Source organism: Shewanella sp. SM32 (genome assembly GCF_025654235.1).
In the GTDB taxonomy this organism is placed as follows: domain Bacteria; phylum Pseudomonadota; class Gammaproteobacteria; order Enterobacterales; family Shewanellaceae; genus Shewanella; species Shewanella oncorhynchi.
In genome coordinates this window covers 1-57,671 of the sequence record NZ_JAKKRO010000050.1, presented here as the reverse complement: position 1 = coordinate 57,671, position 57,671 = coordinate 1, and the positions used below count along the sequence as shown (strand labels likewise).

48 protein-coding genes and 2 pseudogenes are annotated in these 57,671 nt (G+C 45.9%); 28 read left to right on the top strand and 22 right to left on the bottom strand.

Features of this window, described 5'->3' with window-relative positions; all coding sequences use genetic code 11:
• Window positions 1-222 precede the first annotated feature (222 nt).
• Together ylqF and L5M10_RS17680 are read right to left on the bottom strand one after the other, a co-directional pair.
• Window positions 223-1,164, bottom strand: a complete 942-nt coding sequence (ylqF, locus tag L5M10_RS17685) for a ribosome biogenesis GTPase YlqF (protein ID WP_011919190.1) — start codon at window positions 1,162-1,164, stop codon at window positions 223-225.
• A 150-nt stretch (window positions 1,165-1,314) separates the two neighbouring features.
• Complete coding sequence (locus tag L5M10_RS17680) at window positions 1,315-2,154, bottom strand: isopenicillin N synthase family dioxygenase (RefSeq protein WP_263166461.1); 840 nt, start codon at window positions 2,152-2,154, stop codon at window positions 1,315-1,317.
• A gap of 372 nt (window positions 2,155-2,526) precedes the next feature.
• On the opposite strand from L5M10_RS17680, the gene L5M10_RS17675 reads away from it, so the two are divergent.
• On the top strand, window positions 2,527-3,432 hold the full coding sequence (locus L5M10_RS17675; RefSeq protein WP_028760202.1) for a bifunctional methionine sulfoxide reductase B/A protein: 906 nt from the start codon (window positions 2,527-2,529) through the stop codon (window positions 3,430-3,432).
• A 155-nt stretch (window positions 3,433-3,587) separates the two neighbouring features.
• Here the strand turns inward: L5M10_RS17675 and hemB are convergent, their stop codons facing one another.
• On the bottom strand, window positions 3,588-4,571 hold the full coding sequence (hemB, locus tag L5M10_RS17670) for a porphobilinogen synthase (RefSeq protein ID WP_263166459.1): 984 nt from the start codon (window positions 4,569-4,571) through the stop codon (window positions 3,588-3,590).
• Between the two features lie 351 nt (window positions 4,572-4,922).
• On the opposite strand from hemB, the gene tsaB reads away from it, so the two are divergent.
• The 7 genes from tsaB (at window position 4,923) to rnd (ending at window position 11,744) form a co-directional block, all read left to right on the top strand.
• Window positions 4,923-5,636, top strand: coding sequence for a tRNA (adenosine(37)-N6)-threonylcarbamoyltransferase complex dimerization subunit type 1 TsaB (gene tsaB, locus L5M10_RS17665; protein WP_219252692.1), 714 nt, complete (start codon window positions 4,923-4,925; stop codon window positions 5,634-5,636).
• Between the two features lie 106 nt (window positions 5,637-5,742).
• Window positions 5,743-6,057 (top strand): hypothetical protein, encoded by a 315-nt coding sequence (locus L5M10_RS17660; RefSeq protein WP_006081355.1) that lies wholly within the window; start codon window positions 5,743-5,745, stop codon window positions 6,055-6,057.
• On the top strand, window positions 6,050-6,778 hold the full coding sequence (locus tag L5M10_RS17655; RefSeq protein ID WP_263166455.1) for a M50 family metallopeptidase: 729 nt from the start codon (window positions 6,050-6,052) through the stop codon (window positions 6,776-6,778). The genes L5M10_RS17660 and L5M10_RS17655 overlap by 8 nt, the downstream gene beginning before the upstream one ends.
• A 210-nt stretch (window positions 6,779-6,988) precedes the next feature.
• The gene (locus L5M10_RS17650) at window positions 6,989-7,801 is read left to right on the top strand and encodes a class I SAM-dependent methyltransferase (protein WP_263166453.1); all 813 of its coding nucleotides are present in this window, start codon (window positions 6,989-6,991) and stop codon (window positions 7,799-7,801) included.
• A gap of 21 nt (window positions 7,802-7,822) precedes the next feature.
• Window positions 7,823-8,686, top strand: coding sequence for an alpha/beta fold hydrolase (locus L5M10_RS17645; RefSeq protein WP_198572731.1), 864 nt, complete (start codon window positions 7,823-7,825; stop codon window positions 8,684-8,686).
• A 204-nt stretch (window positions 8,687-8,890) separates the two neighbouring features.
• Window positions 8,891-10,564 carry a long-chain-fatty-acid--CoA ligase FadD gene (gene fadD, locus L5M10_RS17640; protein WP_263166450.1) on the top strand — a complete coding sequence of 558 codons (1,674 nt, stop codon included), beginning with the start codon at window positions 8,891-8,893 and terminating at the stop codon, window positions 10,562-10,564.
• A 70-nt stretch (window positions 10,565-10,634) separates the two neighbouring features.
• A complete protein-coding gene (rnd, locus tag L5M10_RS17635; RefSeq protein ID WP_028760194.1) occupies window positions 10,635-11,744 on the top strand; it encodes a ribonuclease D in 1,110 nt (369 codons plus the stop codon).
• 92 nt (window positions 11,745-11,836) lie between these two features.
• On the opposite strand, the gene minE is transcribed toward rnd, so the two are convergent.
• Genes minE through minC form a run of 3 tightly spaced genes read right to left on the bottom strand, consistent with a single transcriptional unit; the run spans window position 11,837 to window position 13,599 of the window.
• A complete protein-coding gene (minE, locus tag L5M10_RS17630; RefSeq protein ID WP_028760193.1) occupies window positions 11,837-12,094 on the bottom strand; it encodes a cell division topological specificity factor MinE in 258 nt (85 codons plus the stop codon).
• 2 nt (window positions 12,095-12,096) lie between these two features.
• On the bottom strand, window positions 12,097-12,906 hold the full coding sequence (gene minD, locus L5M10_RS17625; RefSeq protein WP_006086391.1) for a septum site-determining protein MinD: 810 nt from the start codon (window positions 12,904-12,906) through the stop codon (window positions 12,097-12,099).
• A 27-nt stretch (window positions 12,907-12,933) separates the two neighbouring features.
• Window positions 12,934-13,599, bottom strand: a complete 666-nt coding sequence (gene minC, locus L5M10_RS17620) for a septum site-determining protein MinC (RefSeq protein WP_006086392.1) — start codon at window positions 13,597-13,599, stop codon at window positions 12,934-12,936.
• Between the two features lie 122 nt (window positions 13,600-13,721).
• On the opposite strand from minC, the gene L5M10_RS17615 reads away from it, so the two are divergent.
• Together L5M10_RS17615 and L5M10_RS17610 are read left to right on the top strand one after the other, a co-directional pair.
• Window positions 13,722-14,000, top strand: a complete 279-nt coding sequence (locus L5M10_RS17615) for a YcgL domain-containing protein (protein WP_028760191.1) — start codon at window positions 13,722-13,724, stop codon at window positions 13,998-14,000.
• A 143-nt stretch (window positions 14,001-14,143) separates the two neighbouring features.
• Complete coding sequence (locus L5M10_RS17610; RefSeq protein WP_131525467.1) at window positions 14,144-14,584, top strand: YcgN family cysteine cluster protein; 441 nt, start codon at window positions 14,144-14,146, stop codon at window positions 14,582-14,584.
• 174 nt (window positions 14,585-14,758) lie between these two features.
• On the opposite strand, the gene L5M10_RS17605 is transcribed toward L5M10_RS17610, so the two are convergent.
• Window positions 14,759-16,279: a methyl-accepting chemotaxis protein gene (locus L5M10_RS17605; RefSeq protein WP_105253108.1), complete on the bottom strand. Its 1,521-nt coding sequence runs from the start codon at window positions 16,277-16,279 to the stop codon at window positions 14,759-14,761.
• 469 nt (window positions 16,280-16,748) lie between these two features.
• Here L5M10_RS17605 and pheS point away from each other — a divergent pair, with 469 nt between their 5' ends.
• The 4 genes from pheS (at window position 16,749) to lpxM (ending at window position 21,478) form a co-directional block, all read left to right on the top strand.
• Window positions 16,749-17,732 carry a phenylalanine--tRNA ligase subunit alpha gene (gene pheS / locus L5M10_RS17600; protein ID WP_006081368.1) on the top strand — a complete coding sequence of 328 codons (984 nt, stop codon included), beginning with the start codon at window positions 16,749-16,751 and terminating at the stop codon, window positions 17,730-17,732.
• A gap of 15 nt (window positions 17,733-17,747) precedes the next feature.
• Complete coding sequence (gene pheT / locus L5M10_RS17595; RefSeq protein WP_263166447.1) at window positions 17,748-20,135, top strand: phenylalanine--tRNA ligase subunit beta; 2,388 nt, start codon at window positions 17,748-17,750, stop codon at window positions 20,133-20,135.
• A 3-nt stretch (window positions 20,136-20,138) separates the two neighbouring features.
• Window positions 20,139-20,435, top strand: coding sequence for an integration host factor subunit alpha (gene ihfA, locus L5M10_RS17590; RefSeq protein ID WP_006081370.1), 297 nt, complete (start codon window positions 20,139-20,141; stop codon window positions 20,433-20,435).
• Window positions 20,436-20,539: 104 nt separating this feature from the next.
• A complete protein-coding gene (lpxM, locus tag L5M10_RS17585; RefSeq protein WP_263166445.1) occupies window positions 20,540-21,478 on the top strand; it encodes a lauroyl-Kdo(2)-lipid IV(A) myristoyltransferase in 939 nt (312 codons plus the stop codon).
• Window positions 21,479-21,633: 155 nt separating this feature from the next.
• On the opposite strand, the gene hypA is transcribed toward lpxM, so the two are convergent.
• The 11 genes and pseudogenes from hypA to hyaA all read right to left on the bottom strand — a co-directional run bounded on the left by hypA (window position 21,634) and on the right by hyaA (window position 33,948).
• Window positions 21,634-21,987, bottom strand: coding sequence for a hydrogenase maturation nickel metallochaperone HypA (hypA, locus tag L5M10_RS17580; protein WP_028760186.1), 354 nt, complete (start codon window positions 21,985-21,987; stop codon window positions 21,634-21,636).
• A complete protein-coding gene (gene hypE / locus L5M10_RS17575) occupies window positions 21,987-23,003 on the bottom strand; it encodes a hydrogenase expression/formation protein HypE (protein WP_263166443.1) in 1,017 nt (338 codons plus the stop codon). The genes hypA and hypE overlap by 1 nt, the downstream gene beginning before the upstream one ends.
• Complete coding sequence (gene hypD / locus L5M10_RS17570; RefSeq protein WP_263166441.1) at window positions 22,996-24,135, bottom strand: hydrogenase formation protein HypD; 1,140 nt, start codon at window positions 24,133-24,135, stop codon at window positions 22,996-22,998. Before hypD ends, hypE begins: the two co-directional genes overlap by 8 nt.
• A gap of 62 nt (window positions 24,136-24,197) precedes the next feature.
• The gene (locus tag L5M10_RS17565) at window positions 24,198-24,443 is read right to left on the bottom strand and encodes a HypC/HybG/HupF family hydrogenase formation chaperone (RefSeq protein ID WP_028760183.1); all 246 of its coding nucleotides are present in this window, start codon (window positions 24,441-24,443) and stop codon (window positions 24,198-24,200) included.
• Window positions 24,443-25,240 carry a hydrogenase nickel incorporation protein HypB gene (hypB, locus tag L5M10_RS17560; RefSeq protein WP_263255676.1) on the bottom strand — a complete coding sequence of 266 codons (798 nt, stop codon included), beginning with the start codon at window positions 25,238-25,240 and terminating at the stop codon, window positions 24,443-24,445. Before hypB ends, L5M10_RS17565 begins: the two co-directional genes overlap by 1 nt.
• 187 nt (window positions 25,241-25,427) lie before the next feature.
• A pseudogene (gene hypF / locus L5M10_RS17555) lies at window positions 25,428-27,933 on the bottom strand (carbamoyltransferase HypF).
• On the bottom strand, window positions 27,926-29,842 hold the full coding sequence (locus L5M10_RS17550) for a NiFe hydrogenase (RefSeq protein ID WP_263255675.1): 1,917 nt from the start codon (window positions 29,840-29,842) through the stop codon (window positions 27,926-27,928). Before L5M10_RS17550 ends, hypF begins: the two are co-directional and overlap by 8 nt.
• A 3-nt stretch (window positions 29,843-29,845) precedes the next feature.
• On the bottom strand, window positions 29,846-30,403 hold the full coding sequence (locus L5M10_RS17545) for a HyaD/HybD family hydrogenase maturation endopeptidase (protein WP_105252281.1): 558 nt from the start codon (window positions 30,401-30,403) through the stop codon (window positions 29,846-29,848).
• Between the two features lie 7 nt (window positions 30,404-30,410).
• A complete protein-coding gene (gene cybH, locus L5M10_RS17540) occupies window positions 30,411-31,085 on the bottom strand; it encodes a Ni/Fe-hydrogenase, b-type cytochrome subunit (RefSeq protein WP_263255674.1) in 675 nt (224 codons plus the stop codon).
• A gap of 19 nt (window positions 31,086-31,104) precedes the next feature.
• Window positions 31,105-32,808, bottom strand: a complete 1,704-nt coding sequence (hyaB, locus tag L5M10_RS17535; RefSeq protein ID WP_028760177.1) for a nickel-dependent hydrogenase large subunit — start codon at window positions 32,806-32,808, stop codon at window positions 31,105-31,107.
• Between the two features lie 3 nt (window positions 32,809-32,811).
• Entirely contained in the window at window positions 32,812-33,948 is a 1,137-nt protein-coding gene (hyaA, locus tag L5M10_RS17530; RefSeq protein ID WP_028760176.1) for a nickel-dependent hydrogenase small subunit, read from the bottom strand.
• 373 nt (window positions 33,949-34,321) lie between these two features.
• On the opposite strand from hyaA, the gene L5M10_RS17525 reads away from it, so the two are divergent.
• The 10 genes from L5M10_RS17525 (at window position 34,322) to L5M10_RS17480 (ending at window position 46,528) form a co-directional block, all read left to right on the top strand.
• Window positions 34,322-34,789 (top strand): TlpA disulfide reductase family protein, encoded by a 468-nt coding sequence (locus L5M10_RS17525; RefSeq protein ID WP_028760175.1) that lies wholly within the window; start codon window positions 34,322-34,324, stop codon window positions 34,787-34,789.
• 3 nt (window positions 34,790-34,792) lie between these two features.
• On the top strand, window positions 34,793-35,011 hold the full coding sequence (locus L5M10_RS17520) for a DUF4266 domain-containing protein (RefSeq protein WP_028760174.1): 219 nt from the start codon (window positions 34,793-34,795) through the stop codon (window positions 35,009-35,011).
• Between the two features lie 164 nt (window positions 35,012-35,175).
• The gene (locus tag L5M10_RS17515; RefSeq protein WP_263166433.1) at window positions 35,176-36,495 is read left to right on the top strand and encodes a DUF3570 domain-containing protein; all 1,320 of its coding nucleotides are present in this window, start codon (window positions 35,176-35,178) and stop codon (window positions 36,493-36,495) included.
• Between the two features lie 130 nt (window positions 36,496-36,625).
• A complete protein-coding gene (locus L5M10_RS17510; protein ID WP_263166432.1) occupies window positions 36,626-37,534 on the top strand; it encodes an FAD:protein FMN transferase in 909 nt (302 codons plus the stop codon).
• Window positions 37,535-37,554: 20 nt separating this feature from the next.
• Window positions 37,555-38,214, top strand: a complete 660-nt coding sequence (locus tag L5M10_RS17505) for a response regulator transcription factor (protein ID WP_028760171.1) — start codon at window positions 37,555-37,557, stop codon at window positions 38,212-38,214.
• An 84-nt stretch (window positions 38,215-38,298) separates the two neighbouring features.
• Window positions 38,299-39,696, top strand: coding sequence for an ATP-binding protein (locus L5M10_RS17500; RefSeq protein ID WP_263166431.1), 1,398 nt, complete (start codon window positions 38,299-38,301; stop codon window positions 39,694-39,696).
• A gap of 490 nt (window positions 39,697-40,186) precedes the next feature.
• Window positions 40,187-41,815 carry a glucan biosynthesis protein G gene (locus L5M10_RS17495; protein ID WP_049821716.1) on the top strand — a complete coding sequence of 543 codons (1,629 nt, stop codon included), beginning with the start codon at window positions 40,187-40,189 and terminating at the stop codon, window positions 41,813-41,815.
• A 23-nt stretch (window positions 41,816-41,838) separates the two neighbouring features.
• Complete coding sequence (gene mdoH, locus L5M10_RS17490) at window positions 41,839-44,022, top strand: glucans biosynthesis glucosyltransferase MdoH (RefSeq protein WP_263178585.1); 2,184 nt, start codon at window positions 41,839-41,841, stop codon at window positions 44,020-44,022.
• Window positions 44,023-44,346: 324 nt separating this feature from the next.
• Complete coding sequence (locus L5M10_RS17485) at window positions 44,347-45,825, top strand: L,D-transpeptidase family protein (protein WP_411569033.1); 1,479 nt, start codon at window positions 44,347-44,349, stop codon at window positions 45,823-45,825.
• Window positions 45,826-45,979: 154 nt separating this feature from the next.
• On the top strand, window positions 45,980-46,528 hold the full coding sequence (locus L5M10_RS17480) for a DUF882 domain-containing protein (RefSeq protein WP_028760165.1): 549 nt from the start codon (window positions 45,980-45,982) through the stop codon (window positions 46,526-46,528).
• Here the strand turns inward: L5M10_RS17480 and L5M10_RS17475 are convergent.
• Complete coding sequence (locus tag L5M10_RS17475; protein WP_106650352.1) at window positions 46,479-46,910, bottom strand: hypothetical protein; 432 nt, start codon at window positions 46,908-46,910, stop codon at window positions 46,479-46,481. The two genes, L5M10_RS17480 and L5M10_RS17475, sit on opposite strands and share 50 nt — an antisense overlap.
• A 303-nt stretch (window positions 46,911-47,213) precedes the next feature.
• Here L5M10_RS17475 and rplY point away from each other — a divergent pair, with 303 nt between their 5' ends.
• A complete protein-coding gene (rplY, locus tag L5M10_RS17470) occupies window positions 47,214-47,501 on the top strand; it encodes a 50S ribosomal protein L25 (RefSeq protein WP_028760163.1) in 288 nt (95 codons plus the stop codon).
• A gap of 176 nt (window positions 47,502-47,677) precedes the next feature.
• Here rplY and L5M10_RS17465 read toward each other — a convergent pair whose 3' ends face one another.
• Complete coding sequence (locus tag L5M10_RS17465) at window positions 47,678-51,667, bottom strand: translocation/assembly module TamB domain-containing protein (RefSeq protein ID WP_263178584.1); 3,990 nt, start codon at window positions 51,665-51,667, stop codon at window positions 47,678-47,680.
• Window positions 51,664-53,514 (bottom strand): autotransporter assembly complex protein TamA, encoded by a 1,851-nt coding sequence (locus tag L5M10_RS17460; protein ID WP_263178583.1) that lies wholly within the window; start codon window positions 53,512-53,514, stop codon window positions 51,664-51,666. The genes L5M10_RS17465 and L5M10_RS17460 overlap by 4 nt, the downstream gene beginning before the upstream one ends.
• 120 nt (window positions 53,515-53,634) lie before the next feature.
• On the opposite strand from L5M10_RS17460, the gene L5M10_RS17455 reads away from it, so the two are divergent.
• The 3 genes from L5M10_RS17455 to L5M10_RS17445 all read left to right on the top strand — a co-directional run bounded on the left by L5M10_RS17455 (window position 53,635) and on the right by L5M10_RS17445 (window position 57,237).
• Window positions 53,635-54,666: an isoaspartyl peptidase/L-asparaginase family protein gene (locus L5M10_RS17455; RefSeq protein ID WP_263178582.1), complete on the top strand. Its 1,032-nt coding sequence runs from the start codon at window positions 53,635-53,637 to the stop codon at window positions 54,664-54,666.
• A 387-nt stretch (window positions 54,667-55,053) separates the two neighbouring features.
• Window positions 55,054-56,058: an isopenicillin N synthase family dioxygenase gene (locus tag L5M10_RS17450; protein WP_263178581.1), complete on the top strand. Its 1,005-nt coding sequence runs from the start codon at window positions 55,054-55,056 to the stop codon at window positions 56,056-56,058.
• Window positions 56,059-56,076: 18 nt separating this feature from the next.
• Window positions 56,077-57,237, top strand: coding sequence for a trans-sulfuration enzyme family protein (locus tag L5M10_RS17445; RefSeq protein ID WP_263166421.1), 1,161 nt, complete (start codon window positions 56,077-56,079; stop codon window positions 57,235-57,237).
• A gap of 203 nt (window positions 57,238-57,440) precedes the next feature.
• Here L5M10_RS17445 and L5M10_RS17440 read toward each other — a convergent pair.
• Window positions 57,441-57,671, bottom strand: a pseudogene (locus tag L5M10_RS17440) (IS4 family transposase); the annotation flags it as partial.

Genomic DNA, 57,671 nt, shown 5'->3' with positions numbered 1-57,671 from the left:
GCTTATATCAGGCACGCAGAAGTCATTGGCGTAAAAGTGTTTTTTAACGCAAAAGTTCCGTTTTTGATAATAAAAAAGCCAGTATATTCAATATACTGGCTTTAACTTTAAACTTGATGAATGAGCGCCATAAGCTGGAATATAAAAGTCATCAGCGTCTTGTCTTTAATGTCTTTAACAAACTCTGCGCCTTAATATTCCAAATGCAGAGTGTCGGGCTGACTAGTCGTTATGACGTTTGCCTGAACGTTTAAGTCTCTCTGCTGCCAGTTTGGCTTCTTTCTCGGCTTCTTTTTCGGCCATGATACGGGCGACTTCAATCTTTTCAAGCTCTGCCATCGCAGGCGTTTCTAGCGAGAGTAAGCCTATTTTCCCCGAGCGATATTCATGCAGTAATAACTCTGATGCCTTGTGCATATCGATGCGACCACCGGGACGCAGCGCACCACGTTTGCGGCCGATTTCCTCGAGAAGTGCAACATCATCCTTTGGTAATTCACTTAAGTTATAGCGCTCACAAATCTCTTTTGGATAAGCGGTTAAGAAATACTTGGCGGCGAACAGGGCCACATCTTCATATTCCATCGCCGTATCTTTAATCGCGCCAGTGACGGCAAGGCGATAGCTGCTCGCTTCGTTATCCACTTTGGGCCACAAAATACCTGGGGTATCCGATAGCACGATACCGTTACGTAAATTGATCCGTTGCTGGGTTTTGGTTACCGCAGGTTCGTTACCGGTTTTGGCGATAACACGGCCAGCTAAGGTATTGATGATGGTAGATTTCCCAACGTTGGGTATTCCCATGATCATAGTGCGAATGTCTTTTTCGGTTTTATCGCGACTTGGTACTAGCTTACGGCAGAGATCAGGGATTTTTTTCACCATTGCTGCTTGCAGCGTTGTGATCGCCGTGGCTTTGACGCCTTGTTCACGCTCTAAGTATTCAATCCATTGTGCGGTGATCTCTGGATCGGCTAGATCAGATTTATTGAGCAGTTTGATACAAGGTTTGTCGCCTCGAAGCTGAGCCACCATGGGGTTTTCGCTACTGTAGGGAATACGCGCGTCCAGCACTTCAATAACAAGATCGACCTGAGGCATTGCCTCTTCAATCTCCTTGCGTGCCTTGTGCATATGCCCCGGATACCACTGAATTGCCATGATAACGCCTTGTCCTAAATAACTTAAAGAACGGCTATTCTACCTTGAAGGTGGCGAATGTCATAAAAAAAGCGCCCTAAGGCGCTTTAATCGCTTAATCCTTGACTGTCTCTTGCGATTGTTACTTGGATTAATAGGCTGAATTAAGGCTTAGATCACCCCGAGTTCGCGCAATCTTTCCATCAGATAACTGTCAGCGGTATAGCGATCCGATAGCACTACAGCAGGGTTTGGATGTAAAAATAACGGCAAAGAGATCCGTGACTTAGTTTTATCCGTACCTTCAGGATTGATGACGCGGTGTGACGTCGATGGGAAATAGCCGCCAGAGGCTTCCTGTAACATGTCACCGATATTGATAATAATGTTGCCAAAATCGCTTGGAACACCTAACCAAGTGCCATCTTTGGCTTTCACTTGCAATCCAGGCTCATTGGCAGCAGGTAACACTGTGATAAGGTTGATATCTTCATGTGCTGCGGCGCGAATGGCGCCCATTTCTTCACTGCCCGTCATCGGTGGGTAATGCAGAATACGCAGTAAGGTTTTTTGGCTATTGGCGATCATTTCTGGCAATGGTATCGAAAACTTGGCTTTTACGTCTTCTGGTGAGTAGGTTTCAATCCACTCTAAAAGTTCTGCGGCCAGTGCGTTGGCTTTATCGTAATAGGCGAGAATATTGGCACGCAGTGAATCGGGGATCCGGCCCCAAGGGTACACGTGGTAGTACTCTTTAATGTCTTTGACTGTGTTGCCTTTAGCGGTTTCAGAAATCGACGCAGGGAAGAAACCGTCGTGAGTTTCTTTTTTAAACATATAGTCGTTTTTGGCTTCTGAATTAAAAAAGGCTTGCCACTCGGTGTAGATGTCTTCAACTAAGCGCTTATCAATCGGATGATTAGATAAAACACCAAAGCCAGTTTCCCGAAGTGATTCAACGAATTGCTGGGCACTGTTTTCAGCGCGGTAATCAATGGTTTCTAATTTCATTTTGGTTTCTACTTGTTATATTTAGTTGTAATTTGACCCGCTGCAAGTGTAGCCGTGCGCTGATGTGGGTGCAAATACTCAGCGACTGTGATCTGGATCAACTGCCGTATTTTCCGTCATTTATGCAGTCGCTTATATGAGTACTTAATATGAGCACTTATATTAGTACTTACTTGAGTGGTAAGATTTTAGTCACCAAATCCGTTAGTATGGGCATTAGATTTGTTGTGATTGGATTGATGTCAGCCGCATTTTGAAGCCGAGTGCAAGAAATCTTACTTGGAGTGGGTCTTATGTTGGCTTCCTTATAAATCAGCTTCTTAATCAAAGAATATCGAAATACACAACGACGTGAGTCGAAAGGGCATTAATATGAATAAACTGACCGATTTTGAACGCTATGTTATCGAAGAGAAAGGCACTGAACGCCCCTTTAGTGGTGAGTATTATGAACACGATGCTAAGGGTTTGTATTTATGCAAAAAATGCCATGCCCCCTTGTATCGTTCTGAGCATAAATTTAATGCCCATTGTGGCTGGCCAGCCTTCGATGATGAAATTGCCGGCGCTGTAACCCGCCACATAGACGCCGACGGCCGCAGAACTGAAATTGTTTGTAGCCAGTGCGGCGGTCACTTGGGGCATGTCTTTGAAGGTGAAATGTTAACACCTAACAATATCCGTCACTGTGTTAACTCAGTTTCTATGGTTTTCAAAGGGATGGATAACGCTGTTGAACAAGCACCGAATCACTTTGCGACTTTTGGTGCAGGGTGTTTTTGGTGCGTCGAAGCGATTTTTAAAAGCCTAAAGGGCGTGGTGAATGTCACTTCAGGTTATGTCGGCGGCGAAGCCCATGATGCCGATTATAAATCTGTTTGCTCGGGCCAAACCGGCCATGCAGAGGTTGTGCATATCGAGTTCAACCCAGAGGAAATTGATTTTACGACGCTATTACAGGTCTTTTTTGAGAGCCATGATCCGACCACGCTTAATCGCCAAGGTAATGATAAGGGGCCACAATATCGCTCCGTGGTGTTTACCCATAATGCTGAGCAGATAGAGCAAACTACCGCTATGCTTGCTCAGTTAGCAGCAGCCAAGGTTTTTGATGCGCCGATAGTGACCCAGGTTTCAGCGTTTGATACTTTTTATCCCGCTGAAAATTATCACAACGACTACTTCGCTTTACACGGTGAGCAGCCCTATTGTCAGATGGTCGTGCGTCCTAAAGTGGAAAAAGTAAAAGCCTTGTTTGCAAGATTACAGAAGGCTTAAGCGATTTAGCACAGGGTGTTAAATACAAAGACGCCACCAATAAAGGTGGCGTTTTTTATGGGGTTTCTAAAATGCAAAACCTAGTTGTTCTCTTAACAAGCCGCTTAGCTATCGGTTTCACGATTAGCGTAACTTTTGATTAGCTACCGACGCAACTATCGGCTTTCAGTTAACCATTGGGCGTATTGTTTGGTGTAATAGCTGACAATCAAATCTGCACCCGCCCGCTTTAAGCCGATAAACGTTTCAGTCACCACAGCACGCTCATCCAACGCGCCCGCAAGGGCGGCAAATTTAATGCCCGCATATTCACCGCCGACTTGATAGGCGGCGAGTGGCAAGTGGGTTTCTTGTCTTAAACGGCTGAGCACATCTAAGTAGGGGGTGCCGGGTTTAACCATCAGGATATCGGCGCCTTCGGCTTCATCTAATGAGGCTTCTAACAGGGCTTGACGACCATTAGCATAATCCAGTTGATATCCCTTGCGATTTCCACTGAGTTCACAATCGACCGCGGCTCTAAAAGGACCGTAGAAGGAAGAGGCGAATTTTGCCGAGTGGGCCAGAATCGCCACATGCTCAAAACCTGCGGCATCGAGCCCTTGGCGAATGGCTTTCACTTGACCGTCCATCATGGCCGATGGTGCTAACATATCGGCGCCCGCTTTGGCGGCCGTTATCGATTGCTTAACTAAATTTTCGACTGTGAGGTCGTTGCAGACTTCATTATTGTGTACGACGCCGCAATGGCCGTGATCTGTGTATTCACAAAAACAAATGTCGGGGATCACCATCATCTCAGGCACGGTAGCTTTAATGGTGCGCACCATACGGGCGAGTAAACCATTGTCGTCCCATGTATCGCTGCCCTTATCATCTTTAGTGTGGGAAATCCCAAAGGGCATCACATAGCGGATCCCTAGGGCGTAAAGCTCGCGAACTTCATCCGCCAGTGCGCTCTCAGGTAAACGGCTGATGCTAGGTAGCGTGGAGATGGGCACGGCATGGGTGATGTGCTCTTCAATGAACAGGGGATGGATAAGATCGCTCAGCGAAATATGGGTTTCGCGCAGTAGATCGCGCATTGCTTCTGAATTACGTAAGCGTCTTAGGCGACGCAATGGAGGCGTGTTTAACATGAAATGTCCTTATCGAAGGCGGGTTAAAGCAATCGTACAATACTAAGGGAATGGCAAGGGATAAATTCGTCCCTTACTTTTGTGCTCTGACAATCAAAGTTGAAAAAGTTTCCCCAAGCGAGCGATATTCATTAATGAGTTTATTGATCATTGACTTAGATCACATAAATCCATCTCGTCCAGATTTGCGACTGAATATCATGCGAGCGCTATTTTAGCTGAGTTGCTTGCTTAGTCCTTTGTTTTCGGGCATTTGATGTTATTATTTGCGCCAGTTTTCTCATGGCATATTCGCGCAATACAGATTATGTAAATTTGATGCGAAATCTTGCCCGCTAATCCGGTTTTGAAATGACAATAACACATGAACACTCTGCTTGTATTCTTGCCTTAGATACTTGTACCGAATCCTGCTCAGCTGCGCTGCAATATCAAGGTCAGATTTATGCTGAACTTGCCGATGCGCCGCGTGAACACAGTCAACGTCTGCTGCCTATGGTCGATTCAGTGCTCAAGCAAGCAGGCATTCGCTTAGATAAAGTGACTGCGATTGCTTACGGACGAGGCCCTGGCAGTTTTACGGGGATCCGCATCTGCACTAGCATGACGCAAGGTCTGGCACTGGGGTTAGATTTGCCTGTGATTGGTATTTCAACCTTAGCGGCAATGGCACAAATGGCGATTAGCGAGCATCAAGCCGAGCAAGTTTTGTGCGCCATTGATGCGCGCATGGGCGAAGTGTATTGGGGCCAGTTTGTGGCCGTTGACGGTATTGCAACGCTTGTCGGTAAAGAAGTGGTCAGTGCGCCTGCGGACGTACTACTTCAGCTCGATACTCAAGCGCCAATTGTGGGCTGCGGCACAGGTTTTGATGCTTATCCCGATTTGCTGGCACTCGGCAAGGGGATTTTAGCTCTCGAGGCCGTGAAATATCCCGATGCAAAGGCTATGCTGATATTGGCTGAAGCAGGCATAAAAGCTGGACTGACAACCTCGGTCGATGAGCTTGAACCTGTGTACTTACGTGATACAGTCACATGGAAAAAGTTACCCGGCCGTGAATAAGCTGTTCTTTGCCTGAGTATCTGCGATAGAATCTCAGGCAATTAATGCTAAGCATTCTTTACGATGAATGGCTTAACGATGAATAGTGCAAACTTAAGGCTTCTTGATGCAAGTTAATGTGAATCAAATGAGTTTGACGAATGCTGTAGCGAGTAATAGACCCGCTATCGCTCAGGGGCTGACTGCGCCTGAATCGTCACGCCCAGTGATTGAGCAAGATGCCGTCGAAGCCCTTAGTTTAGAAACTCAGCCTAAAAGTAAAAGTGCAGCGGGAAATTTACAGTCAAGGCTCGGCGCCCACCTCGAGTATGAGCAAGATACTCGCGGCCATCAGGGAGCGATTGCCCAATATTTACAAACCCAACATGCCGCCAAACGCGATGAAATTCAGCAAATGGTGGGTGTGGACTTGTATGCTTGAGCATCAAAAAACGTCTTCTAGTTCAACCTCGCGATTTTCCTCTTCTAAATTAACGGGTTTAGCCGCCAGTGGTGTGCCAAGCCGTGGTTTGTTTATTATCGAGCTAGTTTTAGCTTTATTGATAACTCGAATTCCCTATTTGAGCGTGCCGTTTAAATGGCTTGAAAGCTATTTTCATGAACTGTCCCATGCCATTGCAACGATTTTAAGCTCGGGCGTGGTCAGCCATATTCAGTTGTTTCCAAACGGCGCAGGATTTTGTTTTAGCCAAGGCGGCTCGCCGATGTTTATTGGCTTTGCTGGGTATTTTGGTGCAGCCTGCTGGGGATATTTAATCTATTTATTAGCGACTTGGCCAAAGGGGATCCGCGTGAGTTTTGCCTTGCTAGGTGCCTTAGTTGTGCTAAGCGGCTTGCTTTGGGGCAGGGATATTCTCACGTTAGCGATTTTAGCTGTGCTGACTATTATTTTGTTGTTACCGCTTAAACTCAGTCAAAACAAAATGTTGACTCAGTTTTTGCGTATTATTGGCTTGATGATCATGCTTAATGCACTTGCGAGTCCGACAGTGTTGCTCGGGCTTGATGGTCAAGGTGATGCAGTGATGTTGGCCGAGCGTTCTTGGATCCCCGCGTGGATTTGGGTGGGACTTTGGTTATTAACCAGTGCCTGCGCTTTGTATTTTGCGTGGCGCCGCGTAGATAATGCCGCAAGTCGTTAGTTCTCAAGCTTGTTTAATGCCTCAGTCGTCTAGTGTTTTCCCCATCGTTTTTCTGCTTTGAACTTTGTTGATTTAGGTAAAGGTGATTTTGCTCATCACTTTGAGCTATAACCACTTATGTCGCTTAAAGCTTAGTTTTCCGACTTCTATTCCTTGGATTTTTGGCCATTGGCTGCTAGGTTAAGCCTTCGGTATCCATGGAGAATTACAATGAAAAAAGTCACCTTAGTTGCCAGTCTGCTGCTTGCTGGTTTATGTTCGAGTGTTACCTATGCCGATGAAAGCTTAGATAAAGTCTTAAAAAGCGATTTTCGTCAGGCTAAAAATGCCAGTCGTGACGTTTATCGTCATCCCGCTGAAACCTTAACTTTTTTTGGCATTACCCCAAAACAGACTGTGATTGAACTCTGGCCGGGTAATGGCTGGTACAGTGAAATATTAGGGCCTTATCTTGCTAAAGAGGGCCAATATATCGCAGCCAGTTTCGAAACAGCTCCTGCAACAGATACTCCCGGAAATCGTTATCGCGCGAACGCGGGTACTAAGTATGCTACGTGGATGACGGCCAATAAAGACGTCATGGGCAATGCTAAGATTGTTACCTTCGATCCTCCACATAAGATGGATTTAGGCGCTGACGGTAGTGCTGATCTGGTCTTAACCTTCCGAAATCTACATAACTGGGCATCGACAGATCAGCTGGAAAACGTGTTTGCCGCGTCTTATAAAGTGTTGAAGGACGGCGGTATCTTTGGCGTGGTAGAGCATAGAGCTAACGAAGGAATGAACTTCAGCACTGGCTATATGGATCAAGCGGCTATGGTTGCTTTAGCCAAAAAAGCAGGTTTTACCTTAGTTGAAAGTGCAGAAATCAATGCGAACCCCAAAGATACGAAAGATTACGCCAAAGGTGTTTGGACGCTACCGCCCTCTTTTGCCTTGGGTGATACCGATAAAGAAAAATACCAAGCGATCGGTGAAAGTGACCGTATGACACTTAAATTTGTCAAAAAATCATCTTAATTACCTGACATCAGAGGCATTATGTGGCAATCTTTCGCCCCCAAAAATCAAATCGAATTTGTATTACCTCATATTACGGTCGCGGGCCGATTATGGGGGGCGAAGGATAAACCTTTATTGCTTGCCTTACATGGTTGGTTAGATAACGCCAACAGTTTTGAACCCTTAGCAGCGCATTTACTCGATTATCAAGTGCTCGCCATTGATTGGCCAGGACACGGCTTTTCTGCACATAGGCCGGGACACTATCCGCTGCATTGGATTGATTATTTGTATGATTTAGACGCGTTGTTAACGGTATTACCGCAAAAGCCAGCGGCAATGATTGGGCATTCGCTTGGCGGTATTATTGCCTCTGCTTATACGGCGACGTTTCCCGAAAAGGTTAACAAGCTGGTATTGATTGAAGCGTTAAGCCCCTTGTCTGAGTTGCCAACGCAAGCTAAGGCGCGATTGAAAAAAAGCTTCTATCAGCATGAGAAGTATTTAACTCAGAAGCATGGGCAGGCAAAGATTTACGACAGTATAGATACTGCGGTGCGGGCGAGGGCACATTTAACAGGACTTGCCGAACCTTGGTGTCGTTTGTTGCTCGATCGTAATATGCAGCCCGAAGGTGATGGCATAGGTTGGCGTAGTGATCCTCGATTAAGATTAGATTCACCCCAACGATTAACCTTCGCCCAAGTTGATGCCTTGATGCAGGACATCAATGTTGAAACCTTATTAATTTGTGGCAAACAGGGATTTAGCCAGTTGCAGAGCGCGATACCTAAGGCCAGAACGTGGTTCAAGCATTTGTCTGAACACATAATTGAGGGCGATCATCATGTGCATATGGACAATGCCGAAGGCGTTGCACGTTTGATCCGCAAATTCGTTTAATAGGTTGCTTATATGGGTATAAAAAAGACGCTAGGTTTTTTGTTTTTTTTATGTGATGATGATCAAAATTAAAACGCTCGTATGATTTATGACGAGTAAATCAATAACTATAAAATGTAAGCCGGTATTTTAACTCGGTATTTATCGAGTCTTGACGCTTGTATGGATATTGTTTCCGCAGTTGTGGGGATTTAGGAGAGAGTAGTGGATCAGCCTTGGATTAATCATTTGCCAGAAGATGTGCCTGCTGAAATTAATGTGGAACAATACTCATCGCTTGTCGACATGTTCGAGACAGCGGTGGCTAAGTATGAAGATCAACCTGCATTTATCAACATGGGTGCCACGCTAACCTACCGTAAATTGGAAGAACGCAGCCGAGCATTCGCTGCGTATTTACAAAATGAATTAAAGCTTGAAAAGGGCGACCGTGTCGCTTTGATGATGCCAAACCTGTTGCAGTATCCCATTGCACTGTTTGGTGTTTTGCGTGCAGGTATGGTGGTTGTTAACGTTAACCCACTTTATACACCGCGCGAGCTTAAACATCAGTTGATTGACTCTGGCTCTAAAGCCATTGTGGTGGTGTCAAACTTCGCCCGCACTTTAGAAGAAGTGGTTGATCAAACTCCCGTTGAAAGCGTGATTATCACCAGTTTAGGTGATCAATTAAGTGCACCAAAACGTACCTTAGTGAACTTTGTGGTGAAGTACATCAAGAAGTTAGTGCCAAAATACGATTTACCCCATGCCTTATCAATGCGCGATACCTTATCAACGGGTCGTCGCATGCAATACATCAAACCTGAAGTCACTAACGATGATTTAGCGTTTTTACAATACACAGGTGGCACCACTGGGGTCTCTAAAGGCGCTATGTTGACCCATGGCAATATTGTCGCAAACGTATTGCAGGCCGATGGTGCATATTCTCCCGCTTTAAACGATGGCAGTGAGTTTGTCGTAACGGCCTTGCCGCTGTATCACATCTTCGCCTTGACCGTGAATTGCCTGCTGTTTTTGCACAAAGGAAGTCAGAATTTACTCATCACCAATCCTCGCGATATCCCAGGATTTGTGGCTGAGTTGAAAAAGTACCCTTTCACCGCATTAACTGGGGTAAATACCTTATTTAACGCTTTAGTGAACAGTGATGATTTTTCCCAGTTGGATTTCTCACGCTTAAAACTCTCTATCGGTGGCGGCATGGCGGTACAAAAAGCCGTGGCGGATAAATGGCAAACCATTACTAAAACCCGTTTACTTGAAGGTTATGGTCTGACGGAAGCCTCACCCTTATTAACCTGTTGTCCATATAACTTAGACGGTTATAACGGTTCAATTGGTTTTCCTGCCCCTTCGACACTGATCCAAATCCGTAATGATGACGGCAAGGTATTAGCCCAAGGCGAAACCGGCGAGCTTTTTGGTAAAGGTCCTCAGGTGATGAAAGGCTATTGGCAACGTCCTGAAGAAACCGCCAAAGTGATCGACACTGACGGCTGGTTAGCCACGGGCGATATTGGTTACATGGATGAGAAAGGTTTCTTCTATATTGTCGACCGTAAGAAAGACATGATCTTAGTATCAGGCTTTAACGTATTCCCTAACGAAGTCGAAGAAGTGGTTGCACTTCATCCAAAAGTGATTGAAGTGGCTGCCGTTGGTGTGCCAAACGACGCCAGTGGTGAGTTAGTGAAGGTATTTGTGGTGGCAAAAGATAAATCTTTAACCGCTGAAGACATCATTAAGCACTGCCGTATTCATTTAACGGGATATAAAGTGCCGAAGCTGGTAGAATTTAGGGACGAGTTACCTAAAACCAACGTGGGTAAAATCTTGCGACGAGAGCTTAGAGACGAAGCTAAGCGCGCGTAAGATTGAAGCCGGCATTTGCCGGCTTTTGTTTTTATGGACTGTGATTGACCCACAGGATCTGGAGAAGAATTTGTCAGCGTTTCAATATGTGAGTGATGAAGCAAGCCTTAATGCCCTCGTTGCCCAATATAAACAGAGTAAGATACTCGTGTTAGATACCGAGTTTGTTCGTACTCGTACTTATTATGCCAAGTTAGGTTTGATCCAAGCCTATGATGGTAAAACCTTAGCTTTGATTGATCCGGTGGCTTTACCAGATTTAGCCCAATTTTGGGCGCTGTTATCGGACCCGAATATCGTTAAGCTAGTGCATTCCTGCAGTGAAGACTTAGAAGTTTTTGCCCACTATGGCAAATGTCAGCCTACGCCTTTGTTTGATAGCCAAATTGCCGCCTCTTTGTGTGGTATGGGCCATGGTGTAGGTTATGCCAAGCTGGTTGAAACTTGCCTTGGTGAAGTGATCGATAAAGGTGAGTCGCGTACAGATTGGATCCGTCGTCCTTTAACGGAAGCCCAGTTAAGCTACGCCGCCAATGACGTCCTGTATTTGTATCAGCTCTATCCTCAACTGGAAGCGAAACTCAGCGCCCAAGGGCGTTTAGCTTGGTTATACGAGGAAGGGGAAAGGATGACTCAGGGCAGGCTTGCCGATCCTGATCTTGATACAGCTTATTTGAAAGTGAAAAATGCTTTTCAACTCACTGAAATTCAATTGGCTTACCTTAAAGTGCTCGCCAAATGGCGCCTTGAAAAAGCCTTAGTCCGTGATTTAGCCTTAGGTTTTGTGATCAAAGATCATGGTCTTATTGCATTAGCGAAGAAGCAACCTAAAACTTCGGCTGACTTGTTTAAGCTCAATGACTTGACCGAACAGGAAAAACGCATCCACGGCAAAGATTTATTACGTGTGCTACAAACTGCGGATTTGGTTAATTTACCCGAGTTAGTGGATGTATTGGCGTTAAAATCAGGCTACAAATCGGCCTTTAAAGCGATTAAAAGCTGTTTGGTCGAATTATGCGAAAAGCATGATGTGCCGCAGGAAATGCTCGGTTCTAAACGTCATATCCATGAGTTTTTGCAATGGCGTTGGGATAAGCAACAAGGGGATTTACCGGCAGTGTTATGCGGTTGGCGAGGGGAATTGGCAACTGAGGCTTTAGCAAAGCTTGAGGTCTAGTGCTTAATATTTCGTACTTGAAGCTATCGCTGAAAAACATCCACATCAAAATGTCATCTTCAATTGAAGATGACATTTTTTGTGTCATCGACTTATCTGTCAGGCAAAGTGACGTTAAGCTCGAGTACCGACAGGTTGGCGTCGTTTTGATCTAACTGCACAGAAACTTGATCATCAGAAATCGGCACATATTTGCGAATAACGGCAATGATCTCTTGTTTCATCTGTGGGAAATAATCGGGAGTGTCCCTTTGTCCACGTTGATGAGCCACGATGATCTGTAGGCGCTCTTTTGCCATTACCGCAGTGCTAGGCTTTTTCTTGCTTTTGAAATAGTCGAGTAAAGACATAATTAGCTACCAAATATCCGTTGTAAGAAACCTTTCTTTTCTTCCGTAATAAAGCGTACTGGTACATCTTCACCCAGTAAGCGTGCGACTGTATCACTGTAGGCTAAACCTGCATCACTTTCTTGGTCGATAATCACAGGTACGCCTGAGTTAGAGGCTTTCAGTACAGATTGTGACTCAGGAATAACGCCGAGTAGCTCAATGGCCAGAATTTCTTGAACATCGTCAACACTCAACATTTCGCCCGATTTTACACGGCTCGGTGAATAGCGAGTCAAGAGTAAATATTCTTTTATCGGCTCTAGATTCAGTTCTGCGCGGCGTGATTTGCTTTGCAACATACCTAAAATACGGTCTGAGTCGCGCACTGAGCTGACTTCTGGGTTCGTGGTCACAATGGCGATATCGGCAAAATACAATGCCATCATAGCGCCTTGCTCAATCCCTGCGGGAGAGTCACACAGAATAAACTCAAAGTCTTTGGCCAAATCGTCTAAAACACGGCCAACACCTTCTTTGGTCAGTGCATCTTTATCACGGGTTTGTGAAGCGGGTAAAACGAATAACTTATCGCAGCGTTTATCTTTGATCAGCGCTTGATTTAAATTGGCTTCACCATTGATCACATTAACGAAGTCATAAACAACACGACGCTCGCAACCCATGATCAAGTCTAAGTTTCGTAAACCTATATCGAAATCAATAACGACTGTCTTGTGTCCTTGCATGGCAAGACCGGTCGCAATTGCAGCACTCGATGTGGTTTTACCTACGCCGCCTTTACCTGAAGTGACAACAATAATTTGTGCCATGTTTCTCTCTATCCTTTGTTCTGCCATTTAGAGGGGCAATGATTCAACCATAAGCGACTCACCGTTTAGGCGAATGCAGCCGCTTTTATCTGAGCTATGTTGTTGTAGATTTTCAGCGAGCCAATATTGCCCTGCTATTGAAACGAGTTCGGCCTCCAGAGAGTGGGCAATGATAACGGCGCTGGTATCGCCAGCGGCGCCTGCCATGGCTTTCCCTCGTAATGCGCCATAGATATGAATGCTACCATCTGCGATGACTTCTGCGCCATTGCCTACCGCACCAAATATGATTAAATCACCATTTTTTGCATAGACTTGTTGGCCTGAACGAATATTTTGCTTCACTATCTTAGTTTGGCGCGGGGCTGGCGGCGGGGTACTACTCTGTTTTCCCGCTTTGACTATGGCAAGGCCTAAGTCTTTTGCCTGTTTACTGAGTACGGTTGTCGCGCCCGTTATGCCAACAATCACTAATTGACGTGAGATCAGCAGATCCTTTAACGCACTTAAATTCAAGCTGTCGTGCTGAATGGCACTCAGATTGACGACTAAAGGAGCACCCAGAAAAAACTGAGGAGCCTGTGCCAATTTATGGTCTAATTCAGTCATGACAGCTTGTAAATCGCTGCTATTAATATGAAGCACTGAAAGAGTAAAAGAAGCGCCTTTTAACTCTAAGCTAGGTTTTGACATCCCGGCACTATTCTCCAGAAATCATCAGTCGGTTCGCTGATTTTACAATTAAATTACTAGGCGACCATGTTATAGTGTGCCCCATTGACTGGCAAGTTTGAACTATTGGATATTTGATTCTTATGCTATGTGCCGTTTATAAAAGTAGCCGAAAGGCTGATACTTATTTATTTGTGAAGAAAAGAGATTGTTTTGACGATGTTCCAGTGCCTTTGATGGAAATGTTTGGCGTGCCAAAGTTGGTGATGGTGTTTCCTATCGCTAAACGCGACGCGTTAGGAATGGCAGATATACATAAAGTCAGAGCAGCCATGGCAGAAAATGGCTTTTATTTACAAATTCCGCCACCTCAGGTGAATTTATTGGCTGAGCATAAGCTAAGTCTTGGGATCAAAGATTAACTTGGTAGCATCAAGACGCTGCTAATGAGCTCTGGCGCGTCAAACCACACTCGTTAATCTCAGTGGCATTGCGTATCTGACGACAAATTAGTGTAAAATAGCCCGCATTGAGCGGGTTTTTTATTAAGAAGATATAGTTAATCATGGCATTTTGGCAGAGTAAAACATTAGCGCAGATGAGCACAACCGAGTGGGAATCCCTGTGTGACGGTTGTGGTAAATGTTGTTTAAACAAGTTGATAGATGATGAAACCGAAGACTTGTATTACACCAATGCAGCTTGCCTTTTGCTCGATCATCAAACGGCAGGCTGTCAGCATTACAGTGACCGTTTCACCCATGTCCCCCAATGTACAGTGATCACGATTGATAATATCCATGAGTTAACTTGGTTGCCCGACAGTTGTGCCTATCGCCGCCTAGCGGCAGGGCGTGAGCTACCGAGTTGGCATCCGCTGCTCACAGGCTCCAAAGAAGCGATGCATTTAGCGGGTATGTCGATCCAAGGCAAGGTGGTGGATGAAAGACGCGTGAAGGATATTGAAGATCATATCGTGCTATGGCCACTTAAAGACGTGGATTAACAGACGTGAATTCATTTTGCCGTAGCGTTATCGATTGAAAATTAACTTATTAATTGAAACGACACTTGTTGATTGGAAAGTGACCGTCAGAATGAAAACAACAAGGGAGCGATTATCGCTCCCTTGTGCATTTTGGGTGTTAAGTGAATTTAAATTCCATCAAATAATGCTCGACTAGATTTTTAATCCCACCATCAACTGATCCAGTTGCCCCGCTGTTGCTTGCAGCTCATCGCAACCTGAAACCGACTGGTTGGCCGATTGCTCCACATCGTGTGATTGGTTGCGAATTTCCATTAAGTTAGTCGCAATCTCGTTGGCCACTGCCGACTGCTCTTCGGCCGAGGTCGCAATTAGCACACTCATTTCAAACACTTTGTTGCTGTGGTGGGCGATAAACTCTAAGTCTTTACCCGTTTGCAGTACGTGTTGTTTACCTTCATTAGCTTGATTCACAGTACGTGACATCACTTGTGTCAGATTGCGAGTACCCGATTGAAGTGATTCGATCATGGTTTTGATTTCAACCGTTGCGGCCTGAGTTCTCCCCGCTAAAGTACGTACCTCATCGGCCACCACGGCAAAGCCACGACCTTGTTCACCGGCGCGTGCCGCTTCAATTGCCGCGTTGAGTGCCAGTAGGTTGGTTTGCTGGGAAATCGCATTAATGGTTGACACCACTTCATCAATTTTACTGGCGTTGTCATTGAGTACACCCACCGCATTTGAGGCCGCGGAGATCTCATCCGATAACACGTCAATAGCTTTGACTGTGGTTTCAATATCTTTCCCGCCCGCGCTAACCTGTTGATTGGCTTCTTGGGTTTCGGCTGAGGATTGTTCGGCATTGCGGGCAACTTCTTTCACTGCGGCAGTCATTTCTTCCATTGCCGTCGCTAAGGAGTCCAGATGTTGTCTCTGGTTTACCGCCAAGGATTGACCTTGCTGCGCTGTGCTACGAAACGATGATACAACTTCGCGTATTTTAGCGGTCGATTCTGCGATTTGCTTGACTAAGGTATGTTGACGTTCTACCAAGGTATCTATGCTGATGGCTAAGATACTGAACTCGTCTTTTACTTCGAAGAAGTTTAAACGCCCCGTTAAATCACCCGATGCGGCCCGTTTTAATGCCATCACTGTCGTATAAAGTGCGCCGCCTACGAAGGTTGAAATGTAATAGCTGAACAAAAATAGCACAAACAAGAGTGCCGCCATTAGGCCATAAACCAGCAGGTTATCGTTGGCGAGCAAGGCATCAATTTCTTTGCTGTCTAGGGGAATAATCGTGATCAGATTTTGATCGTTAACCCGACTCACAGCTCTAGGTTGCTTACCGCTATCATCAATACCACCGCCACTGCGAGCGATGGATTGCGCTTTGCTATCGGCTTCATTTACCGAAACAATGCTGACATTACCTTCAATTTCGCGACTAAGTTGATTAAGGATAGTTTGGCGTTCTTGCTCTGGTAGTTTGTTATATAAGCTGCCAGTGACTTGGTTAATTTGTTGTGAAGCATTTTGCAGACTGTTGAGCTGTCCTTGAATTAAGGTTTGCTGGGATTGGTTATCTAGGAAAAGCGCCAGTCCAACAATCATCAACATAGGAACGATAGAGAGAATAGCGAATTTAGTTTTTAAGGTCATATGGATAAGATATTGATCTATCCAGCGAAATTTTACTTCTTTCATGAGTGCCTCGATAAAATGGGCCATAAACCGAATTTATATCGGTCAGTTTGCCATAGACTTTATAGTTTTCTGTTTTGTAACGATTTATATGGTTAATGTAGTCTAATTGCAGTCATTATTGTGTTGTTTGCTGCAATTTTGGCAAGGTACAGGTGTGAGTTTACAGTTTAGTTACAAATGCTGCTAGTGGCTGAAAGCGGAAGTTGTTTACGTCAGAATCGAGGTTTGGGTTTCCCCTTGAGTAAAACTCAGGCTCCAAACTGGGGTAACACATGAATTTGCATGATAAAAACCCCCAATAAGCCCTAGTAATATGCCGCTCGCTCGCGTAAAATTTCTATCCTTTTATTTCGTTATAGCTAGCAAAGCGTCTGGCATTAACGCCCGATAACCTGAGCACCCAAATAGCCTGAAAGTTTGGCGCCCATAGCACTTGTTTATCAAGCGCGACTATGCAGTGGAAGAGAAAATGCAGCAGTTAACTGAGATCGTAGAACAAGCCTTAGTCATTATTGACCAGGCCAGTGATCTAAAAGCACTGGATGATATCCGTGTCGATTACCTTGGTAAGAAAGGTAAGATCACCGACATGATGAAAATGATGGGTAGCTTAAGCCCTGAAGAAAAGCCAGCCTTTGGCCAAGCGGTCAATGATGCTAAACAGGCGATTCAACAAAAATTAACTGAGCGTATCGATGGTCTGAAAAGTTCGGAATTGGAAGCCAAATTAATCGCCGAAAAGATTGATGTGACTTTGCCAGGCCGCACCCAAGAGATCGGTGGCTTACATCCTGTGACTCGAACCATTGAGCGCATCGAAACCTTTTTCGGGGAATTAGGGTTCTCGGTAAAGCAGGGGCCTGAAATTGAAGATGATTTCCACAATTTCGACGCACTGAATATCTCTGAGCACCATCCTGCGCGTGCTGATCATGATACCTTTTATTTCAATCCTAAACTGATGCTGCGTACCCAAACTTCGGGCGTGCAAATCCGTACTATGGAAACTGAAAAGCCACCATTACGCATTATTTCTCCTGGTCGTGTTTATCGTAACGATTACGACCAAACTCACACGCCTATGTTCCACCAAGTGGAAGGGTTGTTGGTTGATGAGCATGTTAACTTTGCTGAATTGAAAGGCATTTTGCATGACTTCCTGCGTAATTTCTTCGAAGAAGATCTGCAAGTGCGTTTCCGTCCATCTTACTTCCCATTCACTGAACCTTCAGCGGAAGTGGACGTGATGGGCAAAAATGGTAAATGGCTAGAAGTGCTTGGCTGCGGTATGGTACATCCGAATGTGCTGCGCAGCGTTGGCATAGATCCAGAAAAATACTCTGGTTTTGCTTTTGGTATGGGTGTCGAGCGCTTAACTATGTTGCGTTACGGCGTAAACGATTTACGTGCGTTTTTCGAAAACGACCTACGTTTCCTGAAGCAATTTAAATAACGGAGCTGTAATAGCATGAAATTTAGCGAATCTTGGCTTCGTGAATGGGTAAACCCTTCAGTCAGCCGTGAAGCATTATCCCACCAGATCACTATGGCCGGTCTCGAAGTCGATGACGTTGAAGCCGTAGCTGCCGATTTTAGCGGTGTAGTGATTGGTGAAGTGGTTGAGTGTGGTCAGCATCCCGATGCCGATAAACTGCGCGTGACCAAAATCAACGTTGGTGGTAGTGAACTTATCGATATCGTCTGCGGTGCACCAAACTGCCGTCAGGGTCTTAAAGTGGCCGTGGCTATGGTTGGCGCCGTATTACCTGGCGATTTCAAAATCAAGAAAGCCAAGCTGCGTGGCATGCCATCAGAAGGCATGTTGTGCTCTTACAGCGAGCTTGGCATTAACGTCGAAAGCGATGGCATTATCGAATTGCCATTGGACGCGCCACTTGGCACTGATATCCGCGACTATCTGCAACTTAATGATGCCGTTATCGATGTAGACTTAACGGCTAACCGTGCCGATTGCTTAGGTATGGCAGGTCTTGCCCGTGAAGTGGGCGTGTTAAACCGCCAAACAGTGGTTGAGCCACAGTGGCAAGCCGTCACGGCAACGACAGATGCAAAGGTCACGATTAACGTTAACGCGCCTGCTGCGTGTCCACGTTACTTAGGCCGTGTGGTTAAAAACGTCAATGTGAAAGCGCCTACGCCATTATGGATGCAGGAAAAACTGCGCCGTAGCGGTATTCGCTCTATCGATCCCATCGTAGACATCACTAACTTTGTGTTGATTGAATTCGGTCAACCTATGCACGCTTTCGATCTTGCCAAGTTAACGGGCGATATCCAAGTGCGTTTAGGCACTGGCGAAGAGAAAATCACTCTGCTTGATGGCAGCGAAGTGACCATCCCAAGCGATACCTTAGTGATCGCCGATGATGTGCGTCCATTAGCCCTTGCTGGTGTGTTTGGCGGCGAATATTCAGGCGTGAGCGACACGACCCAAGACATACTGCTTGAATGTGCGTTCTTCGCGCCGCTTGCCATTATGGGTAAGTCACGTCGTTTAGGTTTGCATACAGATTCATCACACCGCTTTGAGCGTGGTGTTGACCCTGAGATGCAACACAAGGTTATCGACCGTGCTACGCGTTTAGTACTGGATATCTGTGGCGGTGAAGCTGGCCCTGTAGTTGAGGCTAAATCAGAGGCTGATTTACCCAAACCTGCACAAATCGTTTTACGTCGCAGCAAGTTAGATCGAATTTTAGGTCACCATGTACCTGATAGCGATGTCGTTGAAATCTTACAACGTTTAGGTTTTAGTGTGGTTGTTGGCCAAGATAGTTGGCAGGTCACTACCGCGACTTATCGTTTTGATATGGCGATTGAAGAAGATTTGATCGAAGAAGTGGCCCGTATTTACGGTTATAACAATATCCCGAATACGGCGCCTGTTGCTGCGCTGCGTATGTCAGATCATAAAGAATCTGACTTAAGCCTAAAACGCGTGCGTGCCTTATTGGTCGCTCGTGGTTTCCAAGAAGCGGTAACCTACAGCTTTGTCGATCCAAAACTGCAAAATCTGGTTCATCCTGGTTTAGACGCTATGGTGTTACCAAACCCAATTTCCAGTGAAATGTCGGCCATGCGCCTGTCAATGTTCACCGGTTTATTGGCCGCCGTTGGCTACAACCAAAGTCGTCAACAGAGTCGCGTGAGACTTTTTGAAACTGGCCTGCGCTTTGTTCCTGATATCAATGCAGAATCCGGTATAAGACAGCAAGCAATGCTCGCTTGTGTCATTACTGGGCTCCAAAATGATGAACATTGGGCTATGGAATCGAAAACTGTTGATTTTTTCGACCTTAAAGGTGATTTAGAAGCAATTATCGGCTTGACAGTTTCCGCATCAGAATTTAGCTTTAGAGGAGCGACGCATTCTGCTCTCCATCCGGGGCAATGTGCTGAAATATTGAGAAATGATCGAGTGATCGGTCATATAGGTGCAATCCATCCTAGTTTGGAGAAGCCTTTTGGACTCAATGGTAAAACCATCGTTTTTGAGTTGGAATTGGATGCTTTATTGCATACCAGTTTGCCGCTAGCCCAAGCTGTATCTAAGTTTCCAGCTAATCGTCGTGACATCGCAGTCGTAGTAGATGAGAGTGTATCTGCAGGTGATGTAATGAAATTGATAAGAAAAGTTGGCGAAAATCAGTTGGTTGGCATAAACTTGTTCGATGTATACTTAGGTAAAGGTGTTGAACCTGGCAAGAAGAGCCTGGCGATAGCACTTACATTACAAGACACTACTCGTACGCTTGAGGAAAAAGAGATTGCTGAGACCGTTGGTTCAGTCGTTTCTGCCCTTAAGTCCGAGTTCAACGCATCGTTGAGGGATTAAAGTATGGCACTTACCAAAGCCGAAATGGCAGAACATCTTTTTGAAACACTCGGAATGAACAAACGTGTCGCCAAAGAGATGGTTGAGTCGTTCTTTGAAGAGATTCGGGGCGCACTTGAAAGTGGTGAGCAGGTCAAGTTATCTGGCTTTGGCAACTTTGACCTTAGGGACAAGAATCAAAGACCGGGAAGGAACCCAAAAACAGGCGAAGATATCCCAATTTCTGCTCGTCGTGTCGTGACTTTCCGTCCCGGCCAAAAGCTGAAAACTCGTGTAGAAGCAGCAAACACGGGTAAGTAATTTCGTTTGTTTGATGGGAAAGCCACTCCTTAGAGAGTGGCTTTCCTGTTTATTTTTTCGTGCAATATCTCCATTATTTCTATCCACTGTCTGAGGTGAATTCTTTGTCAAGACAGCCCAAACATTTCGACCGTCGCTTTAAACTCGCCTTATTACACCCTAGATACTGGGCCACTTGGTTAGTGATTGGTCTATTAGTGATTTTCGGACTCATGCCCGCATGGCTGCGTGATCCCATAGCAAGATTATTGGCAAAAATAGTGATGCCAATTGCCAAAAAGCCCATTAGCGTTGCCAGAGCCAACTTAAGGGCGTGCTTTCCTGAGCAATCCACCGCCGAGATTGAAGTGTTAATCCGTGAGAACGTGCAAAACTTCGTTTTGGTGTTGTTAGCACAGGGCGAATTGCTGGTGCGCTCAAAAGCGCATTTACGTCGTCGAGTTAATTTAATCGGCTTTGAACATGTGACTAAAGCGCAGGCCGCGGGGCAACCGATCATTTTTATCATGCCCCATGTGTGGCCAATCGATTATGCTGGTTTACGCCTTAACCTTGAGTTGCCTATGGTGACTATGGCCAAAGCCCATAAAAACGGGTTATTCAATTGGTTTAGTAATCGTGTACGCAGCAGTTGTGGTGGCCATGTGTATATGCGCGAGGCGGGCATTCGGGCGTTATTGGCTGAGCTTAAGCGCGGTAACAGTTTCTTTTATCTTCCCGATGAAGACTTAGGTCCTGAACAAAGCGTGTTTGCGCCTTTTTTAGGCACAGTGAAGGCAACGCTACCTGTTGTTGGGCGTTTAGCGCAGGCGGGGAATGCCCAAGTGCTGCCAGTAAAGATTGGCTACAATCAAACCTCACGCCAATTTGATCTCACTGTGATGACGGCCGTTGCGCCTGAAGACATGGTGGGCAAAGAAAATGAGGCGTTGGCACTGAACAAAGTGGTCGAGCAAGTTATCTTAGCTTACCCAGAGCAGTATATGTGGTTCCTGCGCGTTCTCAAGACGCGCCCAGAGGGTGAAGCTTCTATCTACAGCTGATGTAGCGTGACTGAAATAGTGTGGTTTAAAATGGCTTTGAGCTCTGTGTGCTCGAAGCCATTTTTGTGTTGAAGAGCGTTCTTTATTGATAGCATTCTTTATTTATAGAGCGTTTTATCAATAGCGTTGTCGTTAACAATACGTATCGTGGATGATTAATCCTCGTTCTGCTCCATCTCAAGTTGCATCAGTAACATATCTTCGCCATCGAGTACGCGAGTACGAAAGCTTTGACATGCAGGGCAGACGACCGTGCGCTCACTCAGTACGGATTCAGTCTGGCAGTCTTGGCAAAGTATCACTAGCGGCTGAATTTGCATATTGAGTAGGGCTTCTTTGCAAATCCCATCGAGCTTGAACGTATCGAAGGCCGTTTGTAGCAGGCTAGGTTCAACCCCGCTCATGACTCCCAGTTTGATATCCACTCGGGTGATTTTATCGGCATGATTGGCCAGCGCGTGCTGTTCGCATTGCTCAATCAGGGCACTCACAATCGAATATTCGTGCATCAGCAAATCCTTGGCAGCAGTTCACCTTGGGGAAGATCGAGATAACGCTTAGTATTCCAAGGTGTTCTTAGCACGACTTTCCCCACTAAATCATCACTCACAGTACCGATAATCGCTGCATGCTCACAGCGCCCAAAGCGTTGCATGATCTCGAGCGCACCTAAGGCGATGTCGTTGGGGACGGCGAGGATGAAAGTGCCTTCGTTGGCAAGATCCATGGCTTCGAAACCATAGAGTTCGCACAGACCTTTGACTTCATCGCTTACGGGAATACTGGCTTCATTTACTGTGATACCAACATTGGAGGCGACAGCCCATTCGTTCAGCACCGCCGATAAGCCGCCGCGTGTCGCATCGCGCATCGCATGAATGGGAATATTGGCGGCGATCAATTGCTCGACTATGGGCCAGAGCGTCGCGCAGTCACTTTGTAATGCTGATTCGAGCGTGAGTCCTTCACGCGCCATTAAAATCGCTGCACCGTGGCAGCCGATATCACGGGAGACAATAATGGCATCGCCCACGGTGACATTCGCCGCGGAAATATTGGGACGCAAGATACGACCAATGCCTGAGGTATTAATAAATAAACCATCGGCGCACCCCTTGGGTACGACTTTAGTGTCGCCGCAGACAATCCGTGCACCACTGTGTTTTAATTCTTTCGCCATACTGCGGACAATCGTCGTTAAATCATTGATAGAAAAGCCTTCTTCTATGATCACACTGCAACTCAAATACTGAGGTTCTGCGCCCATCATAGCGAGATCGTTGACTGTGCCTGCGATGGCGAGCTTGCCGATATCACCGCCGGCAAAAAATAAAGGGGATACGGTGAAAGAGTCTGTGGTAAAGGCATTAGCACCGTGCAAATCGAGTTTAGCAGCGTCTTCTTCGCTGCGAAGGATTGGGTTATCAAACTCGGCAAAAAACAGATCACGGATCAGTTTATTCATTTCTTTGCCGCCACCGCCGTGGCTGAGTTGAATGGATTTATCTTTAAGCGTATCAGCCATGATGTGGTTCCTTGATATCGATACCTTGATAGCGGTAATAGGCATTGCAAGCACCTTCGGAGCTGACCATGCAACTGCCTAAGGGCGTTTCGGGATTGCAGCCGCGGCCAAACACTTTACAGTCCTTTGGTTTAGCAAGCCCACGAAGAATATCACCACACTGACAGGCTTTATGATCGTCAATTGCCTTCACGGGTAGGCGGTCTTTAAAGCGCAGTTCGGCGTCTCTGTGGGCATATTCGGGTTTAAGCTGCAGCGCTGAATTGGGGATTGGGCCTAGTCCACGCCAGCGAAATTGCGGTCTGACATTGAAGAATTGATTTACTTTGGCCTGCGCCGTGAGGTTGCCGTCCTCCGATACTGCGCGGCTGTATTGGATATCGAGCTCCGCTTTACCCGCGGCTTTTTGGCGCACAATCCGTAAAATCGACTCCATCACATCGACGGGCTCAAATCCTGCGACCACTACGGGCGTGCCATAGTTTTCGACTGTGCTGCGATAGATTTTTGCGCCACTGATCACGCTTACATGGGCTGGGCCGATAAAGGCGTTGACCCTCGCTTTTGGGTCGTGCATCACGGCATCAATTGCGGGTGGCACTAATACATGATTGATATGAAACAGTAGATTTTCGAGTTTTTCTTGTTCGGCCAGTTGTAACAAAATTGCTGTCATTGGGGTTGACGTTTCAAAGCCAATGGCGAAGAACACTACGGTTTTATCAGGATTATCGCGGGCAATTTTGAGCGTATCTAAGGGATCGTAAATTGGGCGAATATCGCAGCCCTTGGCCCTAAAACTGGCTAAAGAGCCTTGAGAACCAGGCACGCGGATCATATCACCCAGCGTAACAAGAATAACATTTTCTTGGGAGGCAAGCGCCGCGGCTTGGTCAATGCGCTCTTTAGGCATAATGCACACTGGGCAGCCAGGACCATGGATAAATTCAATATTATCCGGCAGTAAATCTAGCAAGCCGTATTTCATAATCGTATGAGTATGGCCACCACAGACTTCCATGATATTGATTTGTTGCTTAACCAATTTAGCGGTTAACTGAATATCCCGTGCTAAATTGGCAATCGTTTGGGGATCGCGAAAGCCTTGATAGAGGTGTCTTAGTTCAAGCATGCTTTTTCCTCGGTGCACTCGATAGGGGTGCGCCTTGCGACTTAATCCTGCACTGCTGATGGTCAGTGTATGGCTTCATTTTCAAGCTTAGTGACGATTTCTTTATATAGATCAATGCTTTGCTGCGCATCTTCCTTATCGATTTTGTTCATCACAAAACCAATATGGATAAGTACATAGTCGCCAATTTCCAGTGGCTCATTCATTAAATGACTGCTGACATCGCGGCGCACGCCTAAGGTGTCGACTGTGACGCTCTGGCGCTCAATATCGACCGCCACCACTTGGGAAGGTATGGACAAGCACATTATTGTGCACCTCGAATGTTGTCTTTAAGCCAAGCGGCTACTGCCTGCATGGAGTCGCCATCTTTAATTGAGACTTCAATAATTTGAGTTGCTGGATTGAGTTTTTTAAGCTGCGCTCTGGCTTCGTCCATCTTGAAATCAAAATAGGGCAGTAGATCGCACTTAGTGATAAAAACTACATCGGCGCGGCGGAACATCACAGGATATTTTTCAATCTTATCATCGCCTTCTGGCACTGATAGCAGCACGATATTTTTGTGAGTGCCCACATCATAACTGGCTGGGCAGACGAGATTACCGACGTTTTCGACAAAGCAAATATCGAGTCCTTCAAGCGGCAGATGATGTAGGGCACCGTGCACCATAAAGGCGTCGAGGTGACAGGCGCTGCCCGTTTGAATTTGATAGGCCTTAATGCCTTTAGCGATGAGGCGGTCAGCATCGCGGGAGGTTTCTAAGTCGCCCTCGATCACCGCATAGTTGAGCTGCGTGTATTCTTTGAGATTTTCTAATAGGGTGGTTTTGCCACTGCCCGGGCTACTCATGATGTTGAAGGCCGTGATGTTATGTGCCTCAAAGTGGGCGCGGTTATGTCCAGCTTCGACATCATTTTTATCTAAAATTTTGTTGATGACTGACAAGGTTTTTTTATCGTTTAACTGAGGATTTGTGTGTAACTCTTGATGGCTATGCTCATGAGTATGTGAATGGTCATGATTATGCTCATGGCTATGGGCATGCGCGCCTAGATGATCATGGTCGTGGCGGGTAAGGGAGCAGCCGCAGTCTTTACACATTTTACCTCTCCTTGTATCGGCAGAGTACGAGGACTTTGCCTGACAAATAATGATTGATGTACGAATCGTTAATTTGGTTACGCTAATGTTGAGTGTGATACAAATTGCGCTACGGATCTTTGATGTTCGTCAGGTTTATGGGGATAAAAATGGCGAGCGAACATCAGGGCTTATCAAATAAGTAAGGTTATTGACTATGATGAATGCCATACCAAAGTTGGCCTAGGGCGATGCCGCCATCATTGATGGGTATCTGTTTACTGGATAACACTTTATTTCCTTGGGCGCTGAGCTTGCTCAGGCAGTATTCCAATAGATATTTATTTTGAAATACGCCACCGCAGAGCACGGTTGGGAGGTGTTGATACTGGGCTGCATAATCACAGAGAGCATCACCTAATGTGTGTAGAAAGGCGCGGGCGATGGCATAGCATCTATTGTCTGTTAGCGGTTGTGCTGTAATCAATTCAACAACTTGCTTGAACATCTCACTGCTTCGCCACTGGTCGATGTCAAGAGGTAAGTTAAGCGAAATGACTTCAAGGGCTAATGCATCGGCGCGATTGGCCGCGGCTTCTATCGCCATGCCCGCTTGGCCTTCAAACAGTGTGGTTTCTATTAAGCCTAAGGCGCAGGCGAGGGCATCGAACAGTCGCCCGACAGAGGAGGTTTTTATCGCGCTGCCGTTCTGCCAGATCTTATGTAAGTTAGCCAGAGTGTTTGGGCGAATGTTGTTTAATATAGGCAATTGTAATGCGAGCACAGCATCGAGGCTCATTTGCTCGAATAATAATGCCAGTAACAACCTAACGGGTTGCTTAATGGCTTGCTCGCCACCTAGCAGGGCTATGGGCTCAAAATGGGCCAGTCGCTGCGCTTTATCGAGCGTAGTTAATAGCACTTCACCGCCCCATAAACTGCCATCGTCGCCAAGCCCAGTACCGTCAAAACTAAAGCCCAATACGGGCTCTCGATATTGGTTAACTGCCATTACGCTGAGCACATGGGCATGGTGGTGTTGCACCGATAAACATTGATTTTGACGGGTATCGCTGAGTTTTACACTCGAGTTTGAGTGCATTTCAGCCCAGCGTGAAGGGGCATAATCTGGGTGTTTATCGCGAATAATAAGATTTGGCGTAAAGTGATACAACCGAGCAAAAGTGGCTAAGGTGCGCTCAAAATACTGCTCGGCGCTGACACTGAACAGGTCGCCAATATGGGGACTTAAAAACACATTATTGCCAAAGCCTAAGGCGATGGCATTTTTTTGCTGTGCGCCCACGGCCAAAATCGATTGGGTCAGCGGTATCTCTAAGGGGAAACTTAACGGTGCATAGCCGCGGGCGAGGCGCAATACTTGCACCTCTGCGGAGGAATCCAGTTGCGGCTGGATCACTTGCACCACACTGTCATCACAGCCATTAATAATCGGCCGATTATGATCGACTATCGCATCCACCACATGGCTTAAGTGACTAATAAGCTCATCACAATCAGTGATGATAGGTTCACCGGAAACATTGGCGCTGGTTGCAACTAATGGCCCTTTGAAGAGACATAATAGCAAATGATGTAGCGGTGTGTAGGGTAAAAATACCCCGAGTTTATTCAGATTGGGGGCGACAGCTAAGCTGAGGTCATGATCGCTTCGGCTACTCATCAGCACTATGGGCCTTTCCTGCGAACTCAATACTCGCCACTCGGCATTCGTCCCTGTAACATAGTGCTGCGCCATAGTGATATCCGCCATCATCACCGCTAGCGGCTTGGCTTGGCGCTGTTTTCGCAGCCGAAGTGCGTTGACGGCATTGTCACTTCGGGCATCACAGATTAAGTGAAATCCACCCAATCCTTTAATTGCCAGAATCTGCCCTTGGCGTAATCTGTCTGCCGCAGCTTGAAGTACCGCAAGGTCCGTACCCAATTCAGGTGCGCTGACATTTGAGGCATTGGGAAGGATGCATTCCCCTTGGGGCGTTTTTAAACTGAGTCTGGGGCCGCAAACGGGGCAACTGACTGGCTGGGCATGGTAGCGGCGGTCGAGTGGGTTTTGATATTCTTTGGCGCACTCGGGACACATGTCAAAATCGGCCATGGCGGTGTTGTGCCTATCATAGGGTAAAGCATTGATAATCGTGTATCGAGGGCCACAGTTAGTGCAGTTGGTAAAGGCATAGCCAAGGATTATGCATGTCGTTCAAGCAATCTTGGCAGGTACTTTTATCTGCCGATACCGCCACTAGTGCACCTATCGGTGAACTTGGATCATCGTCCTCATGGCTGTCGCTTTTTATAATCTCAAACGTGGTTTCGCTTAATAAAATCGGCAGTGGTATTTGGCTGATATTGTCGATACGGGCGAGTGGCGGTGGAGTGGTATTGAGTGCAGTGATAAAGCGAGTGAGGTTTTCATCATTACCTTGCAGCTCAATGGTCACGCCCTTGGCATTGTTGAGCACAGTGCCCGTCAGTTGAAACTCAAGGGCATAACGATAGACAAAGGGGCGAAATCCCACCCCTTGTACTATGCCTGTGACGTGCAACTGACAGCGTTTTAACGTGGCTCCCTTGTGGACAAGGTATTCCAATGCCAGCCTTCGTTTTATCTGCAGGTCACTGTGCTTTTTGTGGCGACTATTGTGCCTATGTGGCTTTATGCGTTGTGACTTAACTTTTGGCCTCCTAATCATGGGCATTCAGTTGGCGCTGCTTAACGTAAAGTGCCCCAACGGCTAAGTTATCGCCGTCTAAATCCAGGCTGCGATTGATCACTAAGGGGAAGTTTTTGCCTAAGCGTAAGCTGATGCGTTTGCACAGGGTTTCATTGATTAATTCATTACCCGCTAAGGCTATATTGTGCACGCCGATATTTAAATCGATATGCTCGATCCAGTTAGATAAATAGTCCGCCAGCGAGTCTTGCATTGCAAAGGCGAGCTGACTCGGATCGTCATTACCCGCAATACGAAAACTTAAGACAGTGCCTAAGGTTTTACACCAATTTAGGCTGCGGTGGGCTTCACCTTTGGTCAGCGGATAATCGATACGCGGTGCATTGGCACCGTGGTAGCGCATGGCGGCGGCCATGAGTGCATCGCTGAGCCTTGCTTGGCTTTGAGTCTCTTCTTGTGTATTAAGGCCAATTAATATGGCAGCAATCGCCCACAGGCTTTGTAAGTTGTCCCGTCTGCCGTGAAGCTTTAGGCTTAAAAGTTTTAGGTAATCTTCGGGGAACAGGCTCTTAAATTTTTGTGCTACGGCTTTTTGCGGACTGCTGTCCAGTTGATGGAAGATTTCGTAACCGTTATCGGGCAGCTCGGGCAAGGCAAAGAAAAGTTCAGTGTCGCCCTTATTATCGCAGGTGACAATTTGACTGGCGTGGGTATGGCTTAAGTAAATGACCGCAGCATTTTTTGCCTGTTTATGACTGGTAAACTTACCGTTGAGCAGCGCACTGAATAGCGCTGCGTCTGCAAGGGTGTGCTTTTCTGTGTTGACTGTATTTTGATTATTATCGCTTAGCATACTGGTGCAATTAATATCACTGTCTTCACTTGACGGTACTTGAGTCAATACTGCCACACTCAGTTCGCCTTGGTGCGATCGTGAACGTTTCGCCGCTTGCCATTGGGCCTGATAACCGTGAAAACTGACTTTTTCCCTTAAGGGTTCTGGAGCGATAAAGTGCTTGGTTTGAACCTGTGTTGAGCTTAAATCGTGACTGGCGATTTGTGCCCAAGCACCATCGACCCACGCTAGCTTCGGCCTATTATGCGGCCCTTTAATGTAAACCCAATCGACCCCTTTTTGTCGTAATACTTCCCCGAGCACTAAGATCACTCGGCTGTAGGCAAAGCAAATGTCGTACAGCGGCGCACTGAGTTTGTCGTGTTCTTGCGTGGGTCTCGCGCAGATAAGCGGCTTTTCAATACTCGAAAGCGCGAGCACCTGCGCATCGTTCAGACAAAAATGGGCGTTTAGCGTATTGGGATTACAAATTAACAGTTGTGGCCGCTCGCCTAAGGGCTGAGCAAACGGTGTCAGACTAAGTTGCAGATTATCGGCGGCCGCTAATGTCAGTGGGCCTTGTGTCAGCAGTCCCTGTGCCATGGCTTTAATATCTGACAAGGTTAACGCTTTTTGTGCGGACGTTAATTGTGTTTCGCCTTTGCAGCAAGGGCAAATTAAATCGAGTGTGCCAAACTTTGCCGACTGATTATCGCCAATCAACGGATAACAATGCTGGCAAAAAGGCACTATGGCAGAGCTTGATCCAGACTGTGGAAAGGGCAGTAAGGTTTTACTGCCTTGGGGCTCGTCGATGACTTTAATGCTAGAGTCAATCAACCAAGCGGAAATCAAAAAGTCCGCGGCAATGGCATCGGCCAATTGTTCTAGTTGGTTTTGCTCGCCCTGAGCTTCAATAAAATAGCTTTGAGGGCCAAAGTCATGTTGGCCAGCACTATATTGACCTGAGCTATGTTGACCATCACAGCCTATGCTGATATTTAGTTCATCGTAATTTAGATATTGATTACATAAATGCGCGTACAAAGGCACCTGACGTGAGCAGGTAAAATCAAATCTGATGTTTTTCATCTTCTATATACTTTCACCAGTAGTAACGCCACGTTTATAAGAGTCAGGGATCAGCGAGTCGATACTATGCTCGGCAACACGCGTCGCAGTGAACCCAAGGGAGGCTAAGTGGGATAACAAGCTTGATTCCATTAAAGGTACCGCGGCGGCGACTTTAGGGGTCAAGCCTAGCACCATAGGTTCGAGCACGGTTGGGGTGACGCCCAGCACAAAGGTCTTAGGTCTGTCGCCAACCATTTCCATCATATTGAGGGTTTGCAGCATTTCGACTTCATGGGCGCTGCCTTGCCAGTCGATTTCCTTCGGCGCTTTATCAAAATCGAAGAAATAGACTTCGCCCGCTTCTACGCCATTGGCATTAACTGTATCGACCACGATTAAATAATCGTATTGGCAAATAATAGGGATAAGTCCCTGAGCCAAGGTGCCGCCATCGAGCAGCGTTAGCTGGTGGGACTCATGGGTAAACTGATAATTATCAGCTATATAATTGACAAAATGTACGCCGATGCCTTCATCGGCGTACAGGACATTGCCAATACCGAGTAGCAATATCTTCATTGGACTCCTAGTGGTGTGAGTTTGGCTTTGGGTAGTCATAGCCAGAGACAATCGAGTCAACTGAGTTATGTTTGAAGCGTATCCCTGACCAAACCGCCATATAGACGTGGATAACTACAAAGATAACAAATGCCCAAGTGAGGTAGTGATGCCAAATCCTAACTTGTGCCAGCCCACCCATTTGTGCCGTGATCCAAGCGGCGCTGCCCCAAAGCATGCCACCTAAACCTTGGTGATACACATTGGCATACAACACCAGACCCGTTATACATATCACAAGAGCGACCAGTGAGATTGCTACATAAGTCACAAATTGCAGCGGTCCATAGACACCGGCTTTATGTAAGTGCCCCATCCATAAGTAAGATTTCAGCTGAGTGATCCAGCTTTTTACACTCATGACATCGCGAAATGAGCGCCGCTCAATGTCGCTTCGGCTGAAAAAATACAGGTAGAAGCGCACTAAAGTGATTGCGGTTAGTACAAAACCGCAAATCAGATGAGCGAAGCGGATCCAGCCTTGTACGAGTACATCCGTACTTTCAGGCGCCACAAGAAACGGCCAAGCAATATAGAATCCGGTGATCACTAGCACTAAAATTGATAGTGCCCTGAGCCAGTGGAAAATCCGTATTGCCGGACTAAAAACCAGTGTCCGAATGCGGGTTGCAGAATGGTTCATTTTGCGTTCCCTCCCTCGATTATTGACCATTGGGACTGACACGGAACTCGCTCAATGCCTGACCTTTAAAATCCATCACGTGTACAGAACACGCCATGCAAGGGTCAAATGAGTGAATAATACGTATCACCTCAAGGGGTTTAGTAGGATCTTCTAGTTTCAAGCCAATTAAAGAGGCTTCATAGGGACCCATTTTACCGTTGGCATCCACAGGTCCTGCGTTCCAGGTCGTCGGTACTACGGCTTGATAGTTCTCAATCACTCCATTTTTGATGCGGATCCAGTGGCTTAACATGCCGCGTGGCGCCTCGATCATGGCGTGACCTACATACTCTTTATTTGGATCAATATTGGGTTTTACATAGGTAGATTCATCGGACTGGATATTCGTCAGCAGCGCATCAAAGGTTTTTAACCCTTCTTGGGCGACGATGACTGTCTGCAACATACGGGCTGCAGTGCGACCTAAAGTGGTAAATAGAGCCGCTACGGGTAGACCTGTGCGAGCGAGCAGGCCATTAACCGAATCCACGACCACCTTGTTACCGCGGGCATAACTCACCAATAGGCAGGCGAGTGGACCCACTTCGACAGGTTCACCTTGATAACGGGGAGATTTCACCCATGAGTATTTGCCATCACCATCCAGTGTTGGCAATTTGCCGTAGACAGTGTCGCGTTCAACAAAACCAGTGTAATTAGGAATCGTTGTACCGTCATAGGGATGTTGCGGTGCATCGGCGCTATACCAAGCGTGGCTGACGTCTTCGGCAATCAGATCTGGATTCACATCACTGACGCCAGCAAGGTCGCCATTCATGATCACGCCTTGATTAAACATGTATTCGCCATTGGCTAACACAAAGTCATCGGTCGCCATGAAGTTTTTCACGTTTACGCCGCCCAACACGCTAGGTTCAGTACCAAAGGCTTCGGCCGCCATCACGATATCTGCTTGATAGGCACGCAGAATAAAGTCAGTTACAGTCGCATGTTTTTGCTTCCATTCCTGCAGGCGAGCAGGGCTGAGCATGTCGCGCACCGAAGTCACACCACCGACAACAACGGATTGTGGATGTGGTGATTTTCCACCAAATATGGCTAGCATTTCTGCCGCAACACGTTGTACTTCAAGCGCTTTAAGGTAGTGAGATAGCGCGATAAGGTTTTGCTCTGGGGTAAATTTATAGGTGCCGTTGCCCCAATAAGCGTTGGCAAATGGACCTAATTTTCCCGTTTCGACAAAGCCTTTAACTCTTTCTTGTACCGCTTTTAAATCACCTTCACCCGCCGCTATGGGGTGGTCTGTGTATTTCAGGGCAACTTGTGCCGCTTTAGCAGGATCGGCGCTCAGTGCAGAAACCACATCAACCCAATCTAAGCCGTGTAGATGGTAAAAATGGACAATATGGTCGTGCATGTATAAAGAGGTTTGCATTAATGAACGTAAGTATCTTGCGTTCAATGGAATTTGAATTCCTAACGCATTTTCAACCGCTTCAGTACCGCAGCGGTAGTGGGAATAGGTACATACGCCACAGATACGTTGCACAATAAGGCCAACATCCATAGGCGTGCGGCCTTTGAGAATGACTTCAATACCGCGCCAAAGTGTGGAGGATGACCAAGCCTTGTTGATGACGTTATTTTCATCAACTTCGACTTCGATACGTAAGTGACCCTCGATACGTGTGATAGGGTCGATAACAACGCGCTTGCTCATGGGTTATTCCTCCAGCGGTTTGGCAAAAATACTGGCAACGGCATGGGCTCCAATGCCCACCACTGTCGCGCCTAAAATCACCGCACCAATAGTATCTGCGGTCGCATCCAATCCATGGAGGAGTTGACGGCCAAGGGGTTTTTCAAAGTCAGCCATATCGTCCCAGAAGTTAGGTTCTGAGCAACCCATACAACCGTGTCCAGCGAGTACTGGCCAGCTAGTGTGATGGTTAAAGCGCTCGGTTGGGCAGTTGTTGTAGGTGTAAGGACCTTTACAACCGACTTTATAAAGGCAGTAGCCTTCTTTCGCACCGTGATCGCCAAATTCTTCAACGAATTCACCAGCATCGAAGCGGCCGCGGCGTTCACAGTTATCGTGTACCCGTGCGCCGTAAGCCCATTTAGGTCTATTAAACATATCCAGCGCAGGTAATTTTCCGAACATGATGAAGTACATCAAAGTGCCGACTATGTTCTTTTCACTCGGTGGGCAACCGCCTAAGTTAATCACGGGTTTACTGACCACTTCATGCACGCCTTTAGCCCCCGTTGGGTTTGGATAAGCGGCTTGCACCCCACCAAACGCCGCACAAGTGCCAACAGAGATAATCGCGGCGGCGCCTTCTGCAGCATGCTTGATGATTTCTAAACCCGTGTGGCCTTTACAACCCACAGTTAAGAAACTGCCGTTATTTGCAGTCGGAATCGCCCCTTCAACGGCCAGTAAATAGCGGCCCTTGTAAGTTTCGAGTGCATGTTCGAGGTTTTCTTCGGCTTGCCAACCCGCTGCAGCCATTAAGGTTTCGTGATATTCCAAGGAAATATGATCGAAAATCAGTGAGTCTAGATTGGGGGTATCGGTACGAATTAAAGATTCGGAGCAGCCAGTACATTCGGCCATATGTAACCAGATTAAGGGTACACGATCGGCTAATTCTGCAGCTTCGGCTACTAAGTTACTAAAGGGGAGGGGTAATGCGAGCATGCTCGTCACCATGGCACTCCACTTCATAAAATCACGGCGACTAATGCCGTGCTGTTGCATTTTCTCAATCAGCGATTGTTGTTGACGGGGAGCGAATTGGCGTAACGCATCTAAGCGCGCCTTTCCCTGTTCATATAGGGCTGCATGTGTGTCCATGGGTCAACCTTTTTGTTATTTAAATGTAAATTGGTAAGGGTTTACATAATTGACAGTGTCAGTTTAGGCCGTTGGAGTGTAAAGATTATTGATGTATATCAAGAATTTTTAAGAGATGTGACCGAACTGATTTTGACATTTGATTAACATGACGCAGATCTAATTTCACTTTTTCTAATGGGACAAAATGTCTCACATTTGCCATTTTGGATGAAATCGGTCACTTAATCAGCACTCATGTGATTAAGGCGATGCTGATAACTATGGTTCATTCGCGTGGTGAGTAGGTTAATTAAACTTATATAAGCTTGTTTAAGAAAACCTTAAGATTCAGTTAATAGATTCGAACGTAATCGTTAATGCGGAATATGCTATGAAGAAAATATTATTGTTACTCAGTTTATTGGCCGCAGGCGTACAAGCCGCGCCATCGCTGGACTATCAAGTGTTTAACGCGCAAAACCAAGCCGTTTCCCTGAGTGAGTTTAAAGGCAAAGTCGTCTATGTCGATTTTTGGGCATCCTGGTGTGGCCCTTGCCGTAAATCGTTTCCTTGGATGAATGAAATACAAAAAAAGTATCAAGATCAGGGATTAGCTGTCGTGGCAATCAACCTAGATACAGATAACGAGTTAGCCCAGGAATTCTTGAAACAAGTCCCTGCCAATTTTTCAGTGCGTTTTAACCCCGAAGGTGATGTCGCTCGCAGTTTCGATTTGCTGGGCATGCCGAGCAGTTTTATGTTCAATCGTCAAGGTCAGTTAGTACAGCATCATGTTGGCTTTTATGCCGATAAAACCGCTGAATACGAGCAAGAGCTCGTCAATTTACTGAAGGAGTAATTTATGCTTAAACCCGCATTAGTCGCAGTAACGCTCATCATAGGTTTGAGTGGATGTTCAAGTTTAGGAGTGCAGCCGTGGGAGAAAGGCCAGTTGGCCCGCAGCGATATGGCGCTCGACAGTGAAAAGCTCGATCTAGCACTCGATGATCATATTTATTTTAGTAAAGAAGGCAGTAGCGGCGGTCGTGCATTTGCCGGTGGCGGATGTGGCTGTAACTAAACTCTCCGTTGGTGTTATTTGCCTTTAGATGTTACGAATAAATGTAACGCACAGATGTAATGAACAGACGTACTAAAACAAATGTGACGAGCAGATGTTCTAAAATCTGGGGCGAAATCCCGCGGTATTGAATGGATGGAAGTGACCTACAGGTGTTGTCAGCTATGACTCAAAAAAAGAACCCAATAAATACAAGACAATCGAAGCAGATAGCGGGTGCTCTCGCATTAGCCAGTTGTGGACTGTTTGCAACAAGTGGCCATGCGACTGAATTATCTAAAAAAGCTGACGACTGGAAGATTGATGCTGCGTTAATGTATTACGGTGAGCAAGATAGAGTACAAGCCATCGAAGCCATAGGCACAGCGCAAAAAGCCTTTGGCGATGACAGTGTGCTGGATCTCAAACTCGTGGTTGACAGTCTAACGGGTCCTTCAGCATCGGGCGCTGTGGCCCAAAGTACCAGCCAAACGTTTACTCGACCATCAGGTAATGGGCAATATCATGTTTCAGCGGGGGAAACGCCGTTAGATGACACCTTTCACGATACTCGCGTACAAGCCAATGTCGGTTGGAGTGAAGTGCTAACACCAGATTGGAAACTCAGTGTTGGCGCATATGGCTCGAAAGAGTTTGATTATATGTCAATGGGCATCAATGCCGGAATTGAGCGAGGGTTTAATAAAGACAACACCACTTTATTTTTAGGTACGGCTTATAGTTTCGATGTGGTTGACCCCGTTGGCGGTCGTCCGGTGGATTTATCTTCGATGGTCATTCGCGATAACTTCACCAGTGAGGAAGCTTATCGCAGCGCATTCGATGCGACTCGTCAAGGTGGCAGTGATGATAAGCAGACCGCGGATGTGATGTTAGGTATCACCCAAGTGCTTAGTCAGCGCTGGTTGTTGCAGGCCAATTACGGCTTGTCGAGTGTGAATGGCTATTTAACGGATCCCTACAAGGTGATCAGTGTGGTGGATAACAACGGCATTACTCAGGATTTATTGTATGAGAGCCGCCCCGATTCGCGCTTGAAGCACAGTTTTTACGTGATGACCAAAGGCGCATTAGATGCGGGTGTGGTGGATTTTTCCTATCGTTATAATACCGATGACTGGGACCTCACATCACATACCTTAGAAACCCATTATCGGTATTACTTTACCGGCAACTTCTATGGTCAATTACATCTGCGCTATTACCAACAAACTGCGGCTAACTTCTATCAACCTTTCTTGATGGCTGATACGCCACTGCCAGAGTTTGCCAGTGCCGATTATCGTATCGGAGATATGTCGGCATATACGATTGGGGTTAAATTTGGCCATAGATTATCGGGCGGTCATGAAATGTCGTATCGCTTAGAGTATTACCAACAGGATCCGAAAAATAACGGCGCTACGATTCCTGGAGAGCTGCAAAACTTCGATCTGTTTCCGACTCAGAAGGCAATTACAGCACAGTTTAGTTATTCTTTTTAATACGAAATAATGCTACTGGCTCAGATAGCAAGGCGTTAAACTGTATGGGTAGCTTAGCTACCCATACTCAATTTGCGCCTGAACTTATTCAATCGGAATCCCAGTGGGATGCCATGTGAAGAGGTGATTTATGATGTCGACATCGTCCCTAAAGACCGCACCTTATTCGTTGCAACGCCGTGATTGGGGTTATGTGGGTGAATTTAGGGCCATGGCGAGTCCCTGTGAAATACTCATTGGGTGCGATCAACTTGATATTGCAGACGATATGTTGGACATGGCTGTCACTGAGGCGCTGCGTATCGAACATAAGTACAGTCGCTTTATCGCGCAGAATTGTCTGTGGCAATTAAACCATGCCAATGGTCATAAGCAGCTTATCGATGAAGAAACCTGGCAGTTATTGGCTTTTGCTAAACAATGTTTTCAGCTCAGTGATGGACTCTTTGATATTTCTGCTGGGCCGTTAATGGAACTGTGGCGCTTTGATCCCAAAGCCCAATTGCCCGAACATGGTCGCATACTTGCCGCGAAAGCCTTAGTGGGGTTTGAGCACATCGAGTTTGATTCGCGCCATATTGAGATGCCAACAGGAATGAAATTGGATTTTGGTGGTATCGCAAAAGAATATGCGGTCGACAGAGTCGCCTATGAGTTAGCCGAATGTTATCCAGACATTCCAGTGTTAGTGAATTTTGGCGGTGATATCGCTTGTCCCGTGTCCAAAGTGACGCCATGGCAAGTGGGAATTGAAGACCCACGACACCTCGATCACGCTGCGAGTGTACTGGCGATTAGTCAGGGTGCATTAGCGACCAGTGGCGATACGCGGCGATTTTTTGAAGTCGATGGCAAGCGTTACGGCCATATTGTCGACCCACGCACTGGCTATCCCGTTATCCATGCGCCGCGCTCTGTGACTGTGTTAGGGCCAAACTGCGTGACTGCAGGTATGCTCGCCACTATGGCTATGCTGCAGGGGCGAGACGCGGAAGATTTTTTACAGCAACAAGATGTTAAGTTCAGTATTTTCCGTTAGGGCTCAGTTAAGGACATTGAATGCGTATTATGTTGGTTGAAGACAATGAGTTATTAGCCCAAGGGATTTGCTTGAGTTTGGCAAAGCTGGGTATGCAAGTTGATCACCTTAATAGTTATCAGCAAGCTTTGCTGGGGGTTAAAAATGAAAGCTTCAGTGCCATAGTGCTCGATCTGGGATTGCCTGATGGTAATGGTAAAGAGTTACTTAAAGCTTGGCGCCAGCAGGGGGTGTCAATTCCCACAATAGTTCTGACCGCGAATACGGATTTTGACACTAAGCTCGAATGTTTAGACATGGGCGCCGATGATTATCTCGGTAAACCTTTTGATGTGCGTGAATTGGCTGCGCGCATTCGTGCCATCGTCAGGCGTCAGTATGGGCTCGATCACAACAGTTTGATTATTGGTGCTTTGTGTATCGATTTAAATACCCGTGAAGTGACCTTTCGCGATCAAAATGTGCTGCTTTCACGGCGTGAATTTCAATTACTGCTCGAACTCGCTCAGTCGGCAGGGCGTGTATTGACCCGCAGCCAGTTAGAACAGTTAACCTATGGCTGGGATGAGGTTGGCAGTAATTCAATAGAAGTGCATATCCACCATCTGCGCAAAAAACTTGCCAATGAATTAATCAAAACCGTGCGTGGAATAGGCTATACCTTGATCGAAATAAATTAATTTGAAGAGTTAAGTGACAAGCTCCACGTTTGTGGGTACTGATAACGCAGTGATGACTTGAAGCATAGTCGTTAGGAAAAAGAAGTGATTCGATTAAAGGGGCTAGATGTGTATTCACTGCGTTTGGTACTGACATTATTAATTTTGTCAGGTATTTCAGTATCCGTCGCTGTATCTAGCTGGTTGAGTACTCGGGATTCTAAGCATCAAATCGAAGAACTCTTCGATGCGCAAATGCTCCAAACCGCTAAAATGTTGGAGTTGTTCTATCATACTGAGCCCAATACAACAGCTCAGGATCTCGTCATACCCCAAGTGCTCCACGTTCCCGATAGCCAGATCAGTTCCTTTGCCGAAAAGGCCGATGCGCTGAAACTGGCCTATGAGCATAAATTGGCGTTTCAAATCTGGAGTGAGGCGGGTGAAGCCTTAGTTTTATCGGATAATATTGGTCATCAACCTATCAGTCGATTCGTACAGGGTTATCATAAGAAAGTGTTCGAAGGAGAACTCTGGCATGTGTTCAGTTTTTTTTCGGTTAAAAATCATGTTTGGATTGTCACTGCTCAACAGGATGAAGTACGCCAAGAGCTTGTATCGCAAATCATGCATAATGCCGTTATCGTGCCCTTGATGGTAGTGCCTTTAACATTAATTATTGTTAGCTTCTTGTTTTATCTCTTGTTTCGGCCATTAAAAACCTTTGAAAGAGAATTAATTGGACGGGCACCCAACGATTTGACCCCGTTGACTATGTCATTGCCTAAAGAATTAGTCCCTGTTCGGCGCGCATTGAACTTATATATCAATAGTATCGCGCGATTTATCGCCCGTGAGCGTCGTTTTAGCGCCGATGCGGCCCATGAGCTTAAAACGCCATTATCTGTGATTAAATTACATCAACATGGCTTAGAGAGTCTGATTGATGATGATCCGCAGCAGAAATTCCATTTAGCTGCGATAGATGCTGGCGTCGTGCACATGAGTCATACCGTTGAACAATTACTCGTATTAGCAAGGGTGGACTCGATTAATGAGCTTAATGTGTCATCCCACGCCATTTTGCCTATGGTCGAAGATGCGCTTAATCAATTAATGCCACAAATCACAGATTATGAATGGAATATCGATATCGCATCCAATCTAACGGTGACCTGTGATCGTTTTTATTTGCTACTTGTACTGAAGAATATTATCGAAAATGCCTGTAAATACAGTCCACAGGAATCGGAGATTTCAGTGTCGGCCCATGCTTTGGATGATGAAATCTGTATTTGTGTCGCGGATCGAGGCCAAGGCATGACAGAGCCGCAGATTGCCAATGCGACAGAACGTTTTTATCGTGTGAATGAAAATGAAGGCATAGGCGCGGGATTAGGTTTGTCTATCTGCTATCACATCATAGAATTGCACCAAGGTCGTTTAGTGATTGCGCCTAGGGAGCAGGGCGGATTATCTGTGACACTTTTTCTGCCAAAATAGTTCAGGCAATGAAATGTTAAAATAGATCCGCAGTTTCAGTGACATCAGCTCAGTTGTTTTGATACATTTAAGCGGGTAAAATTTTGAAATTTCCTGCTGTCTTAGTGTTAATCCTTAGGCTTACCAACAGATTGATTCGCTTATTGTGATATTTCATCTATGATCATCAACACTTAGTTGAGGTGTAAAAAGGCTCATTTTACTTTCAATAATGTAGCATTTGGATCACTTAATTTGTTTTTGTAACTTTGAAAACAGAAATAAGCATGATAATGTTATTTTAATATTCATTTTTGGTATAAGCTTATTCTCAAATAGTATTGTGTAGAAGGGGTTAACTGCATCTTTATTTATGAGTTTTTTTCTCCTTCTGATATCTTTCGCGATATGTAAGCAACTGTTTTTTTTCATCTCTAAATCAGAGTGAAAAAAATTCACTGTATACATAAAAAACATTGATTTCTTAGTTTATTTTTTAGGTTACCTATCTATGGTTAGCTTGTTGCGTTGCCCATCGTCCAAACCTTATTCGTCACTCATATGTTCACTGACGCTAGGCGCTGTAGTCGCCCTGTCTGGTGTCGCGTACGCTGAAGAGACAAAACCCGCCGAGGCAGTTCCTGTGGTTACTCCACCGAAAGTGATTTCTCAGCCCAGTACAAAAAATCAAATCAGATTCACTAAGACAGGCGCTTTTGATAGCGAAACTGTCGTGAAGATTGCAAAACGTTTGGCAGCGAAACCTTATGTGACCCTCAAAGATCCTTTGCCAGCTGGCCTTGCTAAACTGTCATACGATGAGTACAGAGATATTCGTTTTAACCCGACTGCGTCTATTTGGCGTGATCAGGGCGTGCCATTTCAAATGCAAATGTTCCACCGTGGTTTCTATTTTCAAGATCTGATCGAGATTGCGATTGTAGAAGGTCAGAATGCAACGCACTTAGCCTATGAGCCTAAATATTTCACCGCGGGTGAAGTGATTACTCAAGCGCTGCCGAATGACGACATTGGCTACTCAGGATTTCGTATTCATAACCAATTGAATACGAATGGTGTATTTGACGAGCTTATGGTATTCCAAGGTGCGAGTTATTTCCGCGCTTTAGGTAAAGGTAACGCCTATGGCTTATCTTCCCGTGGTTTGGCGTTAAAAACGGCTGACGCTGAAGGGGAAGAATTCCCGATATTTCGCGCCTTCTGGGTTGAGCGTCCACACAATGACAGCAACTTGATTGTTGTGCATGCCTTGCTAGATAGCCCAAGCGTAGCAGGTGCCTATACTTTCTCTGTCCGTCCCGGTGATAACACCTTGATTGATGTAGAAGCGACACTGTTTCCTCGTGTTGAGCTGAGCAAAGTCGGTTTAGCACCAAGCACTAGCATGTTCTTACATTCACTCAATGGTCGTCACGACACCGATGATTTTAGACCTGAAGTACATGATTCTGATGGTTTATTGATGTTAAATGGTCGTGGTGAGCATTTATGGCGCCCATTAGCTAATCCACGTCAGTTACAAGTCAGTGCGTTTTCTGACAACTCGCCTCAGGGATTTGGTCTGATCCAACGTGAGCGTGACTATGCGTCATATCAAGATCTAGAAGCCCATTACGAACGTCGCCCAAGCCTATGGATTGAGCCTGTGGGTAATTGGGGGCAAGGTTCAGTGGTGTTGACTGAAATTCCGACAGAGTCTGAAATTCATGACAACATTGTTAGTTATTGGAAACCACGTCAGCCTATTCCTGCTGGCGGTGAATTTCATTTTGCCTATCGCATGAGTTGGGGTGAAGAACCTGCTGCGAAAGTCGGTGCTGTACATATTTCTCGCTCTGCCAGTGGTCGTGCCGATATTGCTAAGGCGACTCCAAGACGTTTATTTGTGGTCGACTATCAAGTTGAAGGTCCGATGACAGATGAAATGCCAGTCGCTAAAGTTGAAGCTTCTGGTGGTGTGGTCACGAATGTGGTGATTGCCCGTAATGCCGCTAAAAATGGCTATCGCTTAGCTTTTGAATTAGAGCCAGAAGATAAAGATCTTATCGAACTGCGCGCTGAACTTAAGTTCCCAACTCCTCGTCAGGTTGAAACCTGGCTCTATCGCTGGACGCTGTAAGGTTCATGACGGAGCAACATGATATGACTGTATCCGATAACTCGGTACTCGAGACGGAAGTCCTCGTGGGTGGTAGTGCTATGCCAAATGAACGGCCTGGCGCTATGGAACCCCAAAATTTAAGTAAGATGCCAGAGGGATTCCCTCGCCGTAGCACTGTGGCTGATGGGGTACGCTCGCGTACCTACCGTCGTGTGTTTGTGGTGGGTGGGGCTTTATTATTATCTTTGTTTGCTATCTATGAAATGGGGGCGGTATTTAGCATTGGCGGAATTACTCCTCTGGAATATTTAGTGCTAGTGCTGTTTGCGGTTAACTTCTGCTGGATTGCTTTGGCGTTTTGTAGCGGTATTGCAGGTTTTTTAATTTTACTGCGAAAACCGCGGGCAAAAGATTTGCAAGTGACTGAACTGCATACGCGAACCGCGATTTTGATGCCGACCTATAACGAATCTCCTGATAGGGTATTCTCGGCGGTTTCAGTGATGGCTGAAACCTTGTCGCAAACGGGTCACGGTCATGCTTTTGATTGGTTTATCTTAAGTGATACTACGGATCCCGATATTGCTTTACTCGAAGAGCAGGCGTTTCTGGTGTTGCGTCAAGAAACCCATAAGCATTCGCGGGTGTATTACCGTCGCCGTCGTAAAAATGTCGCCCGTAAAGCGGGTAACGTAGCCGATTTTTGCCGTCGTTGGGGGTCGCGTTATGATCACTTGTTAGTGCTTGATGCCGACAGTTTGATGGAGTCTTCAACCATCACTGGCTTAGCTCAGCGCATGCAGGCCGATCCTGATGCGGGTTTGATCCAAACGATTCCGTCGTTGATCAATGGCACCACTTTAATGGCCCGTTTACAGCAATTTGCGGCGCGTATTTATGGTCCCGTAATTGGTACCGGGTTAGGCTGGTGGGTACAAAAAGAAGGTAACTTCTGGGGCCACAACGCCATTATCCGCACCGAAGCCTTTATGACTGCGGCGGGATTACCTAACCTTAAGGGTAAGCCACCTTTTGGTGGTCATATCATGAGCCATGACTTTGTTGAAGCTGCGCTGATCCGCCGTGCGGGCTGGAGTGTGGTCATTGCCTATGACTTACCGGGTTCATACGAAGAATGTCCACCGTCGATTATCGACTTAGCCGTGCGTGATCGCCGCTGGTGCCAAGGTAACTTGCAGCATTCGCGTATTTTGCCGACTAAAGGTTTGCACTGGGTAAGCCGTTTACATTTACTGACGGGTATCATGGCTTATTTGTCATCTCCTTTCTGGTTGATGTTGATTTTGACCGGTTTGATGTTGGCTTTGCAGGCACACTTTATTCGACCTGAATATTTCACCGAACAATTTTCACTGTTCCCGACTTGGCCCATCATGGACTCGGATAGGGCATTAAGATTGTTCTACATTACTATGGGGGTTTTGTTTGGCCCTAAAGTATTTGGGGTCTTGTTGCTGCTTAAAGACGGTGAGTTTGCTCGCAGTGTTGGTGGTCGAATTAAAGCGATATTTAGTGTAATCTTTGAGGTCATACTTTCAGCGCTGATTGCACCTATCATGATGTTTATCCATTGTGGTGCTGTGATGTCAATTCTGATGGGGCGGGACAGTGGTTGGTCGCCGCAACGTCGTGATGACGGCAGTATGCCTTGGATGACGTTAATTTATCGTCACCGCTGGCATATGCTGGCAGGTGTGATGTTAGGTTATGCGGCTATTTTGGATTCTTTGACTTTGTTAGCTTGGATGAGTCCGGCGTTGATCGGTCTGTGGATTGCTGTGCCAATTTCTGCATGGACAGGTTCAGTCAAAATTGGCGAAGTGTTCAAGCGTGCCGGTATTCTTGCAACACCAGAAGAACGTAACCCTGCGCAAATTTGTCTGCAAGCGCAAGAAGCGCGCGCCGCTTACCAAAGACACATTGCTGAGCCTTGGACGTTAGCACAGGTACTTAAAGACCCTGCGTTGATGGAATTGCATTTAGCAATGGTGGATAAACAGCCTTTGCGTGCTGCGGGTACACCAATTGAAGCGATGGAAGCCATAGTACATGTGAAGGTGCATGAAGCTCGTTGTCAACAGAGCGCATTAGCTTTACTCAATCGTCAAGAAATGGCGATGGTGTTGGCAAATCCTTTGATGTTACGTAGCCTACAGAAATTACCAGAGCAATTTGTCGAAGAAGATCTCGTGTCTTTTTGCTAACGAGCACTTGCTCAGCATATTTATGCGAGTTTGTTTGATATCAATGCCACTGACGACCTCAGTGGCATTTTTCTTTTCATTATCTGGAGTTAACCCCTAGTAATTAATTGATCTCCATGGAATAGTCATATCATAGTGTTGTTGATTGATATACCCGCTGGCTCTCAGGTGACCTTAAAAATAGCTAAGGGAGTATTTATGATATTGAAAAAGATCATTCGCTATTTGCCCCCATCCATGCGTGTAACGCTAAACGTGAGAGAACTCAAATTGATAGAGCAGGAGTTCAACATCGCGAACTTGAAAGCATTGCAGATTAACCCGATGCCGACGAGGCGTAATCTCGCGCAACTATTACTCAGCCTTTTTTTCTGTATTCCAATAATTTTAGTGCCAAAGGTAGGTGCAGCTGATGGCGCTCAATCCGTAACATCAAATTCGAGTATTGCTGCGCAGCCAAATCTTGAGGGTAAAGCTGAAGATCTTACTGCTGTGCTGCCGCTTGCGGCCTTAGTGCCACAGGTGTTGCTATTGGATCTCGCAGGCGTTAATCCAGTATTTGGCCAGCATTATCGTGACTTAACACTTTCTCCTAATACCTTATCTACTGCTGATTTAGTACGAATCCAAGCTGATGTTACCGGTTACTGGCATTATGTGATGACATCCGCAGAATGTAACAACGCTGGAGCCCCAGGGACGGTTTCATCCGTTATTCCAGTGGATCCCCAATATCAAAGGGTGCTTAAGCAAATCGCCCATTTAGTGCAATTGGACACAATTGAACCATGGGAAACTTTAGTGCTAGATGAAAAGTTAACCTTAGGAATGAGTCATCAGATCGTTGATACCCTAGCAAAGCGTATGTGGATATTGGGAGACTTAGCCACTGAGCCTAGAGTGAATCAAGTTTATACCGAAGAACTTATGATTGGCATTAAGCGCTTTCAGCAAAAGCATGGGTTAAAACAGGACGGGGTGATAGGTAAGCAGACCTTATTTTGGGTGAACCAATCGCCAAGGGCGAGGGCGGTACTATTAGCTAAAAACACTATTCGACAAAGAGTGTTTGAACGTAAATTAGAGCCGAGTTATTTGCTGATTAATGTGCCCGCTTTTGAGATGACGTTGGTCGATAATGGTACGCCAGTGTTAAGTTCCAAGGTTATTGTGGGTAAATCTTCTCGGCAAACACCGATTTTGGACAGTCAGATTTCTAGCGTGGTGCTTAACCCTAGTTGGCGAGTGCCTAGCAGCATTTTACGGCGGGACATTCTGCCGCAAATTCAGCGAAATGGTCATTATCTTAATGAACGTCAATTTGATGTGTACGATTATAACGGTCAACGGGTGCAACGCATGCCAGAGGAATGGCAGGCCTTAGCCAGCGCTTCGTTTCCCTATCAGCTTGTACAACGCCCTGGGGCGAAGAATGCATTAGGTAAATATAAGTTTCACTTTGATAACAGTTTCAGTGTCTATTTACATGGAACTTCTGAGCCAAGTCTCTTTAAAAAGGACGATAGGGCACTATCATCTGGGTGTATTCGTATTGAAAAAGCCACTGAATTAGCCCAGTGGTTTAAAGAGCATTTAGTAAAAGACAAACGTTTATGGGACAAGTTAGCCCCTGGTATTACTGAACCCCAGTGGTTTTCACTTTCCGAAAAGTTGCCCGTGCATCTGGTTTACTGGACTGCATGGTTAGACGATAGTGGGCAGGAGCAATACCGTCGCGATATTTATCATTTGGAACCTGAGCTGACGAATGCTGTGCCTGCCACGGTTTTGGAACAACATTAACGTTTTTGTGCTGTAAAGCTGAGCAAGATAAGCATCTGAACTCGCTTGGCATTTTGAAATCCTACTCAGAATGGGGTTGGCAAAACTTGATCTTAGGGCTTATTCAGTATAATTTGCCTTACTAGTGACCAAAAAGCATACAAAAGGTGATCATGTGACTTTAATATGTCCTGCCCGTAGGCAGTTATTGTTAGGCCTTAGTGGTGTGGCATTATGTTCCTTTATTCCCTCAAAAGCAGTTGCCAGCCGTTCAACCAAAGGGATCCGCGAGTTAAGTTTGTTTAATCGTCATACTGGCGAGCGCGATGATGGTAGTTACTGGGTAGATGGTCATTATCAGAGCAAGGTGTTAGACAATTTTAATCATTTGCTGCGGGATCATCGTCAGAATGTGGCAGCGCCTATGGATAAGCGCTTATTTGATTTACTCCACTCGCTCAAAACAACCTTGAATACCAACGATGAAATCCATGTAATTTCTGGTTACCGTTCACCAAAAACCAATGCCATGCTCGTGAGCCACAGTGGCGGAGTTGCTAAGAAGAGTTATCACATGCGCGGCATGGCGATGGACATAGCGATCCCTAGCGTTAAACTAAAAACCCTCAGAGAAGCGGCTTTATCCCTGAAACTCGGTGGTGTGGGTTATTATCCTAATTCTGGCTTTGTGCACGTCGATTGTGGTCCGGTAAGGCACTGGTAGCAATGATCTGTTGTTGGATCTGCTGATAAAAATCTTGTTCCAAGGCTTGCGATTCGATCAAGTAATGTCTGAGCAGCGGGATAAATTGTTGATTGAGTTTGTTCATTTCTCTATGTTGTTGCCAATCACAGATCAATAGGCTGAGACGTTGTGAAAATTGATATTGTCTTTGCCTCTGCGACTCAATATCGACAGACTCAATAATTTGCATAAGTAAGATCAAGCTGCGGTTTTTTTGTTGGGTGCAGGCAAGCAATTCTAAGAATTTTAATTCGAGGGTATTTTGCTGATAAGGAACGGTTTCGATAAGAGAGACGAGTTCACGGGCCAGTTGGCATGAAAGTCTATTTTCTTGTTGTAACTGGTATAGCGCATGACGCATTTTTTGACACAGCAGTTATCGAAATTTGCCCGAGCTTAACAGGCTTCTCAATTTCCCAGTGTGATCTAGATCTCGTGTTTTTTGTTTGAGATCAAAGCCTTTTCTCTGCCGTAACAGCCAAGATACAAGTTCCTCAATTTGATAAATAGCGGTCTGTTTTGCTAACGCTGACGCCGATAAATAGAGGGCTTGCGGTATTCTTGTGCGCCTTGGGTATCTATGTTAGTATTCGCGCGCTTTATATGAGCCGTCATTGGTCGAAAATGCCGGCAACTTTTTACTCTAAATTTAAGTGAGAAACACATGTCTTACACTATCCAAGCACAAACCCGCACTGAAATAGGGAAAGGTTCGAGCCGCCGCCTACGCCATGCTGGTAAAGTACCTGCTGTTATTTATGGCCAAGGCAAAGAGCCAGTTTCTATTGTTTTTGATCACAAAGATATCATTAACATTCAAGCTAATGCTGACTTCTACACTTCTACTCTGACTATCGTTGTTGATGGTAAAGAAGTGGGTGTTCGTGCACAAGCTATGCAACGCCACGTGTTCAAGCCAATCATTGAACATGTTGACTTCGTTTACGCTTAATTGTCGTAACTGAAGCAAAAAGCGCCTAAGGGCGCTTTTTTTGTGGCTGATTTTTAGTTGTTTGTATTTATGGGTAGACACTTAGGCTTTACCCAAACAACCTCAACATACTGTAACGCGTATTTTGAGATTGTTTGGCTAGAGTTTTTAGTGTCAATATATTGGTATTCATATGGTTACTTGATATTGAAGTTGTAATAGATATCAAGTGATTGGCCTAAAGTGCCTGACACGGTTTCTAGATAGAGTTGTGAGAGCAAGTAATACCTGACTGTCATTTCGTAACCAGGGTTAAATACACCTACTCCGTATTTCACCATTAAGTTATCGCCGATAAAGCCACTGATCGCCACACGCCCTTCATCATTAGTGTCGAGTTGCACGTTAGAGAAACCAAACTCTTCAATGAGTCCTGTCGCAGTATTCCCTAAGTTGTTAATTGCGCCGCCGCCCACCTGTGAGCCTAAACCGAGTGCCGCGCCCATCATCAGCGAGTTATTTTGCTCATTGTTGGCGCTGTTAAAGCCACTGCCTTTGATAATGTAAGACAAGATTTCGGCCTGCTCTTTGGCTGGATTGGAGAATAAGGTCACCACTGGGCGTGATGGCGTGCCTGTGACACGTACACCTGCCACTAAGTCTTCAGTCTTAATTTCCCGTATTGCTTCAATATTCAGGTTTGGTAATGACGTTGGCCCCACAAATTGCACTTCACCAGTGCGGATTTTTAGGGTTTGGCCCATAAACTTGTAGCTACCTTGATTGACTTTGATATTACCGAAGAGCAAAGGAGGACGGAAAGCTTGCTGCTGTAGCTTTAAGGTTCCTTGGAGTTTACCTTTGAGACCCATACCATCAATTCTGAGTTCGTTCCCCACACTGATATTCAGATCTGCAACGATGGCGTAGGGGCTAGTTTTAGGCTGAGTGGCGGCAATGGAGTCGTCAAATACCACGTCTTCGGAGGCTGCGACACCGCCTTCCGCTAATGGCACAATTTTAATGTTGCCTGAAGGTACTGCTATTTTTCCTTTTACTGCCAGTTGCTTACTGTTGAAGGTTAAGTTGATATCGGGGGAGACATCGAGAATAGCCAGTGGCGGTTGGATCACGGCGAGCTTATCGCCTTCGAGGGCTAACTCGCCACTAAATTGACCTTGGGGCCATTGCAGTTGACCATTCACTCTACCTAAACCATTGCCCATCATCCAGCGTCCCTTAAGCTGCGCTTGTTGACCCGCAAATGACATCGACATGTCAATTTTGTCGATTAATGTTGGGTTTGCTGTTAGGGCTAAGGCGCCCTCAGTTAAGGCCATGCTCCCCGATACTTCGGGCGCATCTAGACTACCCGCAAAGTTAAGTTGACTCGTCAGCAAACCTTGCACTGTATTTAATTGAGGGAAAAACTCCCCAAGTGGCTGCAAGTTGATTTGCTTGATATTGGCATAACCTGACAGGGTGCGATCGGGTGTGACATTGACGTTAATCTCACTCTGCCAACTGGCCACGCCTTCTGATTCAAAATCTAAAACCGTCGCCAGCCGTTTTGCATCTAAGGTCGCTTTTAATGATAGGTTTTGGTAATTAATGGTGACTTCACGATTTTTATCCCGTTTGAGCATAATGCTGCCGGGAGCAAAATCAAAGTTCACATCTGCAGTAGGCTTACGGCCAGCAGCCCATGCAACATTGGCTAATAGCGATGCAGGGCCGTTCCAACGCATATTCGTTGGTAATATTGGGATAAGTAATTGCCCTGGATTACCTGAGTAGCTCACCTGTGCGCTGCCTTTTTTACCTATTGGTGTATTACTGTTCAGGCAGATACGGCTATTGGGATTCATGAGGCAAAAGGGCGTAATGCTGCCTTGATTCTTGATTTGGTCCCAAGCCAGATTAATGGTGTTATCGATCTGCCATAGGCCTAGGGGCGTGTTGAGATTTAAACGATCAACATCGAGCTGTAGTCGTGACTTCTTCACATCGTATTGGCTGCTCATCGTTGCATCGAGCCCAAGATCGCCCGTGGCGTTGAGAGTGAGTTTTTGAGCGTTAATGGTACCTTTCGCCCCGAGTGTCACTGTATCTAAATTTTGTTCTGCAATCTGTAAGGTTTTTGATTTTAGCGAGATAGCAAATTCATGTTGATCTAGCGGCTTGTAATAGGCCTTTAAATTAGATTCCTGCAGTTTAATGTTTTGATAGTAAAGTTCTGCCAGCTGCGCTGTAAGCTCGACCTGGGGGTGTTTCTCGTCACCAGTGACATTGATCTGCGCCTGTAGTTGGCCGCTGGCCTTAGGTAACCATAGGCCAAAGTCGGGCACTTGTAATTCACCTTGGAGATCCCAGTTGGCATTGGCTTCGCCTTTGAGTGCCAGAGTTGAACCTAGTACTTTGGCGTTCAGCCCTTTAGCACTGACATACAGGGAATCATTCACACTGATATCCCCTGTAATATCGAAGGGATAACCTTGCAAAGTGCCAGTGAGCTCAGTATCGCTCAGGGATACTTGCCAACGGGGGTTTGCAAATGAGCCTTTAGTGCGTAATTTTCCTGAAATCAAACTGTCCGGTAAACCCGTTGTACTTTGTGCTGTATCCGTTTGTGGCAGCTGTATTTCTTGTAATTTGACGTCATTGATCCAGAGATTGGCGTTCCAGCTAATGGCTTTTTGATAATCGAGTTCGCCCGTGAGCTTGACCTTACCAATCGCGCCCATTACATCAAGATTATTGATGGTTAACTTAGCATCTTGATGATGGATGTCAGTGTCTATGTCGAGCACTTTGTGAAAGGGTGTGATCAGTTGGCCAGTAAGACTCGCCTCTTGCCGATTGAGGTCGCCTTGGCTATCGAGTGTGGCATCGCTTACCGAGTATTCAGGGGTCTTCAGTGGCCACTGAAGCCGTGTTTGTTCAAGTTTCACCTTGTAGGGCAGGTTAGGGTCTTGCAGTGTTATTTGGCCATCTAGCGTAAAGTCGGTATCGCCTTTGGCGACGGCATTCACCTGAAGTTGCCCTAAACTTTGGCTCAGCTTTAACGTTAATACTTGATGAGTGAGATCTGGCAATTCGACTAGTTGGTTAAGGGTGAGATTTGCCTCTAAATCGAGTGGATAATCTTTATCAAGTGTTAGGCTGCCTGTGATATCGACGCTGCCATCGGTGTGGCTGATGGCGAGATGGTCTAAGGTCAATTGGTATTCACGGAAACTGCCTTGTAGTTCTGCATGGCCAAAAACATCTTTACGATCGCCGATTTGCAGTGTGGTGTTGTCTAACGTTAGGGCATTGACTGTCACAGGGAAAGGCATAAATACTTGTGGCAATTGTGCTAAAGCCCATTCAGCCTCTTTTGTTAGCGACGGACTGGCCGATGGTGTCGGTGTTGTATTCGTAGCAGTGCTGGGATCTGCTGCATTCGTTACCGCTGCCGTGCTGGCTTGCGTTGCTACATCGGTTGATGCAGGGATCAGTATGAATAATCCTTCGCTGGATAGCTGTTTAACCGACAAACCTTCGGTAAACCATTGTGCTTCTGCGTTAAGACGATTAGCGGTAAATTGCATATCATCCACTTGGATATTAACACCATTGAGTTCAGCAGAATCTAAAACAATATCAAAGGGTAATAGGAGCTCGCTGGGTTCTTCATCAAGTGGCGCGACTGGCGCTTCGTTTGAGTCTGCAGAAAGCGCTAGGGTATCAATAGTGACATCGACTTTAGCCGCAGATAAGCTATTCACGCATAAGCGTTTTTGCAGTAAACAGGCGGGCTGCCACAGTAAATGCAGATCCTCAAGTTGCACGTTCATTCCGGCCATAGACCAAGCCGCGTGAGATAGGGCTAAGTCTTTGTTAATGGAACCAGAGGTATAAGTCAGTTCAAGATCGGGTACAAATTGATCGGCTAAACCCACGCTAATGCGCGAGCCAAATTCAGTGCCGAGTAATAGGGCGATTAACACTAAAAGCCCTAATGGCACATAGATAATAATCCGAGTCCAGAGTTTGAACTGCCGCCACAGTCTTTGAATGAATGACACCGATGGGGTGACAGAGGTCACTATGGTTTCAGTGGCCTCGGCTTCATTGACTTCAGTGATGGGATTATCAACGATATCTTGTTCGCTTGGCTTATTATGCTCTGGGGGCTGGCTCATAGATCTGTCCCCATGGTTAGGTGAATTCGCCATGATCTTTCAATGGTCTCAGTTTCTTTCAATCCGACCCCTAAATCTAATTTGATTGGACCAATCGGGGAGATCCAATGGATACCGCCACCGACAGAGACGACAGGTTCAAATTGATTATTATCGAAGGCGTTACCCGCATCGATAAATGTGCCGACCCGCCAAGTGGGGGTCACATAATATTGATATTCCAAACTACCAACCATTAAATAGCGGCCACCGATAACCTCGCGATTGGTTTTTCCATCGTCAGCAACATAGTCTAAATAGGGGCCGAGTTCTTGATAACCATAACCTCGGACACTCTGATCGCCACCGGCAAAATAGCGTAGTGATGGTGGGATAGAGGCAAGATCATTCTCGTTAGCTAAGTTGGCAGCTAAATCAATACGAGCGACGATTCTGTGGTTATCGAAGAAGGTATCAATCCATTTAAATTTAGCTTGCAAGCGGGCTAGGCGGGTTTCTGATCCTAAATAGGGATCGGCATAGTCTAGGCTGTAAATTTGTCTAAACCCGGATTTAGGATCCAGTGAGTTATCACCCCGGCTAGTCCGAGAAAAGTTAATTCCTGCCAGATAAAACGACGGCATATAATCGACGTCAGACTGAGTATATTCTTCGCGTATGGCCTCCAACGAATAACTCATTAGCCATTGATTTTCTAGTCTTTGCTGACGTAATAGCCCCAGAAGGTACTTAGTCGACTCGAGCTGGCCTGTGTTACTAAAATCACGATTCTCGGCATCATATACTTGAGTCACACCATATTTATCCCGCAGTAAACCGAGGCGGATCTTCAATTGATCGTCTAAGGGATGTGTGAGCGGAATCGTATAAGTGGTTAATAACTTTGGTCTATCGGGCGACCATTCGAGACTGGTTTCTTGAGAATGCCCGTATTTATTGATTTGTGGTGTACGCCAAGTCACGCGCACCCTCGGATCAAAGGCTTGATCTGTTTTGCCAATATCGCCACCAAAACCAAGTTCAATTGCGTGACTTGCCTTAGGCGTTAATTCGACTCGCATTGGAATATGGTTATCTTCGACGTTATCGATTTGCGGGATCACTTTGATATTGGCGAAATAACCAGTATCTAATAACTGACGATTCAAGGCGCTTACCCGGCGAGTTGAGTATGAAGCACCTTCTTTAAAGGGGATAAGATCCTCTAATATATCGGGTTCTAAGTTATGGCCATCGAAACTGACTTGGCCAAATCGGTAACGTTTGCCTGAATCAAAATGCAAACTGACCTGTGCGGTATTAATATCGCGGTTAACTTTAATTTGTGATTCACTAAATTCGCCATCGAAGTAACCTCGTGCCAAGGCTAAGGTGACCAGTTGCGATTTTACGTCGCTGTAAACACCGTGATTTAACACATCGCCGGGTTTAATGTTGACCTTTGCGAGCCATTTATCGAAGGCTCGGTCATCAAGCATTTCACCACTAAAATTAATATCGACCCACTGAACAATGGTTGGCTCGCCGGGGCTGATTTCAAGTTTTAATTCCCACGGTCCCTTGTCATGCTCAATCAGCTTTTCTTCTACTTCACCGTGATAGTAGCCCATGGATTCTAAGGCGGTGCTGATATTGTCATCGACATTAAACAAAAAGGCACGGCGCTGTACCTCTGATTCAGGTAAAGCGCCTAAGTGAGCAACTATGTTGCTTCGCAGCGCTTCATTCACGCCTGTAACAGATAATTTGATAAAATCATCTGCTGCCGCGACTGATGTGACTGAAATCAGACTCAGAAACAAGCAAAGACGAATGTAATGTGAGGTGATTTGCAAAAATGGCTGCACTTTATAGTCCCTGTGATTTGGCATCATTGTCGCCAGAATAAAACCAACAGGCAAGGAGATGATTGAAATTACACGATGAAATGGTTACAAAGGACGCTACTTTTTAAGGGGATGTAAAGAATGAAAACAAAATTAGCCACCTTTAGTTTAATTATTTCGGGCCTACTTTTTATGTCACATAACACCTTTGCCAATGATAAACCGTTCGCCATTGCGATCCATGGCGGCGCGGGGACGATTTCTAAAGCTAATCTCACCCCTGAACAACGCCAAGCCTACAAAGATAAGTTAAAGGAAGCGGTCGATAAAGGCTCAAAAGTCTTAGAGGAGGGCGGTGACAGCTTAGTGGCAGTACAAACCGCAATTAATATCCTTGAAAATAGTGCTCTGTTTAATGCTGGTATAGGTGCGGTTTATACCTATGACGGCGGACATGAATTAGATGCCTCTATTATGGATGGCAAAACCATGAATGCCGGCGCTGTCGCTGGAGTGCGTCATATTGCCAATCCAATTGACTTAGCCTTGGCCGTGATGAATAAATCTGAGCACGTGATGCTCTCGGGCGCAGGAGCGGAAGAATTTGCCCTGACTCAAGGCTTTACTTTAGTGCCAAACCGTCATTTTGATACTGACGAGCGTTATCAGCAATTACTCGATGCACGGCAAAAACTGCAAGTTGCGGCTAAATCTGAACAAGTTGCTAATGTTGAGATGAAGGACCTCGATTACAAATTTGGTACCGTTGGTGCTGTCGCCTTAGATAAAAAGGGTAACTTAGCTGCAGGTACATCGACCGGTGGTATGACGGCAAAACGCTTTGGTCGTATCGGTGACTCTCCTGTCATCGGTGCTGGCACTTATGCTGAAAACGGGGTGTGCGCCGTATCGGCAACGGGTCATGGTGAATTCTTTATCCGTTACCTCGTCGCGGGGGATATTTGTGCCAAGGTGAAATATCAGCAAAAATCCATCATTCAGGCTGCAGATGAAGTTATTAATCAACGTCTTATCACTGCTGGCGGTTCAGGTGGTGTGATTGCAGTCGATCAGCGTGGCAATATTGCTACGCCATTTAATACCGAAGGTATGTACCGCGCCACTCGTAGTAATGGTGAGCCAGCCCAAGTGCTGATTTGGCATGATCAATAATGTCATTGGTAGAAGCATCTAGGTTTATAACTGACATGACTTAGAAACGTTAAAACTTCGAAACCTTAAAAAGCGAGTGCCGCAAAAGTGGACTCGCTTTTATTTTTATATCTTAATTTTACTAATATATTGAAAAATAACCAGATAAATATCATTAAGCAGTATGGCTTATGATGTTTATCTGAGTGGTGCGGTTTGAGTTGGCCTAATAATTAGCGCTGTTTTAACCTTTGAAATTCAAATCTAGCAGTATAGAAGCCTAGATGTCTATATATCCAAATGATCTATTATTACTGTTTAATATATCAAATAGTTATTAATTCATTATCCATCGACCCATAAAGGCATAGAATCCGGCTCAGACAATGCATTAAATGGGAGTCATTGATGGAACAATTACCGATATTGAATTTAAGTGATTGGCATGCGGGTGGACAACGTCGTAACGCTTTTATTACTAAGCTTGCCGATGCTGCCAGAAGAATAGGGTTTTTCTATCTCACCGGCCACGGCATTGAGCTTGCTAGACAGCAGCAAGTACTTCAGTTAGCGGCAGATTTCTTTGCGCTGCCCGTCGTAGATAAACTTGCGGTGAAAATGGCTAATACACCGCATTTTCGCGGTTATACTCGTTTGCAAGGTGAATTGACCTTAGGGAAACCGGACTTGCGGGAACAGTTTGATATCATGCAAGAAGAAGTGGCTAACCCTCAGCAGTCTGATGTGCCTATATGGTGGCAGCTACAGGGGCCTAATCAATGGCCGTCACAATTACCACAGATGAAATCTACTTTATTGGCATGGCAACAGGATTTAGCGGATATCAGTGTCACTCTTTTGAAAGCTTTTGCTGTTGCGCTAGAGCAACCTGAAAGCGCCTTTGATGCCACGATTGAAGCGGGTCCTTATCAACATATGAAGCTTATTCGCTATCCCAGCGCGGATGGACAGACTTCAGGCCAAGGCGTAGGGGCACATAAAGATCCTGGCTATTTGACCTTAGTGCTGCAAGATAAGCAATCCGGTTTAGAGGTTCAGACTGACAACGGTTGGTTAAGCATACCGCCATTAGAAGACGCCTTTGTGGTGAATATAGGTGAATTACTTGAGTTGGCTTCTAATGGGTATTTAAAGGCAACCAACCATAGGGTGACGAGCCCGCCTGCTGGGGTCGAGCGCTACTCGTGTGCCTTTTTTATGGCGGCGCAGTTGAATGCGATAGTCCCTTTGTTACCTTTGCCAAAGCATTTGGCGAACCAAGCTCAAGGACCGGCAAGCGATCCATTAAATCCACTTTTCCACCAAGTGGGCCAGAACGTATTAAAAGGGCGTTTACGCTCTCATCCCGACGTTGCTCAAGCGCATTACGCCTCATTCGCTCATGCCATTTAATGGTTATTAGGATCTATTATGCAATTTAAAACTAAATTACTTCACACCCATTATGCTGCTGATAACTCGACGGGCGCTCTTACAACTCCTATCTATCAAAGTAGCACCTTCGCCTACGGTAGTGCCGAGGATGGTCGAGCCCGTTTTGCAGGTGAGCAACCGGGCTTTATCTACAGTCGCATGGCGAATCCGACAGTGCAGGCGCTTGAATATCAATTAGCACAACTGGAAGGGGCTGATGAAGCACTCGTTGTTGCGAGTGGGATGGCGGCAATCAGCAGTATTTTCTATGCCTTAGCCAGTCAAGGTGATGAAATCGCATTTATCGACCCCGTATACGGTGGCACTGCGGCATTTTTAATCCAAACGTTAACCCGCGCGGGTATTACTGTGCGCCGTTATCAAGACGATGATCATTTGTTGGCAGAGATTAACGCCAAAACAAAAATTATTTTATTTGAGCCCATCACCAATCCGACCTTAAAAGTCAGTGACTACCGTAAGGTTAAGCGTGCCGCCGAAAAAGTGGGCGCTATAACCATTTGTGATAATACGTTTTTAACCCCGTATTTATTCAAACCGCTGGAACATGGCATTGATATTGTGATGCACAGTGCCACTAAGTATTTAAGTGGCCATGGCGATTTGATCGCAGGTGTTGTCGCTGGACCTAAGGCATTAGTGCAACCTATTCGCACTATAGCGCTTAAACATATCGGCGCCGCGATTGGGCCACAGGAAGCCTATTTATTACAGCGAGGCTTACGTACCTTAGCACTTAGAATGGATGCTCATCTTGCGGGCGCGGCTAAGGTCGCCGCTTTTCTTGCAACCCATCCGAGCGTTGCAAAAGTTTATTACCCAGGGCTAGCAGATGATCAAGGTCATCAAGTTCTGAGTGAAACCATCAACGCCTTTGGCGGTATGGTGAGTATTGAGCTCAAAGGGGGTTTTAATCGAGCGGCGCAGTTTTTAGATCATTTGAACTTGTTTACTCAAGCGGTCAGTTTAGGCGACTTAGAGAGTCTTGCCTGCCACCCCGCTAGTACCACCCATGCTGCTATGGATGCCGCGAGTCGGCTAGCTTCAGGGGTGAATGACAACCTGATTAGATTGAGCATTGGCGTCGAAGATCCTCAAGATTTGATTGCCGATCTTGAGCAAGCCTTAGCCATTTAAGCATATTGATACTAGCCATCCCCAGTTAAATTGATTGGGGATTTCAAAAGTATAATGTTATTAATTTCGTCGATCTAAAGTTAATCTCCGTATTTTTTTACGTTTTTTTTACGCGTCAGAATTGTTTTCGTCTGTTAAAGTGAAAATCTGTATGACATAACGACTTACATTTTGATGGACAAACTAAGTGCTGAAGGATCCCCTCATAAATCAGCCATAGCATAGCCATATTTGAGCAACTGATTGGCGAATAATACCCAGGCCGCCAGCAATTCTTTCTCCGTGATTTGATAATCAGGCCGCCTGAGTACCTCCAATCCCAAGCGAATCGTTGAGAGTACCGTTCGATGCCCAATGGTATTGGCCTGAAAATGCTTATCCCAGCCCTGTTGCTGTGCGTGTAAACCAACTAGCCACAACAGGCATTGAACCAT

Coding starts and splice junctions, on each gene's coding strand:
- rplY (WP_028760163.1), top strand. CDS start 47,214: ATGTCTTACACTATCCAAGCACAAACCCGCACTGAAATAGGGAAAGGT.
- L5M10_RS17565 (WP_028760183.1), bottom strand. CDS start 24,443: ATGTGCTTGTCCATACCTTCCCAAGTGGTGGCGGTCGATATTGAGCGC.
- cybH (WP_263255674.1), bottom strand. CDS start 31,085: ATGAACCATTCTGCAACCCGCATTCGGACACTGGTTTTTAGTCCGGCA.
- hypB (WP_263255676.1), bottom strand. CDS start 25,240: ATGTGTAAAGACTGCGGCTGCTCCCTTACCCGCCACGACCATGATCAT.
- pheT (WP_263166447.1), top strand. CDS start 17,748: ATGAAATTTAGCGAATCTTGGCTTCGTGAATGGGTAAACCCTTCAGTC.
- hypD (WP_263166441.1), bottom strand. CDS start 24,135: ATGCTTGAACTAAGACACCTCTATCAAGGCTTTCGCGATCCCCAAACG.
- L5M10_RS17605 (WP_105253108.1), bottom strand. CDS start 16,279: ATGAAAGAAGTAAAATTTCGCTGGATAGATCAATATCTTATCCATATG.
- L5M10_RS17510 (WP_263166432.1), top strand. CDS start 36,626: ATGATGTCGACATCGTCCCTAAAGACCGCACCTTATTCGTTGCAACGC.
- ylqF (WP_011919190.1), bottom strand. CDS start 1,164: ATGGCAATTCAGTGGTATCCGGGGCATATGCACAAGGCACGCAAGGAG.
- pheS (WP_006081368.1), top strand. CDS start 16,749: ATGCAGCAGTTAACTGAGATCGTAGAACAAGCCTTAGTCATTATTGAC.
- L5M10_RS17455 (WP_263178582.1), top strand. CDS start 53,635: ATGAAAACAAAATTAGCCACCTTTAGTTTAATTATTTCGGGCCTACTT.
- L5M10_RS17450 (WP_263178581.1), top strand. CDS start 55,054: ATGGAACAATTACCGATATTGAATTTAAGTGATTGGCATGCGGGTGGA.
- L5M10_RS17615 (WP_028760191.1), top strand. CDS start 13,722: ATGCTATGTGCCGTTTATAAAAGTAGCCGAAAGGCTGATACTTATTTA.
- L5M10_RS17495 (WP_049821716.1), top strand. CDS start 40,187: ATGGTTAGCTTGTTGCGTTGCCCATCGTCCAAACCTTATTCGTCACTC.
- hypE (WP_263166443.1), bottom strand. CDS start 23,003: ATGGCTGATACGCTTAAAGATAAATCCATTCAACTCAGCCACGGCGGT.
- hypA (WP_028760186.1), bottom strand. CDS start 21,987: ATGCACGAATATTCGATTGTGAGTGCCCTGATTGAGCAATGCGAACAG.
- L5M10_RS17680 (WP_263166461.1), bottom strand. CDS start 2,154: ATGAAATTAGAAACCATTGATTACCGCGCTGAAAACAGTGCCCAGCAA.
- L5M10_RS17655 (WP_263166455.1), top strand. CDS start 6,050: ATGCTTGAGCATCAAAAAACGTCTTCTAGTTCAACCTCGCGATTTTCC.
- L5M10_RS17525 (WP_028760175.1), top strand. CDS start 34,322: ATGAAGAAAATATTATTGTTACTCAGTTTATTGGCCGCAGGCGTACAA.
- L5M10_RS17645 (WP_198572731.1), top strand. CDS start 7,823: ATGTGGCAATCTTTCGCCCCCAAAAATCAAATCGAATTTGTATTACCT.
- L5M10_RS17515 (WP_263166433.1), top strand. CDS start 35,176: ATGACTCAAAAAAAGAACCCAATAAATACAAGACAATCGAAGCAGATA.
- minC (WP_006086392.1), bottom strand. CDS start 13,599: ATGTCAAAACCTAGCTTAGAGTTAAAAGGCGCTTCTTTTACTCTTTCA.
- L5M10_RS17485 (WP_411569033.1), top strand. CDS start 44,347: ATGCCGACGAGGCGTAATCTCGCGCAACTATTACTCAGCCTTTTTTTC.
- L5M10_RS17675 (WP_028760202.1), top strand. CDS start 2,527: ATGAATAAACTGACCGATTTTGAACGCTATGTTATCGAAGAGAAAGGC.
- L5M10_RS17445 (WP_263166421.1), top strand. CDS start 56,077: ATGCAATTTAAAACTAAATTACTTCACACCCATTATGCTGCTGATAAC.
- tsaB (WP_219252692.1), top strand. CDS start 4,923: ATGACAATAACACATGAACACTCTGCTTGTATTCTTGCCTTAGATACT.
- mdoH (WP_263178585.1), top strand. CDS start 41,839: ATGACTGTATCCGATAACTCGGTACTCGAGACGGAAGTCCTCGTGGGT.
- L5M10_RS17505 (WP_028760171.1), top strand. CDS start 37,555: ATGCGTATTATGTTGGTTGAAGACAATGAGTTATTAGCCCAAGGGATT.
- minE (WP_028760193.1), bottom strand. CDS start 12,094: ATGTCTTTACTCGACTATTTCAAAAGCAAGAAAAAGCCTAGCACTGCG.
- L5M10_RS17610 (WP_131525467.1), top strand. CDS start 14,144: ATGGCATTTTGGCAGAGTAAAACATTAGCGCAGATGAGCACAACCGAG.
- hyaB (WP_028760177.1), bottom strand. CDS start 32,808: ATGAGCAAGCGCGTTGTTATCGACCCTATCACACGTATCGAGGGTCAC.
- hemB (WP_263166459.1), bottom strand. CDS start 4,571: ATGTTAAACACGCCTCCATTGCGTCGCCTAAGACGCTTACGTAATTCA.
- L5M10_RS17475 (WP_106650352.1), bottom strand. CDS start 46,910: ATGCGTCATGCGCTATACCAGTTACAACAAGAAAATAGACTTTCATGC.
- hyaA (WP_028760176.1), bottom strand. CDS start 33,948: ATGGACACACATGCAGCCCTATATGAACAGGGAAAGGCGCGCTTAGAT.
- L5M10_RS17550 (WP_263255675.1), bottom strand. CDS start 29,842: ATGAAAAACATCAGATTTGATTTTACCTGCTCACGTCAGGTGCCTTTG.
- L5M10_RS17650 (WP_263166453.1), top strand. CDS start 6,989: ATGAAAAAAGTCACCTTAGTTGCCAGTCTGCTGCTTGCTGGTTTATGT.
- L5M10_RS17465 (WP_263178584.1), bottom strand. CDS start 51,667: ATGAGCCAGCCCCCAGAGCATAATAAGCCAAGCGAACAAGATATCGTT.
- ihfA (WP_006081370.1), top strand. CDS start 20,139: ATGGCACTTACCAAAGCCGAAATGGCAGAACATCTTTTTGAAACACTC.
- minD (WP_006086391.1), bottom strand. CDS start 12,906: ATGGCACAAATTATTGTTGTCACTTCAGGTAAAGGCGGCGTAGGTAAA.
- L5M10_RS17545 (WP_105252281.1), bottom strand. CDS start 30,403: ATGAAGATATTGCTACTCGGTATTGGCAATGTCCTGTACGCCGATGAA.
- L5M10_RS17520 (WP_028760174.1), top strand. CDS start 34,793: ATGCTTAAACCCGCATTAGTCGCAGTAACGCTCATCATAGGTTTGAGT.
- L5M10_RS17660 (WP_006081355.1), top strand. CDS start 5,743: ATGCAAGTTAATGTGAATCAAATGAGTTTGACGAATGCTGTAGCGAGT.